The 57,671-nt window shown below is 39.7% G+C and carries 58 protein-coding genes (1 of these 58 running past the window's edge); 22 read left to right on the top strand and 36 right to left on the bottom strand.

Going from position 1 to position 57,671, the window contains the following annotated elements; genetic code table 11:
• Positions 1-948 carry the 3' portion of a DUF2254 domain-containing protein gene (locus QL984_RS11730; protein WP_028835242.1) on the top strand. 414 nt of this gene lie to the left of the window's left edge, so the window shows 948 of its 1,362 coding nt (coding positions 415-1,362); its start codon lies beyond the left edge, outside the window; the stop codon is at positions 946-948.
• Between the two features lie 86 nt (positions 949-1,034).
• Here QL984_RS11730 and QL984_RS11725 read toward each other — a convergent pair whose 3' ends face one another.
• The 3 genes from QL984_RS11725 to ggt all read right to left on the bottom strand — a co-directional run bounded on the left by QL984_RS11725 (position 1,035) and on the right by ggt (position 5,699).
• Complete coding sequence (locus QL984_RS11725; RefSeq protein WP_013464937.1) at positions 1,035-1,745, bottom strand: SIMPL domain-containing protein; 711 nt, start codon at positions 1,743-1,745, stop codon at positions 1,035-1,037.
• A 112-nt stretch (positions 1,746-1,857) separates the two neighbouring features.
• A complete protein-coding gene (locus QL984_RS11720; protein ID WP_028835240.1) occupies positions 1,858-3,552 on the bottom strand; it encodes an NAD-dependent malic enzyme in 1,695 nt (564 codons plus the stop codon).
• A 368-nt stretch (positions 3,553-3,920) separates the two neighbouring features.
• The gene (ggt, locus tag QL984_RS11715; RefSeq protein WP_290172794.1) at positions 3,921-5,699 is read right to left on the bottom strand and encodes a gamma-glutamyltransferase; all 1,779 of its coding nucleotides are present in this window, start codon (positions 5,697-5,699) and stop codon (positions 3,921-3,923) included.
• A 97-nt stretch (positions 5,700-5,796) separates the two neighbouring features.
• Here ggt and rrtA point away from each other — a divergent pair, with 97 nt between their 5' ends.
• Positions 5,797-6,390 carry a rhombosortase gene (rrtA, locus tag QL984_RS11710; RefSeq protein WP_138764542.1) on the top strand — a complete coding sequence of 198 codons (594 nt, stop codon included), beginning with the start codon at positions 5,797-5,799 and terminating at the stop codon, positions 6,388-6,390.
• 38 nt (positions 6,391-6,428) lie between these two features.
• Here the strand turns inward: rrtA and QL984_RS11705 are convergent, their stop codons facing one another.
• The 7 genes from QL984_RS11705 to QL984_RS11675 all read right to left on the bottom strand — a co-directional run bounded on the left by QL984_RS11705 (position 6,429) and on the right by QL984_RS11675 (position 14,803).
• Positions 6,429-8,930, bottom strand: coding sequence for a prolyl oligopeptidase family serine peptidase (locus QL984_RS11705; RefSeq protein WP_138764541.1), 2,502 nt, complete (start codon positions 8,928-8,930; stop codon positions 6,429-6,431).
• Positions 8,931-9,035: 105 nt separating this feature from the next.
• Positions 9,036-10,205 carry an endonuclease/exonuclease/phosphatase family protein gene (locus tag QL984_RS11700; protein ID WP_033103442.1) on the bottom strand — a complete coding sequence of 390 codons (1,170 nt, stop codon included), beginning with the start codon at positions 10,203-10,205 and terminating at the stop codon, positions 9,036-9,038.
• The gene (locus QL984_RS11695) at positions 10,205-11,134 is read right to left on the bottom strand and encodes a putative sulfate exporter family transporter (RefSeq protein ID WP_138764540.1); all 930 of its coding nucleotides are present in this window, start codon (positions 11,132-11,134) and stop codon (positions 10,205-10,207) included. Before QL984_RS11695 ends, QL984_RS11700 begins: the two co-directional genes overlap by 1 nt.
• A 4-nt stretch (positions 11,135-11,138) precedes the next feature.
• The gene (locus QL984_RS11690; protein ID WP_013464944.1) at positions 11,139-11,363 is read right to left on the bottom strand and encodes a DUF2798 domain-containing protein; all 225 of its coding nucleotides are present in this window, start codon (positions 11,361-11,363) and stop codon (positions 11,139-11,141) included.
• Between the two features lie 69 nt (positions 11,364-11,432).
• Positions 11,433-12,578, bottom strand: a complete 1,146-nt coding sequence (locus QL984_RS11685; protein WP_064664141.1) for a 5-(carboxyamino)imidazole ribonucleotide synthase — start codon at positions 12,576-12,578, stop codon at positions 11,433-11,435.
• A 2-nt stretch (positions 12,579-12,580) separates the two neighbouring features.
• Positions 12,581-13,063: a 5-(carboxyamino)imidazole ribonucleotide mutase gene (gene purE / locus QL984_RS11680; RefSeq protein ID WP_013464946.1), complete on the bottom strand. Its 483-nt coding sequence runs from the start codon at positions 13,061-13,063 to the stop codon at positions 12,581-12,583.
• Between the two features lie 153 nt (positions 13,064-13,216).
• Entirely contained in the window at positions 13,217-14,803 is a 1,587-nt protein-coding gene (locus tag QL984_RS11675) for an ABC-F family ATPase (RefSeq protein WP_076916071.1), read from the bottom strand.
• Positions 14,804-15,421: 618 nt separating this feature from the next.
• Here QL984_RS11675 and QL984_RS11670 point away from each other — a divergent pair.
• A complete protein-coding gene (locus QL984_RS11670) occupies positions 15,422-16,630 on the top strand; it encodes a porin (RefSeq protein WP_028835233.1) in 1,209 nt (402 codons plus the stop codon).
• A gap of 18 nt (positions 16,631-16,648) precedes the next feature.
• On the opposite strand, the gene QL984_RS11665 is transcribed toward QL984_RS11670, so the two are convergent.
• The gene (locus tag QL984_RS11665) at positions 16,649-16,831 is read right to left on the bottom strand and encodes a hypothetical protein (protein WP_024602491.1); all 183 of its coding nucleotides are present in this window, start codon (positions 16,829-16,831) and stop codon (positions 16,649-16,651) included.
• A 111-nt stretch (positions 16,832-16,942) separates the two neighbouring features.
• On the opposite strand from QL984_RS11665, the gene QL984_RS11660 reads away from it, so the two are divergent.
• Positions 16,943-17,464, top strand: coding sequence for a TetR/AcrR family transcriptional regulator (locus tag QL984_RS11660; protein WP_024602490.1), 522 nt, complete (start codon positions 16,943-16,945; stop codon positions 17,462-17,464).
• Between the two features lie 338 nt (positions 17,465-17,802).
• Here QL984_RS11660 and QL984_RS11655 read toward each other — a convergent pair whose 3' ends face one another.
• Positions 17,803-18,675, bottom strand: a complete 873-nt coding sequence (locus tag QL984_RS11655; protein WP_128583559.1) for an alpha/beta hydrolase-fold protein — start codon at positions 18,673-18,675, stop codon at positions 17,803-17,805.
• Positions 18,672-19,181: a GNAT family N-acetyltransferase gene (locus QL984_RS11650; protein ID WP_036956497.1), complete on the bottom strand. Its 510-nt coding sequence runs from the start codon at positions 19,179-19,181 to the stop codon at positions 18,672-18,674. Before QL984_RS11650 ends, QL984_RS11655 begins: the two co-directional genes overlap by 4 nt.
• 99 nt (positions 19,182-19,280) lie before the next feature.
• Between QL984_RS11650 and QL984_RS11645 the strand changes: the two genes are divergently transcribed.
• Complete coding sequence (locus tag QL984_RS11645; RefSeq protein ID WP_013464954.1) at positions 19,281-19,484, top strand: hypothetical protein; 204 nt, start codon at positions 19,281-19,283, stop codon at positions 19,482-19,484.
• 15 nt (positions 19,485-19,499) lie between these two features.
• On the opposite strand, the gene QL984_RS11640 is transcribed toward QL984_RS11645, so the two are convergent.
• The 3 genes from QL984_RS11640 to QL984_RS11630 form a co-directional block, all read right to left on the bottom strand.
• The gene (locus tag QL984_RS11640) at positions 19,500-19,970 is read right to left on the bottom strand and encodes a GNAT family N-acetyltransferase (RefSeq protein WP_036956499.1); all 471 of its coding nucleotides are present in this window, start codon (positions 19,968-19,970) and stop codon (positions 19,500-19,502) included.
• A 17-nt stretch (positions 19,971-19,987) separates the two neighbouring features.
• The gene (locus QL984_RS11635; protein WP_036956501.1) at positions 19,988-20,182 is read right to left on the bottom strand and encodes a CPXCG motif-containing cysteine-rich protein; all 195 of its coding nucleotides are present in this window, start codon (positions 20,180-20,182) and stop codon (positions 19,988-19,990) included.
• Between the two features lie 94 nt (positions 20,183-20,276).
• Positions 20,277-20,876 carry a MepB family protein gene (locus QL984_RS11630; RefSeq protein WP_036956502.1) on the bottom strand — a complete coding sequence of 200 codons (600 nt, stop codon included), beginning with the start codon at positions 20,874-20,876 and terminating at the stop codon, positions 20,277-20,279.
• 123 nt (positions 20,877-20,999) lie between these two features.
• Between QL984_RS11630 and msrA the strand changes: the two genes are divergently transcribed.
• Complete coding sequence (msrA, locus tag QL984_RS11625; protein ID WP_128583557.1) at positions 21,000-21,596, top strand: peptide-methionine (S)-S-oxide reductase MsrA; 597 nt, start codon at positions 21,000-21,002, stop codon at positions 21,594-21,596.
• 140 nt (positions 21,597-21,736) lie between these two features.
• Here msrA and QL984_RS11620 read toward each other — a convergent pair whose 3' ends face one another.
• Positions 21,737-21,904: a hypothetical protein gene (locus QL984_RS11620; RefSeq protein WP_164907930.1), complete on the bottom strand. Its 168-nt coding sequence runs from the start codon at positions 21,902-21,904 to the stop codon at positions 21,737-21,739.
• A 44-nt stretch (positions 21,905-21,948) separates the two neighbouring features.
• Positions 21,949-22,188 carry a hypothetical protein gene (locus QL984_RS11615; protein WP_076921292.1) on the bottom strand — a complete coding sequence of 80 codons (240 nt, stop codon included), beginning with the start codon at positions 22,186-22,188 and terminating at the stop codon, positions 21,949-21,951.
• Between the two features lie 284 nt (positions 22,189-22,472).
• On the opposite strand from QL984_RS11615, the gene bktB reads away from it, so the two are divergent.
• Complete coding sequence (gene bktB, locus QL984_RS11610) at positions 22,473-23,666, top strand: beta-ketothiolase BktB (protein WP_128583801.1); 1,194 nt, start codon at positions 22,473-22,475, stop codon at positions 23,664-23,666.
• A gap of 150 nt (positions 23,667-23,816) precedes the next feature.
• Here bktB and QL984_RS11605 read toward each other — a convergent pair whose 3' ends face one another.
• The 6 genes from QL984_RS11605 to QL984_RS11575 all read right to left on the bottom strand — a co-directional run bounded on the left by QL984_RS11605 (position 23,817) and on the right by QL984_RS11575 (position 27,710).
• Positions 23,817-24,125, bottom strand: a complete 309-nt coding sequence (locus QL984_RS11605) for a DUF6419 family natural product biosynthesis protein (protein ID WP_128583850.1) — start codon at positions 24,123-24,125, stop codon at positions 23,817-23,819.
• A 122-nt stretch (positions 24,126-24,247) separates the two neighbouring features.
• Positions 24,248-24,826, bottom strand: coding sequence for a cold shock domain-containing protein (locus QL984_RS11600; protein WP_128583802.1), 579 nt, complete (start codon positions 24,824-24,826; stop codon positions 24,248-24,250).
• Between the two features lie 116 nt (positions 24,827-24,942).
• On the bottom strand, positions 24,943-25,176 hold the full coding sequence (locus QL984_RS11595) for a hypothetical protein (RefSeq protein WP_128583803.1): 234 nt from the start codon (positions 25,174-25,176) through the stop codon (positions 24,943-24,945).
• Between the two features lie 151 nt (positions 25,177-25,327).
• Complete coding sequence (locus tag QL984_RS11590; RefSeq protein WP_138764539.1) at positions 25,328-25,513, bottom strand: hypothetical protein; 186 nt, start codon at positions 25,511-25,513, stop codon at positions 25,328-25,330.
• 66 nt (positions 25,514-25,579) lie between these two features.
• The gene (locus tag QL984_RS11585) at positions 25,580-26,272 is read right to left on the bottom strand and encodes a hypothetical protein (RefSeq protein ID WP_138686928.1); all 693 of its coding nucleotides are present in this window, start codon (positions 26,270-26,272) and stop codon (positions 25,580-25,582) included.
• 133 nt (positions 26,273-26,405) lie between these two features.
• Complete coding sequence (locus QL984_RS11575) at positions 26,406-27,710, bottom strand: hypothetical protein (protein ID WP_138686929.1); 1,305 nt, start codon at positions 27,708-27,710, stop codon at positions 26,406-26,408.
• A gap of 782 nt (positions 27,711-28,492) precedes the next feature.
• Between QL984_RS11575 and gloA the strand changes: the two genes are divergently transcribed.
• The gene (gloA, locus tag QL984_RS11570) at positions 28,493-29,020 is read left to right on the top strand and encodes a lactoylglutathione lyase (protein ID WP_128583810.1); all 528 of its coding nucleotides are present in this window, start codon (positions 28,493-28,495) and stop codon (positions 29,018-29,020) included.
• A 72-nt stretch (positions 29,021-29,092) separates the two neighbouring features.
• On the opposite strand, the gene htpX is transcribed toward gloA, so the two are convergent.
• The 5 genes from htpX to bioB all read right to left on the bottom strand — a co-directional run bounded on the left by htpX (position 29,093) and on the right by bioB (position 33,863).
• On the bottom strand, positions 29,093-29,956 hold the full coding sequence (gene htpX / locus QL984_RS11565) for a protease HtpX (protein ID WP_128583812.1): 864 nt from the start codon (positions 29,954-29,956) through the stop codon (positions 29,093-29,095).
• A 139-nt stretch (positions 29,957-30,095) separates the two neighbouring features.
• Positions 30,096-30,779, bottom strand: a complete 684-nt coding sequence (bioD, locus tag QL984_RS11560) for a dethiobiotin synthase (protein WP_128583813.1) — start codon at positions 30,777-30,779, stop codon at positions 30,096-30,098.
• A gap of 18 nt (positions 30,780-30,797) precedes the next feature.
• The gene (locus QL984_RS11555) at positions 30,798-31,616 is read right to left on the bottom strand and encodes a methyltransferase domain-containing protein (protein ID WP_128583814.1); all 819 of its coding nucleotides are present in this window, start codon (positions 31,614-31,616) and stop codon (positions 30,798-30,800) included.
• Positions 31,613-32,767 (bottom strand): 8-amino-7-oxononanoate synthase, encoded by a 1,155-nt coding sequence (locus QL984_RS11550; RefSeq protein ID WP_138764538.1) that lies wholly within the window; start codon positions 32,765-32,767, stop codon positions 31,613-31,615. Before QL984_RS11550 ends, QL984_RS11555 begins: the two co-directional genes overlap by 4 nt.
• A 55-nt stretch (positions 32,768-32,822) precedes the next feature.
• Positions 32,823-33,863, bottom strand: coding sequence for a biotin synthase BioB (gene bioB / locus QL984_RS11545; protein ID WP_033103422.1), 1,041 nt, complete (start codon positions 33,861-33,863; stop codon positions 32,823-32,825).
• Between the two features lie 95 nt (positions 33,864-33,958).
• Here bioB and bioA point away from each other — a divergent pair, with 95 nt between their 5' ends.
• From bioA to QL984_RS11515, 6 genes are all read left to right on the top strand, one after another.
• Positions 33,959-35,260, top strand: coding sequence for an adenosylmethionine--8-amino-7-oxononanoate transaminase (gene bioA, locus QL984_RS11540; protein WP_033103421.1), 1,302 nt, complete (start codon positions 33,959-33,961; stop codon positions 35,258-35,260).
• 180 nt (positions 35,261-35,440) lie between these two features.
• A complete protein-coding gene (locus tag QL984_RS11535; RefSeq protein WP_013464977.1) occupies positions 35,441-36,253 on the top strand; it encodes a hypothetical protein in 813 nt (270 codons plus the stop codon).
• A complete protein-coding gene (locus QL984_RS11530) occupies positions 36,254-37,300 on the top strand; it encodes an extracellular solute-binding protein (protein ID WP_036957285.1) in 1,047 nt (348 codons plus the stop codon). It begins immediately after the preceding gene.
• A complete protein-coding gene (locus tag QL984_RS11525; protein WP_024602540.1) occupies positions 37,300-38,799 on the top strand; it encodes an iron ABC transporter permease in 1,500 nt (499 codons plus the stop codon). The genes QL984_RS11530 and QL984_RS11525 overlap by 1 nt, the downstream gene beginning before the upstream one ends.
• 13 nt (positions 38,800-38,812) lie before the next feature.
• The gene (locus tag QL984_RS11520; RefSeq protein WP_138764537.1) at positions 38,813-39,823 is read left to right on the top strand and encodes an ABC transporter ATP-binding protein; all 1,011 of its coding nucleotides are present in this window, start codon (positions 38,813-38,815) and stop codon (positions 39,821-39,823) included.
• Positions 39,824-39,853: 30 nt separating this feature from the next.
• Positions 39,854-40,483 carry a Vat family streptogramin A O-acetyltransferase gene (locus QL984_RS11515; protein WP_290172793.1) on the top strand — a complete coding sequence of 210 codons (630 nt, stop codon included), beginning with the start codon at positions 39,854-39,856 and terminating at the stop codon, positions 40,481-40,483.
• Positions 40,484-40,486: 3 nt separating this feature from the next.
• On the opposite strand, the gene QL984_RS11510 is transcribed toward QL984_RS11515, so the two are convergent.
• Entirely contained in the window at positions 40,487-40,921 is a 435-nt protein-coding gene (locus tag QL984_RS11510; protein WP_138764536.1) for an ATP-binding protein, read from the bottom strand.
• Positions 40,922-41,212: 291 nt separating this feature from the next.
• Between QL984_RS11510 and asnS the strand changes: the two genes are divergently transcribed.
• Positions 41,213-42,610, top strand: a complete 1,398-nt coding sequence (gene asnS, locus QL984_RS11505; RefSeq protein WP_013464983.1) for an asparagine--tRNA ligase — start codon at positions 41,213-41,215, stop codon at positions 42,608-42,610.
• Between the two features lie 57 nt (positions 42,611-42,667).
• Here asnS and QL984_RS11500 read toward each other — a convergent pair whose 3' ends face one another.
• The 3 genes from QL984_RS11500 to QL984_RS11490 all read right to left on the bottom strand — a co-directional run bounded on the left by QL984_RS11500 (position 42,668) and on the right by QL984_RS11490 (position 45,611).
• The gene (locus tag QL984_RS11500) at positions 42,668-43,747 is read right to left on the bottom strand and encodes a heparan-alpha-glucosaminide N-acetyltransferase domain-containing protein (RefSeq protein ID WP_016900370.1); all 1,080 of its coding nucleotides are present in this window, start codon (positions 43,745-43,747) and stop codon (positions 42,668-42,670) included.
• A gap of 187 nt (positions 43,748-43,934) precedes the next feature.
• The gene (locus tag QL984_RS11495) at positions 43,935-44,861 is read right to left on the bottom strand and encodes an FAD-binding protein (protein ID WP_013464985.1); all 927 of its coding nucleotides are present in this window, start codon (positions 44,859-44,861) and stop codon (positions 43,935-43,937) included.
• Entirely contained in the window at positions 44,862-45,611 is a 750-nt protein-coding gene (locus QL984_RS11490) for an electron transfer flavoprotein subunit beta/FixA family protein (protein WP_013464986.1), read from the bottom strand.
• A gap of 219 nt (positions 45,612-45,830) precedes the next feature.
• On the opposite strand from QL984_RS11490, the gene QL984_RS11485 reads away from it, so the two are divergent.
• From QL984_RS11485 to QL984_RS11465, 5 genes are all read left to right on the top strand, one after another.
• A complete protein-coding gene (locus QL984_RS11485; RefSeq protein WP_138764535.1) occupies positions 45,831-47,477 on the top strand; it encodes an electron transfer flavoprotein-ubiquinone oxidoreductase in 1,647 nt (548 codons plus the stop codon).
• A gap of 101 nt (positions 47,478-47,578) precedes the next feature.
• Positions 47,579-48,043: an acyl-CoA thioesterase gene (locus QL984_RS11480; protein ID WP_024602547.1), complete on the top strand. Its 465-nt coding sequence runs from the start codon at positions 47,579-47,581 to the stop codon at positions 48,041-48,043.
• 250 nt (positions 48,044-48,293) lie between these two features.
• Positions 48,294-48,863 (top strand): outer membrane beta-barrel protein, encoded by a 570-nt coding sequence (locus QL984_RS11475; protein ID WP_033103413.1) that lies wholly within the window; start codon positions 48,294-48,296, stop codon positions 48,861-48,863.
• A 172-nt stretch (positions 48,864-49,035) separates the two neighbouring features.
• Complete coding sequence (tsaA, locus tag QL984_RS11470; RefSeq protein ID WP_090492532.1) at positions 49,036-49,740, top strand: tRNA (N6-threonylcarbamoyladenosine(37)-N6)-methyltransferase TrmO; 705 nt, start codon at positions 49,036-49,038, stop codon at positions 49,738-49,740.
• A gap of 129 nt (positions 49,741-49,869) precedes the next feature.
• On the top strand, positions 49,870-51,594 hold the full coding sequence (locus QL984_RS11465) for a proline--tRNA ligase (RefSeq protein WP_033103411.1): 1,725 nt from the start codon (positions 49,870-49,872) through the stop codon (positions 51,592-51,594).
• Between the two features lie 161 nt (positions 51,595-51,755).
• On the opposite strand, the gene QL984_RS11460 is transcribed toward QL984_RS11465, so the two are convergent.
• From QL984_RS11460 to QL984_RS11450, 3 genes are read right to left on the bottom strand one after another with little or no spacing between them, the layout of a single operon-like run.
• Complete coding sequence (locus tag QL984_RS11460; protein WP_013464993.1) at positions 51,756-52,964, bottom strand: ABC transporter permease; 1,209 nt, start codon at positions 52,962-52,964, stop codon at positions 51,756-51,758.
• Positions 52,957-53,745: an ATP-binding cassette domain-containing protein gene (locus QL984_RS11455; RefSeq protein WP_033103409.1), complete on the bottom strand. Its 789-nt coding sequence runs from the start codon at positions 53,743-53,745 to the stop codon at positions 52,957-52,959. Before QL984_RS11455 ends, QL984_RS11460 begins: the two co-directional genes overlap by 8 nt.
• Positions 53,742-54,554, bottom strand: a complete 813-nt coding sequence (locus tag QL984_RS11450; RefSeq protein WP_013464995.1) for a DUF3025 domain-containing protein — start codon at positions 54,552-54,554, stop codon at positions 53,742-53,744. Before QL984_RS11450 ends, QL984_RS11455 begins: the two co-directional genes overlap by 4 nt.
• A 107-nt stretch (positions 54,555-54,661) precedes the next feature.
• Here QL984_RS11450 and QL984_RS11445 point away from each other — a divergent pair, with 107 nt between their 5' ends.
• Together QL984_RS11445 and QL984_RS11440 are read left to right on the top strand one after the other, a co-directional pair.
• On the top strand, positions 54,662-56,290 hold the full coding sequence (locus QL984_RS11445; protein ID WP_013464996.1) for a M28 family metallopeptidase: 1,629 nt from the start codon (positions 54,662-54,664) through the stop codon (positions 56,288-56,290).
• Between the two features lie 85 nt (positions 56,291-56,375).
• A complete protein-coding gene (locus tag QL984_RS11440; protein WP_013464997.1) occupies positions 56,376-57,545 on the top strand; it encodes a putative manganese transporter in 1,170 nt (389 codons plus the stop codon).
• Positions 57,546-57,671: the final 126 nt, after the last annotated feature.

The following is a 57,671-nucleotide window of genomic DNA, read 5'->3' as shown; positions in this document are numbered from 1 at the left end:
ACGGCAATACCCTCATTAGGGGTGCTCTTTGCATTAATTTTTGGTTTGATTTCTTTGGGCTTATTCGTTTTCTTTATTCACTCTATTTCAAAAGCGATTCAGGTTGATAACGTATTAAATGGTTTATTTAGACAAACCAAACAAGAGATCCAAGACATCATCAACAAACAAGGCGATAACCCCGTTGATAACTTTCCTGAATTTTCAAATTGGCATTCAATAAAAAGTACTACTGAGGGTTACTACAAAGGGGTTCACACAAATAAGCTGTGTGCTATTTTGGCTGAAGAAAAAATAGAACTTTTTATTACCGTTAAGCAAGGTTACTTTACCGTTAAAGGCTACCCGTTCTTAAAGTGTAATAAAGACATTTGTGAAAACGAAGAGTTAATAGAGAAAATCTTAGACTGCTTTATTTTTTATATAGAAGAATACATTAGCGATCATTACCGTTATGGATTAACCCAAATTTCTGAAATTGCTGTAAAAGCAATGAGCCCTGGGATTAACGATCCGGGCACAGCGGTTAAAGCTATTGATATGCTGAGTATTTTATTGATTGCTCGCCTAAAGATTAATGCGATTAACTACGCGTGTTATCAACCAGAAGAAGCCCCTTTGCTCTATTTTCATGAAACCAGTTTTGATGAATTACTGCACGATAACTTCACTCCTTTGCGCAATTATGCCAAAGCAGATGCCTATGTAATGACCAATGTTATTGAAGCATTTAAAAATATTTTGTTTATTGCCAACGAGGATGTTGAAGCTCGAAACAGTGTGTTTAATTATTTAGGTGCCATTGTTGATGATATTAATCAGCACATTTGTAATGAGTATGACCGACGAGAAATTAGAAATATGCTACAAGCAATAGTGCGAATTAGTGAGTTACAAGGTAAGCAGTTGGTGGCACGTTTTGAGCAGCACAGACCTATTAGCGAGTAAGCTCTGTAGAGCTATTTATTCTGCCGAGGGGCAAAGAGTTATCGCTCCTCGGCAGCGCCTATTTGGCATTGAAAGATCATCAAACCCTAATCTATATAATAAATTGCATAGCTTGACGCGCTAATTGTAATTTCACCCGCATGATAGGCATCAGGGACATAATTACCAGGTGCACTGTCTGCCATCATTACTTTTTCACTGCGCATGTACGGTGTAGATGGCATATCAAGCGGGGTTAACGACGCGCTATATAAGCCTTTTAACTCTACATCAAAGTCGTCACTTAGCTCTTTTGCCGCGACTTTGGCTTGTTTAATTGCCATTTTTTGTGCTTTTTTATGCAGCTCATCGTAGTTGCTAGCTAAAAATTGCGTTTGTCTAATTTCATTAATACCATTATTAACTAAGCTTTGTAGTAATTCAGGGTATTTATTAATTGCAGAAAGTTTAATGGTGAGCGTTCTTGATACCTTAAAGCCAGTAAACTCTTGTTTACCTGTTTCACGATTATATTGGTTATCACGGTATATAGAAATTTGACCGGCATTAATATCCGCATCATCTACCCCTAGTTTTTTTACTAAACTTATTGCACTGGCCATAGTGGTATCGGTTTGTTTTTTTGCTGCAATTAAGTCTTTATCTATTTCAGTAATGCCCACCGTTAATAAAACATGATCCGGCATCGTCGTTAGTGAAGCTTCACCTTTAACATAAATATGCGGCTCTTCTGGGGCGTTGCTTGCATAAGCTGATGTACTGAGTAATGCGGCGGTTAAAATCGAAAGCGTTTTCATAAGTCTATCCTTTTAAATTTGATTGCCTCAGTTAACACCTTATGCGGTTAATTAAAGATGAACAAGCATAAAAAAACAGGCAAAAGCCTGTTTTTTTTAATCTCTACTGTAATTAAATGCTGCAACGCTTGTAGTTACGGTATTTTGGTAACCAGTAGTTTTTGTCGATGGCTGCCCACAGCGCATCGTCTGAAATTTCAAGGGCAACGCCCTCTTCAATTGCTTTTTTAGCCACTGCAAACGCAATACGTTTACTAAGCGTTTCAATTTCAGTCAGTGCCGGTAGTAAGCTGCCTTTACCTGTATTAGCTAAAGGTGACGACTCAGCCAACATTTCGCTCGACATAATAAGCATCGCATCGGTAATACGGGTTGCTTTGGCGGCAATAACACCTAAGCCAATACCTGGGAATATGTAACTATTATTACATTGTGGAATTGGGTAAGTCACACCGTTATAAACAACTGGGTCGAATGGGCTGCCAGTTGCAACAATTGCTTTGCCATCGGTCCATTTAATTACATCTTCTGGATACGCTTCAACTTGCTTAGATGGATTACTTAACGGGAAAATAATTGGCGATTCACATTTAGCATGCATAGCGCGAATGACTTGTTCGGTAAATAAGCCAGGTTGGCCTGATACACCAATTAAAATATCTGGTTCAGCACAATGCATTACATCTAATAACGACGCGTATTCACCGCTGTAGGTCCAATCAGCTAAGCAGCTAGTTGGTTGTGCAAGCATTTGTTGAAAGTCACGTAAGCCTTGCATACCATCTGTTAATAAGCCAAAACGGTCAACCATAAAGACTTGGCTGCGTGCCTGTGCTTCACTAATACCCTCAGCAACCATAGTGCTAACAATTTGTTCAGCAATACCACAGCCTGCAGAGCCTGCGCCTACAAAAACAACTTTTTGAGTTGATAATTTAGCACCTTTAACACGACATGCTGCTAATAAAGAACCCACAGTGACCGATGCAGTGCCTTGAATATCATCATTAAAGCTACAAATTTCGTTGCGGTAACGCTTTAATAATGGCATTGCATTAGGCTGAGCAAAATCTTCAAACTGCAGTAACACATTTGGCCAGCGACGTTTAACTGCTTTAATGAATAAATCTAAAAACTCATCGTATTCATCTTGTGCAATACGTTTATGGCGGGCACCCATGTACATTGGGTCGTTTAATAATTTTTCGTTATTGGTTCCCACATCGAGCATAACCGGTAACGTATAGGCTGGGCTAATACCGCCACACGCGGTATACAAAGAAAGTTTACCAATTGGAATGCCCATACCGCCAATACCTTGGTCGCCAAGGCCTAAAATACGCTCACCGTCGGTAACAACAATCACTTTTACTTTGCCTTTTGTGGCATTACGTAAAATATCGTCAATGTGAAAGCGATCTTCATAGGAAATAAATAAACCACGGGCACTGCGATAAATATCAGAAAACTTTTCACAGGCATCACCCACTGTTGGGGTGTAGATAATAGGCATCATTTCTTCGATATGATCGCGCACTAAACGGTAATAAAGCGTTTCGTTATTATCTTGAATGGCGCGTAAATAAATGTGCTTATTTAAGTTGTCGTTAAAACTTGAGTATTGTTGGTAACAACGCTCAACTTGCTCTTCTATTGTTTCGTAACGAGGAGGAAGTAAACCAGCAAGATTAAAGTTTTCACGTTCTTTTTGGCTAAAAGCACTTCCTTTATTCAATAGCGGGGTTTCAATTAGGCCTGGGCCAGAATAAGGAATATAAAGATAATTTGGATCGGTATTTGTAGTCATATTTCCAAGCTTTACTGAATCTTAAGTAATGATCTGCCATTATCATTGTTAAAGGCTAAATTGCAATGACATTTAAGCTTGTCAGACCATTGAAAATTTACATATACAAGCGCTACTTTAGTATAAAGCCACTCATATTTGGTGAATATGTTAGCTGGCTGTTGTGAGTTTATAAAAATTAAAACGAGCATTAGACCAGCGTTTGCTGTGTGCAATGATTACAACAGTGTCAGTTATTTTTAGATTTGCTAATTTTTTACGTTAGTTAACATACTATTTTCAATCAAATAATCATTAACTATTAAGCTGTTACATAAATAACAGCAGGTAATACATTAGCTGCAAACCTGCTGTTGATTATACATGTTTTAGAATTTAAATGAGGCTTTATTATTACTTAAATCCGATAATGCCATCCCTTCCCTGCGAGGATCGGCGGCGCCATACAAACGGTTGTTTTTAACTTCTACCGCATGCAGCCCAGAGTTTAAGTCAATCACGCGCACATCATGGCCGCACTTTTTAAGCTTTGGTACCACCGCTTCAAGTGCAGTACCTTTTTCAATGCTGGTGTAGTCGTTGCGATTAGTGGTACGCGGTAAATTAATGGCTTGTTGCGCATTCAAATCCCAATCTAAAACGCCAATAACAACTTGTGCAACATAATCAATAATACGACTACCACCAGGAGAGCCGACCACTAAACGTAAGCTCCCATCTTGATTAAATACCATCACGGGTGACATTGAGCTGCGCGGACGTTTATGGGCTTCTACTCTGTTAGCTACTAACTTGCCATTTTTACGCGGCGAGAGTGAAAAATCAGTCAGCTGATTGTTTAAAATGAAGCCATTAACCATGACCGTCGAACCAAACGCCATTTCTATAGAGCTGGTCATCGAAACAGCATTGCCTTTGCTATCAACAATCGAGACATGTGACGTAGACGGAAGTTCAAAAGAGTCATCATTTGCGTAGTTTAAGTAATCAACTGGATCACCAGGAAATGCTTTTTGATCTTTTTCAGTGATCAATTTTGCGCGGGTGGCGATATAGTCTTTGTTTAATAACTCCTCGGTAGGGACTTGGGTAAAATCAGGATCGCCAATGTATTTATTTCGATCGGCAAACGCAATGCGCGATGCTTGGCTAAAGTAATGAATAGCCTCTGCGCTATTAGCTTTAATATTGGCCATGTCTTTATGTTCAAGCAAGCCTAAAATTTGTAGCACTGCAACACCGCCACTACTAGGTGGTGCCATTGAGCACACTTTGTAAACGCGGTATTTAATACATACAGGGGCGCGCTCTTTGCTGGTGTAGTTAGCAAGATCTTGCTCAGATAATTTACCCGGGGCAATTTTTGATTCCTGCACAGCACTTACCATGGCTTTTGCATTATCACCTTTATAAAAAGCATCAATCCCTTGTGAGGCAATGTCTTTGTATAAATTAGCAAGCGGCTGATTTTTTTTAATACTGCCTACTTTGATCACTTCACCATTGGGAAAAAAATACTCATTTATGACCGGCATACTCATAACACCAGGGTTTAACTGCCTAACGAGTAAGCCATGTAATCGTGGAGATACTTCAAACCCTTGTTCAGCTAGCGCAATAGCTGGCTTAAATAACGTTGCCCATGGCAAGTTACCATATTGTTTATGGGCACTGGCAAACGCATGTAAAATACCTGGTACACCCACCGAGCGACCACCTACAACTGCTTCAATCCATTTAACAGCTTTGCCATGTTCATTTAAAAACAGGTTTTCATCGGCATTACTGGGGGCTGTTTCGCGACCATCAAAACTGGTGAGTTTATTGTTAGCTTTGTTGTAATACATCATAAACGTACCACCACCAATGCCTGATGATTGCGGCTCAACTAATGTAAGCACTAATTGGGTGGCAATTGCGGCATCAACGGCGCTTCCGCCTTGGGCTAAAATGGCCTTACCCGCTTGTGAGGCATAAGGATTTGCAGCCGCAACCATGTATTTATCGCCAGGTACTAACTGCTTTTGCACTACCCCTGTGGCGGCTTCTGGTTCACGGGTTTCAATTTGGCTTGCTTGCTGTGCAAATAAAGGTAAAGACAGTGCACTTAAAGAGAGAGCAAATAAAGAGTTGAGCTTAAAATTCATAATTACTGATTAAACTTAAATTGCATGGAAGATAATTGGCATCTTAAAGTTAAACAGGCACAATATGCAAAAATAAATATAAAAAAATGATCATTAAATGCTTAATTTACCCCTTCAGCCGCGTTATGTTTTACCCCCCTTGTGTTTAATTGTATTAAGTACGCTCTTAGCATGGCTTGGTATGAACAATGAGCTTGAGTTTAATCTCCCATTAATTGAACAAGGCCAACTATGGCGTTTATTTACCAGTCAATTTGTACATGCTAACTGGGTACACCTAGGTTTAAATTGTGCTGGTATCGCGCTTATTTGGTTATTGCATGGTGAATACACTACACCTAAGCAATACAGCTTTAACATTGCACTCCTTGCGCTTTGGTGTGGCTTGGGGGTTTATTGGTTTTGTCCAACAATCATTATTTATACAGGGCTGAGTGCGCTATTGCATGGCGTGATCGTGTGGGGGGCCATAAAAGATGTCACTGTTGGGTTAAAATCAGGTTATATCTTGTTTATTGGCGTATGGATAAAACTTATTCTTGAGCAAGTTAATGGTCCAAGCGCAGAAATTGGTCAACTTATTCAATCAACGGTGGCCGTTGATGCGCATTTAATTGGCGCAATTGGTGGGGTTATATTAGCTGTGCCGCTGGTTGTAAAACACATCAAAAACGATACTAAACACAGTTAAAAAAACGCCACATAAGTGGCGTTTTTATTTTTAGTCGATTAAAGCGTTTCTTTAAACAGTTTATAAATTCGACGGTATTCATCTAACCAGCTCGAAGGCTGAACAAAACCATGCGGTTCTACTGGGAAGATTGCTGTTTCAAAGTTTTCTTTTTCAAGTTCTATTAAACGCTGTACTAAACGCACTGAATCTTGAAAGAACACATTATCATCAACCATAGGCGCATTTATTAATAAATGCTTTTTAAGCCCTTCTGCATAATAAATAGGTGAACTACGCTCATAGGCAATCGGGTCAACATCAGGGTGATTCAAAATGTTAGCCGTATAACCTGTGTTGTAATGAGCCCAATCAGTCACTGGACGAAGCGCTGCGCCTGATTGAAACAAGTCTGGTGCGGTAAATAACGCCATGAAGGTCATAAACCCACCATAAGAGCCACCGTAAGTCCCTACCGCTTGGGTATTAACATTGGCATTATCCGCCATCCATTTTACGCCATCGGCTAGATCTTGTGTTTCAGGTGTTCCCATTTGGCGATAAATAGCCGTTCGCCAATTACGACCATAGCCTTTAGATGCGCGGTAATCCATATCCATTACTACATAACCTTCATCTGCTAGTAATGAATGGAACATAAATTCACGGAAGTAGCCAGACCACCCCATGTGTGAATTTTGCAAGTACCCTGCACCGTGGTTAAAAATAACCGCTTTGCGGGTTTTGCCTGTTTCACCCTCTTGGTAATCAGCGGGGTAATAGACTTTGGCGTATATGGGCTGATCTGTATGACTTGATGGCACAGCAACAATTTTAGGCGCTGTGAGTTTTTTAGCTAAAAACGCATCAGATACCGTATTGGTTAAACGAGTCGCGATTGTGTTTGCTTTAGCCTCTGCCACATAAAGTTCAGTCGGCATAGTGATTTTAGAATGTCTAAGTAATAACTTAGATTGATCAGGGCTTAAGGTGTAATCCGTCATACCGTTTAAGTCGGTTACTTGCTCACTAACACCTGTTTGTGGATTAACGCGGTATATTTCGTAAAGACCCGGATGCTCAATATTCGCTTTATAATAAATAGCACTATTGTCATCAGTAAGCGTTAAGTCAGACACTTCAAACTGACCTTGTGTTAAAGCCGTAGCCTTGCCATTTAAAGGCTTTTTATAAAGCTGACTGTACCCCGACTCTTCCGATAAATAATACAGCGTAGTTGAGTCATTTAACCAACCAAAGTCGTTAAACGCATACGCAATCCACGCATCGTCATGTAAACGGTGTTGAGATACGAGTTTATTATTTTCAAAATCAACAGTGGCCAACCAACGATCTTTGTTATCCCATGCTTCAAGCATAATCGCCACTTGGCTGCCATCATCGTTCCAGCTGATAGGCGATTGATCCCATCCCCAGTCTGAAATTACATTAATGCCACGCGGTTGTTTCTTAGACTTATACGTTTTGCCATCGCGGGCATAGTTTTCTTTTTTAACCTCAGCGAGTACATCTTCATCAAAACCAGGCAAGGTATTAAACCCTAAAGTAGTTTGGCTTTGATCTGTAAGGTTAATATAAACAATTTCAGAAGTTTGCTCTTTAGCGTCAGCCACACGACGGCGAACTTTTTTAGGCTCTATAGTCGCATCATCAGTGATGTAGTTAGGCATAATGTCGCCTTCACCACGCCATGAACTTTTTTCTTGAACAACCACAATTAACGCGTCGCCATTTGGAGAAAGCTGGGCCTCATCAACCGTGTTGCCATCGCCTAAATAGTAATGCGTGTTGGCAATTGAGCTATTTTGGGTTTTAACTTGCTCATTTCGCGCATACTTATCTTGTTTGTTTTTATGCTGCAGTGCAATGTAATCAATCAGCTTATGTTGTTCTTTGGCAATATAAGTTGTTGGCTCTTTTACGCCTTGTGGTTTGTCAGCCAGTTTTAAATTAGCAATTTCACGGGTTAAACCTGTGGTTAAATCTACTTTAAAAAAGATATTACCTTGGCGATACGCTAAGTTACCATCGTTTAAAAATTGTGGTTTTGACTCGGTGGCTGAGCTTTGCGTAATTTGCTTAATTACGCCTGACTGTACGTTTTTAATAAATATGTTGCCTTCAAACACATAAGCTTGAAGTGATTTATCGTTAGAAAAAACAGCTTTACTTGAGCCTACGCTGTGAAGCTGATTTAAAGCCACTTGCTCTGCTGTTTGAGCGTTTACAGCTTGAGTGAATAAATCTCTTAGCTCACTACCTTGTTGTTTTCGCGTGTAAATAACAGTACTTGAGTCAGCACTCCAAAATGCACCTTGCGGTTGGCGTCCAATCCAATCAGGGTGAGCCATCGCTTGTTCAAGCGTAATTTTTGAGACACCCATGTCTGCAGGTGTGTTAACAACACTTGCAACCTTGGTATTTGTTTGAATAGCTGAGTCATTAGAAGTTGTGGCGGTTGCTGTACAGCCCGCTAACATAACACTTGACGCAACAGCCATTGCAACAAGTGTTTTAGAAGATGAAAATTTAAAAATCATAGTGCTTCTTGACGGTTATTATAATTAACCGTATTTAAGCAGAAGCATCTTTATAATTGCAATTATTTAAGATAAACAACGCTGATATCGGGGTGAGTAACCCGATTATTCAACCGTTAAATCAAGCCATACCATACGGTGGTCACTTGATGCGTTTCTATCTTTTATTAAACGGTACAATTCGCTTTGTTTTTTCGGCCAAAATACGCCACCATCTTTAATGGTTAGTCCATAATTTGAAGGCAGAACGTAATCAACGCGTGCCTGCCAATTAGCAGTGTAATTTTTAGCATAAGCTTGTGGGTATTGCTCTTTAGCACCCTCACTGGTTGGAATAAAACCGGCATTAATCATCGGGCTTTTAAGTAACTGATCTGTTGTATTTGTGCGCTTTTTATCGCCCTCAGGGGCGGCATTTAAGTCACCTAAAATCACAAAGCGTGATTTTGCTGCAAGGCCGCCCTTTTTACCGTTATCGTCATACAGGTAACTTTCGTTATTAACGTAATCAGCAATTAATCTAATTTCATCATGATTACGAATGCCGTTTCTGTCTTCATCACCATCAAACACAGGCGGCGTAGGATGCGAGGCTAACATGTGAACTACTTTATCATTTACTTTTACCGGTATATCCCAAAACGATTTAGAGCTTAAACGTAAAGCATTCCATTCTTCTTCGTTATACCAATTTGTATTAGTTTTTGGGTCTACCGGCATTTTCACATTCGGTAAATCTTTGTGCTTAAACGTTTGCAGGGTTCTGATGTTGTCAAAATCAATGGGGTAACGAGACAAAAACGCCATTGCGTAGTGGCCTTCAAAAAATCCAAAACCTTGCGCATCGCCCATCACACCATTTTTTTTGCCATCGTTGTCTAAATCAAACTCTGTGGCTAAGCCTGTGTTAACTGGTGCAATGTAAACATAAGGATAATCGATAGCCGCTTGATCGTTTTGCCCTACATTTAAGTAATGGGTTTTAAAGTATTCTATCCCTTGTGATTTAGGGACGTAGTCAAATTCATTTAAAAGCACCACATCTGGACGAACGCGTTGAATTATTTCAGCAATATTTTTAATTTGCTGGTGGTCAGAGCGCAGCGCGTTAACTAAGGCATCGCTTTTTACTTTTTCATTTTTAGCGGTGTAATTGGTTGCATCCATACTGACATTAAACGTTGCGACCCGTAATGACTCTGCGTGAACATAGCTTGCTGAAACCAGTGACAATAAAAAGCCACCAATAATTTTAATACCGAGATCATGTCTCATTATATGAATCCATCTATAATTAATAATAAAATAACACTGCTAACCACGATCCAAAGAATCACAGCCATTAAAAACGGTTTAATTCCCGCTTGCTTTAGTACCGATAACGACAAACCACTGCCAATTAAAAACAGTGTCATCACTAGTATTTGCTTCGCTGCAATGTTTATCAACTCCCAATAAGATGAAAGCGACGGCACATAGGTATTAATTAATGCGGCTAATAAAAAGCCTACAATAAATAATGGAATACTCGCCTTTTCATCTGAGCGCATAAACACACCCGCAAGCGTAGTGTATGGAATAATCCACATAGCACGAGTAAGCTTCACTGTTGTTGCTATGCTCAGTGCCACTGCACCATAAGTAGCCGATGCACCTACCACGCTACTGGTATCATGAATTGCAAGTGCAGTCCATAATCCAAACTGCTCTTGGGTTAATTCAAAATAATGCCCAATTGCAGGGAATAATAATAACCCTACACCATTGAGTAAAAATACGATACCCAGCGCCACAGCCACTTCATGATCTTTGGCTTTTATAACCGGTGCCATGGCCGCAATAGCGCTACCACCACAAATAGCGGTTCCAAAGGAAATTAACACGCCTGTGTTACGATTAAGTTTAAACACTTGAGTTAAAATTTCGCCAAGCCCAATTATGGCAGTAATACTGACAATTGTTAACACTAAAGAGCTGCGACCAACCTCAATTACCTGATTAAAATCAACAGCAAACCCCAACCCCACAACCGCCAACTTTAGCATCCATTTACTGGCCTTTTGTGATAACTCAGCAAACGGGTTACCCAAGGTAATCGCAAATAACGCCCCCATAACCAAGGCACTACCAGCGCCGATAAATGGAGTGATGCACAAAGCCAGTAATATTATAAATACAGGTTTATGTAATTTAGCGATAATCATAACGTTAAGCGCGAATGAGTTTATTAGTCAGTTTATGGACAACGGGGGCAACAAATATAACCGTTGGAAAGGCAATACAAAAGGCAAATAACCACGCTTTAAGCCAGATAGATACGATGTTATCGACCATACCAACATTAAATAGAGAAATAACTAACGACATAAAACCTGACATGAAAAGTGCCATAAAAAAGGCAAACACAATAGTACGAAACTTTGGATGGATCATTGAAAAGAACCTTTAGAAGGTAAAGCGATATATTGAAGTTAAGTTCAATTTATCGCTTTGTTTTTTAACTTATAATAGCGATTTGCTGGTAGCTAATACACCGGGGTAATCTTGCTCTGGTAAACACATTGCGAGTTCACCAAGGCGTTCACCTAATTGCTGTAAATTATCAGCAGATACATTAATGTGGCCCATTTTGCGACCAGGTTTTACACTTTTACCGTACCAATGGCTGGTTACATCCGCAGTTTTTAACACATCAGTAGGTATTTGTGCTTGGCCTAATACATTTATCATAGCAGTCGGTTGCTTAAGTTGCGTACTACCTAAAGGTAGGCCGGCAACAGCGCGCATATGGTTTTCAAATTGCGAGCAATGAGCACCTTGTTGCGTCCAATGGCCTGAGTTATGAACTCGCGGCGCAATTTCATTAACCAGTAATGTACCTTGCACATCAAAAAACTCAATGGCGAGTACACCCACATAGTTAAGCTCATTCGCAATTCGGGTAAATGCCGTGATTGCTTGTTGCTCTAGTTGGCTATTATTGTTTTTACCTGCAACCGAAAGCGTTAACACACCCTCGGTGTGCTCGTTTTCAGTTAATGGATAAATAGCAACATGGCCGTGTTTATCGCGCGCACCAATAATAGAGACTTCACGATCAAACGGGATCATTTTTTCTGCAATTATGGTGTGCGGAGCGTGCTCAGTGCCTGATGCAATAAAATCAGCCATTTCAGCCCAAATTTGCTCAATTTGATCGTCTGATTTTAAACGCCATTGGCCTTTACCATCGTAACCCGCTTGGCATGTTTTAATGACTAATGGCTTACCAAGTGTTTGAACCGCGAGTTCAAGATGCGCTTTTTCTGTAATTAATTGATATGGCGCACATGCAACAGCGGTTTTATCTAGGAGCGCTTTTTCAAGCGCACGGTCGCCACCGGTTTTAATGGCTTGTTTGCCCGGATAAAACTTATTGCTATTACAACACTGTGTAAGTACATCATCTGGAATATGTTCAAACTCGGCCGTAATAGCATCAGCGTTTTCTATCGCCTGTTCGAGCGTTGTTGGGTACACTTCGTTTGTAAGCGGATGTACAATCTTTTTGCTGCCTACATCATAAGCAACCACATTTAAATTAAGCGGTGCACCGGCTAAGCTCATCATTCGTGCTAGCTGCCCTGCCCCTAAAATTAAAATATTCATGATCACTCTGCAGGATTTGGGTTAGCTAAAACAGTCTCAGTTTGTTCTTTACGGAACGCTTCGATTTTTGCGAAGATTTCTGGATTTTGACATCCTAAAATTTGTGCCGCTAATAAACCTGCGTTTGCAGCACCGGGCTCACCAATAGCAAGAGTACCTACCGCAACACCTTTTGGCATTTGGCAAATAGATAACAGAGAGTCTACACCGTTTAGCGCTTTAGATTTAACGGGTACGCCTAAAACTGGCAGAGATGTAAACGCCGCCGCCATACCCGGTAAGTGCGCCGCGCCACCTGCGCCTGCAATAATAACTTTAATACCGCGTTCTGCGGCTGAACTTGCGTAATCGGCAAGTAATTGAGGAGTGCGGTGGGCAGAAACCACTTTAGTTTCATACTCAATGCCAAATTTTTCTAGCATAAGGGCGGCGTGTTCCATGGTTGGCCAATCTGATTTAGAACCCATAATAATGCCAACAGTCATAAATACTCCTCAGTAATGTATTTTAAAAATAGCGGACTTATGTCCGGTTTTATGGCGGGTATTATATACTTAAATGCTGCACTAATGCGACCAGCAGGCAATAAAAAAGCCATGTTAAACATGGCTTTTTTTAAACAGCGAAACAATCAGCAATTAAGCTTCTTTACTCGCTAAATATTCTGAGTAGTTACCTCTAAAGTCGATAACTTTTCCGTCTTTAATTTCCCAAATACGGGTGGCAACTGATGATACAAACTGACGGTCGTGTGACACAAACATCAAGGTACCTTCATACGCTTCAAGTGCTAAGTTAAGCGCTTCAATTGATTCCATATCCATGTGGTTGGTTGGCTCATCCATTAATAAGATATTTGGTTTATGCATCATGATTTTACCAAACAGCATACGACCTTGCTCACCACCAGATATTACTTTTACAGATTTTTTGATATCGTTTTGTGAAAACAACATACGACCTAAGAAACTACGAACAACTTGCTCATCGTCGCCCTCTTGTTGCCATTGCTCCATCCACTCAAACAAATTCATGTCTTTTTCAAACTCATCGGCATGATCTTGTGCATAGTAGCCAATGTTTGCATTTTCAGACCATTTAAACTCACCGCTTTTAGGCGCTAAACGTCCTGCTAAAGTGTTTAATAATGTTGTTTTACCCACACCATTTTCACCAATAATAGCAATGCGTTCACCTACTTCAACCAAACCCTCAAGGCCTGAGAATAAAGTTTCTTCAAAACCTTGAGATAAGCTAGTCATTTCTAGTGCGTTACGAAATAACTGCTTTTCTTGTTCAAAACGAATAAAAGGTGTTTGACGTGACGACGCTTTTACTTCGTCTAATTGAATTTTATCAATTCGTTTTGCACGTGAAGTGGCTTGCTTTGCCTTTGATGCGTTGGCAGAAAAACGCGATACAAACTGTTGAAGCTCTGCTATTTGGCTTTTCTTTTTCGCGTTTTCACTTAATAAACGTTCGCGTGCTTGAGTAGCTGCAAACATGTATTCATCGTAGTTACCCGGGTAAATACGTAGTTCACCGTAGTCAATATCGGCCATGTGCGTACATACCGAATTTAAAAAGTGACGGTCATGCGAGATGATGATCATGGTACAGTCACGTTGATTCAATACATCTTCAAGCCACTTAATTGTATAAATGTCCAAGTTATTGGTAGGCTCATCGAGCAGCATGATATCAGGGTCTGAAAACAAAACTTGAGCTAGAAGCACACGAAGTTTAAAACCTGGTGCAATTTCTGACATAGGTCCGTAGTGCTGCTCTGTAGCAATACCCACACCTAATAGTAACTCACCCGCTTTAGATTCAGCCGAGTAACCGTCCATTTCAGCAAATTCAGTTTCAAGATCGGCTACTTTCATGCCGTCTTCTTCACTCATTTCAGGTAGGCTATATATACGGTCACGTTCTTGTTTGATATCCCACAATTCTTTATGACCCATAATCACGGTATCAATAACAGAATATTCTTCATAGGCGAATTGATCTTGGTTTAGTTTAGCAACGCGCTCATTTGGATCAGTACTTACGTTACCCGAAGATGGTTCTAATTCACCACTAAGGATTTTCATAAAGGTCGACTTACCACAACCATTAGCACCAATTAAACCATAACGGTTTGATTCGCCAAATTTAGCTGAGATATTTTCAAATAACGGTTTAGCACCAAATTGCATGGTGATGTTAGCTGTACTAATAATAGCGCTACCCTCCAAGGGAGACTGAAGTATTTAAATTGCGCGCAGTTTAAACCAAATCACCGTTTTTTTCTATGAAAGTTTATAGCACCAAACTCAAAGTAAACGGTGGCTGTTTATTAACTATAAAAGCAATTAAATAGCCAAAGTACTGGGCGAGTAAATGTGCTAAAAAGGTGAGTAAAACTCATTATTGTACTGTTGATGCAGTAAAAAAATGTTTAATAAAAAAACAACTAGCATAAAACCCTTTATAAATTATTTAATCGCGTTTACAGGCGACTTGGTCGCATTTTACTTTTATTAACAATTAATACGGCTATATTAACGTTTTTTATAGTATTAGAGTTTTAGCTCTACCCATGCCGACACGTGCAACTATGAAAAAAATTCAACACTCCCTCTCCTGCATTTAAGCCTAATGTCTTATTCCAAAATTAAATGGTAGTTTATACGGCTACAAAATAAAAACAGCATTAACTTAAAATGAACAAGCCGCGTGTTTTGTGCTAATTATCATTGATAATTTTTCACTTTTGAGCCTTTTATTGCTTTGCTAGTCTGCACGACTTCGAATTTAGTAATTATAAAAACGTCTTTAATTTAGGCAAGGCACACACAATGAAAAGAAAATTAGTATCGCTAGCAATTGCGGGTATTTTAGCTGCTCCAAGTGTTTCAGCAGTAGAAGTGTTTAAGGATGAAAAAAATACAGTCGCAGTAGGCGGATATATTGATGCGCGAGTGATAAATACTCAAGGTCAAAACGAAATCGTCAATGGTGCCTCACGAATTAATTTTGATTTTAAACGCCAACTAAAAAACGGCTGGGAAGCAATGGCTTTAGTTGAATGGGGTGTCAACCCTGTTGGCAGTAGCGATATTGTATACAACAACCGTTTTGAATCTATTCAAGATGAGTTTTTATATAATCGTTTAGGTTATGCAGGACTTAAACACGATAAATACGGCCAAATTACGATTGGTAAACAATGGGGTGCGTGGTTTGATGTTGTGTATGCAACAAACTACAGCTATGTATGGGATGGTAACGCTGCCGGTGTTTACACTTACAACAAAGACGATGGTGCAGTAAATGGTACTGGTCGTGGTGATAAAACACTGCAATACCGTAATAGCTACAACGACTTTGACTTTAGTGTTCAAACTCAGTTAAAAAACAGCGCTTTTTATACTTGTGATGTAAGTAATATTACAGAATCACAATGCCAAGCAAATTTTGAGTCTGGAGATGCTGCTGCACAACAAGTTGAATTTAACTATACGTTTGGCGGTGCAGTAACCTATAACGTGACTGATAAGCTAAAACTGACCGCGGGTATTAACCGCGGCGAGTTTGAATTAACGTATGGCGACGGAACAACCCGCTCTGTTGACGATTTAATTTATGGTGCAGGTGTTATTTGGGGCAATATTGATGCGCCAGGCTTGTATGTAGCCGCTAATATCAACAAAAACGAAAACCACGATACAGATAACATAGGTCGTTTAATTAAAGATGCGATTGGTATTGAAACATTTGTGTCGTATCGCTTTGATAACGATTTTAGACCATTTATTGCCTATAACTTATTTGATGCAGGTGATGACTACGTAATTCAACCAAACTTTAATGCCGATCCTAACGATGTATTTAAGCGTCAGTTTGCAGTTATTGGTGTGCATTACTTAATTGACCAAGACACACAACTTTATGTAGAAGCACGTAAAGACTTTGGTGATTTTGAAAGTAATAATAAACAGCAGCAAGCGCTAATGGAGCAATCTGAAGATGACGGTATTGCTTTTGGTTTTAGATACGTTCTTTAATATCAGTTGAAGCTTGAGCTATTTTTTCTTAAATGCTTTTTTTAACGCACGCGTCCCCTCTGTTGGCCCTAGAATAAGCCATAAAAAAGCAACCCCTCCTGGGACTAAAACTGCTTTTAATATTGGCCCTAGCAAATAAGAATAAAAATAAATTAGTGGAATAAAAAGTACATAACCAATAACACGTTTGATAAACTTCATGTAACATCCTTATAAAAATGAGCATGCTCACAATATTAATTGAGCGCGCTCAATTAATCAAATAATGATTTAGCCCTTTTATTTAACAAACAAGTAAAGCATTGAAATATAATGAGTAAAAAAGAAAAGACACGCGATAAAATTTTAGCTTCAGCATGGGAATTATTTTTGCTGCAAGGTTACGATCACACATCAACAAGAGAAATAGCGGTTGCAGCCAATGTTGCTGTAGGTACAGTGTTTAGTCATTTTGAAAATAAAATTGATTTATTGATGGCCGGTATGCAACAACAAATAGCCGTTATTATTAACCAAGCAAAGCAGTTAGATACGCAGCACTCCCCTCGCTTAAAGTTACGTCATTACGCTCATCCGCTTTATTCTTTTTATTGTGAAAATAGTGAATTTAGTAAGCTATTAATTAGCGACATCATTTGGAGAACGTCTTTTTTTAAAGCGCAGATGGATGAATTTAAACAACTGCTTTTTAGTGAACAACCGAAGTTTGATGAAACAAAAGCAAGCGTAATGATGGACTGTTATTTTATGACCTTGGTCGATGGGTTAAACGATCCCTTACCAAATGCTGAAAATATGCTTAGACAGTTAAGTAATAAAATAGCGCTTTTGTAATTAAGTCCTAAACGTATAGATCGGTGCTGATATAAATAAAGCACCGCCCACCTTTTTTGTTATTTAAATTCTTTATTTAACGATCCAGATAGCCAAACTCAATAAGCGTTATAAACCCACCACTCCACTTATGAGTAAATCGATAATTTATATTACGCCATTGCTAAGATTACATTTAAACACAATTAAGTATGATGTGTTCTTCCATGTGTTACCTTACATCCACCAGCCATTTACACCATAAAATAAGGTAATTTATAGCAAAACGGCTTAACTGTACATATATACAGTTAAGCCGTTTTGCTAGTACTACTCTTAATTAAAGTTTAACAATATTATTAATTAATAAATTCATCATAGGCCATTAAAGCCCCCGTAATACTCAAAGCTGGATTATCATTATGCTTTGCATCAGGGTTTACTTTACTGCCCCACACTAACCAGTTACTAGTATGGCTTACTAAACTTTGCTCCAAGTTATTATACGCCTCAAGCATTAATTTATGCTCAGCCCCGCCAACAGTAAAATATAATAAGGCGGGTCTATAGTAGCTCTGTGTTTTAACTTGTAAAAAGGTATTAAGATGATTTACTACGGTCATATCGTCATACCAAGCCGCAGGGCTAAATGCAAAGTAACCATTAAATAGCGATGGTTTGGTATGCAGCGTATATAAAGTAAAACTGCCCCCTGCCGAAAATCCCGTTAATATACGGTTTTCAGTTAACCTGTAGTTAGCCTCTAAATAAGTAAGTAGCTCTTGCTCTATAAAAGCTAAAAACAAATCAGCTTTACCAAAAATTTCTGGCGAAGTTTCATGTTTAGGTCGAGGATTTGTATTTACGTCCTTCCTTGCATAAGGTGGTACAAGATCACGATTTCGGGTATCAGTAAAAAACTGATTAGGTATAGCAACTAAAATAGCCTCATTTAATATACTTTTAGGATTTAATGCTTTTAGCGCTTTATCCCAATTAGCTAAATTAAAATTACCATCTGTTTTTATAATAAGTGGATACGCTTTATTTTTATCAAAATCATCCGGGAACCTTATAAATACCTTACGAGACTCATTAAGCACCTTTGAATCTAGGGTTACATCAACAAAATCTGATACATCATTTTTGTAATAACTAAACCCAATTGTTGTAACCCCAAATACACTAACAGCAAGCAACACATTTAAAATAATCGCTTTTTTTATTCTCATGCGTCACCCATTTTAGTTAATTGCTTATGCCAAATACCATTGTTTAATTGCTCGTTTAACACAAACCCAAGTTTAGTAAGCAAGTTATAACAGCGTACGTTTTTACCATGAATTTCTGCATATAATTGCTCTATCTTTAATACACTCGGTATCTGGCTCATAAAACCGCGCAGCACTTCTTGCATTAAACCTTGCTGCCAATAAAAAGGATCGAGTTCGAAGCCCAAATAAGCACTTTTGGTTTGTTTACATATTTTATATAAGCCACATGTACCCAGTAGTTTGCCACTCATATTATGTTCAATAGCGAGTCGAATCACTTCACCTTCGTAATATCCGCTTATATCATCTTGAATTAATTGTTTAATATGGTCTTTGTTTAAAGGTGTTTTATAGTCATTAAACTCATAAACGAGTGGATTATTTAAAATTGTTAATAGCGCTGCGCCGTGTTTGTGGGTAATTAAACGTAAGGTAACGCGGGGTAATTTTATAGTTTTAAACATGCCTACGCCAAATAAAGTAAACGCGCTTTAAATAGCACTTTATAGAGCGTCATTATTAACTTACCATACCGTATTCACAAGCATTAATTGAGATAAACTATGAGTGACAATTTTAAAGTAATACAACCAACTACTACTGTTTACTGCCCAAAACGTGGTGAAGGTTGGACCCTTACCGGCATTACTAATATTAACGAGTTTACGTCGGTTATGTTTGATGGTGTACGTTACACCTTACCAGCGAGAGAAATTGTAGAGCAGTTGCTGCCTAACCAATTAGCGCGTGAACAGCAAAATAGCTAAATTAAACAAAATTTATCACTTAACCATATGTACACAGTTTTCTGGTAATGGGCTTAAGTTTTGATTTTCTGGGGTATTAGCAGCAACTTTAAAGCCTAGCTTTTTATAAGCCGATACTGCTGCTAGGTTGTTTTTATAAACAAACAATGAGCAATCATTAACATTTAAGTTTAATTGCCCATGTTTACATAATGCTTTAATTAGGGTGGCTGCAATTCCCTCCCCCCTTCGTATAGGGTTTACTATTAAACGCGCCAAATGACATTTGTTTTTTTGTTGATAATATTGCCCAAAAGCGAGTAATACGTTTTGTCGTCCAACCAATACAAAAGAAGTCGAGACATCAAGGTTTAAGTCTTCAATAAAAGTCTGCGCCGTAAATGGGTACCTAAAGTAAGGGCCAGCCCATTGAGTTATGTCATGTTGATCATTAAACCAACTCATTAGCTCGATAATATGCGTATTATTAAGTGGTTGTAATGTCATTCGCCTTGTTGATTCCTTCAAAACGCGTCATCTTCACTGTATACATTTACATTAAGTTCGTCGTTATCTTCAAATACAACAAACGAAATCGGCTTACAACACACTTGGCAGTCTTCTATGTATTGCTCATCAATATCAGCCACATCAATTAATACTTCTATGGTTTCGCCGCAGTAAGGACAACTAATTGACTTTTCGGTTAACTGGTTCATGATTTCCCCTTTCAAATTTACACAAGGTTATAATTCACTTTAGTAAACAACCTTATATATGACAATGATCGTAGAGTGACTTAATAATTCAAATTTAAACAGCGTTAGCTAAAATATTGTTTAACTTTATTATATCAACTAAGCCATGTTGGTTCTGATTTAAAAAATAATCGCATTGCCAACGCTGAGTAACTTTAGCAGAGTTACTAAATGCGCCAGTCCCTTTTAATGCCCTACTTTCGCTCCAAGGCGGAAATACTCTAAAAGCCGTTTTGCCTTTATGGTTTCTACCTGTGACGATGCCTTTTTTAACTAACAACTCAACCGGAAATAAAAAGAAACCTTTTTGTATATTTGCTACTTGGTTATTAATAGTGGTTAATCCATCACTTGAAACAGCTACTAATAAATAGTCAAACTCATTGGCAAATGGAATTGGTTTAGAATTACTCAAATCCGCTGGGCGTTTCCATAGTGCTAAAAAAGCGCCAGGTCTGTCGGGTGTAACTTTAGCTTTTCTGTAAATTATACGTTTTTGGTTTAAAGTAAATGCATAGCCATGGTATTGGGCATTTTGATTATGAGGTATCAACTCATCAGCGTTTGGTAGTTTATACCCTGAGGGAGCAAAGTTGTTTTGTAAAATGATTAATAATTCATCATGCAAATGATCATTCGTCATTAAACTTTTCATATCTCGCATCCGTTTTATATAAAGTGAGTTCAAACCCTTAAGCAACTTTGTAATGAAAGAGTTTTTAAAGTTAGCGGGTCTTACTATACAAGTATTTATACATAACTAAAGGTGAACATTTTTATGAAACACACATTAGCGCTAGCATTGACCTCTATGGGGATTTTGTTTAGCTCAATAACATACGCTAAAACCGAACAAGCTATTTTAGCCGGTGGCTGTTTTTGGTGTATGGAAAGTGACTTTGAAAAACTCGAAGGTGTAACCGATGTGATCTCAGGGTTTACTGGTGGTGAACTTAAAAATCCAACCTACAATGGTAATCACCAAGGCCACTACGAAGCTGTTCTGGTTACCTACAACACTAATGTATTAAGCTATCAAGATATTTTAAACCATTACTGGGTGAATATTGATCCTTTTGACGCAAAAGGTCAGTTTTGTGATAAAGGCCCAAGCTACCGTAGTGCGATTTTTGTTGCTAATGAGCAACAGCGACAATTAGCTAAGCAATCTAAACAAGCGGTAGTTAACGAATTTCCTGAGCAAACGGTAGTAACCCCTATTCTCGATGCTAAAACCTTTTACCCGATAAAAGGCGATGAAAGTTATCACCAAGATTACTACAAAAATAATCCTATTCGTTATAACACCTATCGCTGGCGTTGTGGCCGTGATAGTCGCTTAGAAGATATTTGGGGCGATCGAGTTACCCACTGAGTTTATAAACCAAAAGGCTGCAAAAATTGCAGTCTTTCTAATATATAAGCAAACTAGGCAGCCCAATTATTTATTCTATTCTCAAAGCTGCAAGCCCACTTAAACAATTCATTTTTCAAGGCGGTTAAATAGGCTTCCTATCATGATGATTTCTTTTTTATAGGAAACACCTTAAACCAAAATGCTATTTCAAAAACAAAGCCCGCAATAATAAAAATAAATAAGCCAGTGGTGCTACCATACGAAAAACAGGCAATAGCAGCAATAATTAATGCAGCTAAAATCAACCATTTTATGAACGCATTCATCTTTAATACCCAGTGCTTAATAACATAGTTTGAATTAGCAACTATCAGTTATTTCTTGATTCTTTAATAAAGCGATATCTAAATTCAGACAAGTAACCGAGTACCATAACCAACATTGTAGAATTAAAATCGCCATTAATAAGAAGCGTCCAAATATACTCTTTAGTATTAAAGCTGATGTATACGCTCATTACAAACGCAACAATGCTACACCCCTTAAACATCCATGAATATTCACCAAAAAAAGACTCAAACATACTTTTATCAATAGGTTTATCTTCCATAATAACTCCTTGCATTTACAACGTTTTTTAATAAGTTTGCTTATCGTAATAGCTAGCTTATTACATGTCTATTATATCGTTAAAGTTAAATGTTACGGATTGTTTCAATCGAAAAATCTCAGACACTACCATGATTAAATTTGCAAATAAGGCATTTAAGCTTGTCCTTTAGTTTGTTGAAAAGTTATGCTTTGATGCATTAATAAAACTATTAACCTCTTTGGCTCTTCTCAACACAGCTCGGCACAAAGTGGTTATAAACATAAAAATAATAAGAGAAAATAATGACAAAACTTAATAACAATAGCGTTGTTATATTAAGCGCAGTTCGTACCGCTATCGGCAGCTTTGGTGGCAGCCTTAAACATTTCACGCCCGCCGAGCTAGGCACTCTTTGTGCAAAAGAAGCGCTAGCCAGAGCCAAGCTATCACCCAACCAAGTTGGCTCAACTGTCGTTGGTAAAGTAATTCATAACGGTCCTAAAGACGCATACCTTTCAAGAGTCATTGGGCTAGATGCTGGGTTGCCTATTAGTAGTCACGCAGTAACGCTTAATCGATTATGTGGCTCTGGCCTTGAAGCCATTATACAAGCCGCACAACAAATTCAATTAGGTGATGTAGATGCAGCCCTTGCTGGCGGAGCTGAAAGCATGAGTAGCTCAGCTTATACCCTCGAAAGTAATCGCTGGGGGCAAAAAATGGGCAATAGCATCATACAAGATGAACTCACCTCCACATTACAAGACCCATGGGATAATAACCCGATGGGAATAACTGCTGAAAACATCGCAGATAAATACACTATTAGCCGCGACCAGCAAGACGCTTACGCAGCAAAAAGCCACCAAAAAGCCGCAAAAGCAATTGCTGCAGGCCATTTTAAACAGCAAATACTCCCTATTGAAATAAAATCAAAAAGTGGCATTCATATTTTTGATACTGACGAACACGTGCGAGCCGATACCACAACCGATAAGCTCGCTACATTAAAGCCCTACTTTAAAAAAGATGGAACCGTTACCGCAGCAAGCTCATCCGGTATAAACGATGGTGCGGCCATGTTGGTACTCATGTCTGAGCAAAAAGCCAATGAGCAAGGCTTAAAACCGCTTGGTCGATTAGTAGGTTATGCCAGAGCGGGTGTTGATCCTACTTTAATGGGGACAGGCCCAATTCCTGCAGTACAGCAGGTATTTGAAAAAACAGGCTTAACCATTGACGACATGGATGTAATTGAATCTAACGAGGCATTTGCAGTACAAGCACTGTGCGTTGCAAACGAATTAAACTTTCCTGCCCATAAGGTAAACCCGAATGGTGGTGCCATTGCATTAGGCCACCCTGTTGGCGCAACGGGTGCCATACTAACAACCAAATGCTTGTATGAACTCAAACGAATTCAAGGCAAATATGGGCTAGTCACAATGTGTATTGGTGGCGGGCAAGGCATTGCAGCCATTTTTGAAGCGCTTTAACTTTAAGTTTGTAATAGCTATTTAAGGGCTTTATTCACAAGGAGAAATAACAGACGCTTTGCTTTTAGAGAAAAAACAGGGAGCAAAGCGCTGCTACACCTTATTGCTTAATAACAAAAAGCTTACCTCAAACCTCACCAAGCCATTCGTCTACAAATCGTGTTTTAAAGTTAACTTTCTTACGCCTAATAAAACACCACCAAATGAGATTGAAAATAATATCGGTAAAAACAGTAATGTATCAGTGTTGTCTATATCTGTAGCTGGGCTGCCAATAACTGCCAGCGTGTTAATTAACAGCAGTATTAAACTTGATTGCAGATAGCCCTTGTATCCAATAGCTCCTGCAAATAACAGCATTATAAATGATCCTGATATCGCAGGCGTAAAAGGTGCGACGGCGAGTAACATACAAACAAACGAAAATATAACAGCACATCCAATTATTACTTTAAACATAACAACCTCCATGGTAAATGGCTTTTAATCCACCAGCTATTTATAACTGTATTACTAAAAATCGTATTCCACTTAACAGGCATCAACTAATTTTTAGTTTATTAATAACCCCAATATAAAAACTACCTATTCCCAAACTGCCGTTCACAAGGCTCGCCATCTTTATCCCCGTCCATTTTGGTATTTGGGCAATGTTGAATAAAAAATAATGCCTCTTCATACGAGGTCATTTGGCTACAATGTTGGCGGCCATCGCAACGAAATGCTTGCTGTGTTTTATTAAGTGAGCTTGAACTAGTGGGCATAAATGACTCTAAGTTAGCATTAGTCACTACAGGTGTTTGCTTGGTATTTAAAAAACCGGTTTTATACACACTAAAACCAATACTAAAAATAATACCAAGTGTTATAAGTTTCATTAACGGTGAGTTCTTACCTGAGGTTTTACTTATTCTAACCGGCCTTGTTGAAGTGTTTATATGTGGTTGTGCGAGTACGCCCTCAATACGGCAATTCACAGCTTTAGTTTTACCGTTAGGCTCAGTCGCTACCTCAAAGTAAATAATGTCGCCCACTTTAGGTTTACGGCTCATATGTTTGAGCGACGATATGTGTATAAAGGTATCGTGTTGCAGTGTGGTTGATTTAATAAAGCCAAAGCCTTTATCGTCATTCCACGATTTTAATAATCCTTTGTTCATCCTTGAATCATCCATTTAATAGCTGTTAATAATTTTACATCGGTTTTAAAAGAGGCTTAAAACCAAGCACATCTTGGAGAGCCCACCAACAACCTCACTTTTCCCTATTAACTAACTCATTTTGCAAAAAAGCGTATTTTTGCCTCTTTTAATGTGTTTATAAATACAGAAAAGGCACAAATTCCGCCCCCCATAAATACAATTTGAAAACTAGATAGCGAAGAAAAACTAAATTGCTGAGAATACATGTACTGCCCAAATAACTGTGCAAAGGTAGCTACACCTAAAATAATTAATAATGGGCACACAACTAGCGTAAACCAAAACCAAATACGTTTAATACCTTTCATAATTAATGCCTTTCATAAAAAATCCTTTTCCTTAATTTGACTTAGAAATTAATTATATAGTGAGCCACCAGCATTTTATTTTAAAAACAGCTTATAAGATTGCCGCATGAATTTGATGTCTAAAGTCAAGATTTGACCCCTTTGGTTTTCATCAAGAGATAGTGTTGACTAAGTAAAACCCTACTTTCTGGATGTAATACCGAAATTCAGTCAATTCAACATCTTCAGGAATCTCAATAGCTAACCTTTCAACGTTAATGTCGGAAAAAGCAACCTCTCCATCCTTAAAAACAGATATTAGGAAATCATTTTCATCTAATTTTGAAAAATTACTCATGACTCGCCTGAGTTATAACGCCCGCTTAAGCGGACAAAAATTGTTGGTTATAATGTGAAGCGGAACCTAACCAACTGTTTTTGTTCCTTTTAAAGCGCTTGTTAAATTGCGCAAAGCTACTACCTCAATAAGCTTGGGTAGATGTTTTGCAAACCTGAGTACGAAGTTTAAATGATCTTTGTATAAGCCTACTTTCTCATTATAAAAACCACCTGCAATAATTGGCTTGCCCGAAGGTAACATCAATGAACCCATTGTCATTATTGATGCGTGGCTATAACCATTATAAAAATTTTTTGCTTGTTCGAGCCATTCATAGCCTTCAATTAAACCTAAAGTCTCAGCGTTTAATAAAACATTACCTATGGCTTTATGAGCTTTTGTATTTTTATTTCCTTGTAAATAAGACTTATAAAAATTTACAGGTTTTGCTTTTTTACTCTCACTAATTAATACATTATTCTCTGCACTAAGTAGTATTGCTAAACAAAGAGATTCATATGAAATTCTCATCGTATTACCTGAAGCATTAATATGACCTTCAATCAAAAGCCTTGTTGCCGTAACAAGAGACTCTATGGTCATAAAAGTGAATTCCTGAACCCATTTGTACTTCTGTTTTTCAGGCTCACTAAAGTAGTGCTCAAAGCATGACTCGCTTTGTTCGAGTAAATTTGTTATCTCAGTTATTTCTGAATCGAATGTTGAGCAGAACTCTGCTACTGAACGATCAGTTACTAAAATGTCGCGGATGGTCAAAACTCCATTAGCAATTTAACGCCCTGTCAAGGTGTGAGCAACGCAATACCAAAGCCGCCGCATACCACCTTAAACACCAAACGCAACGCATAGTAAAAATGCCACGCGTTGCGAATCACTCTTAAACAGTTTGTTAGGCTCTCATATATACAGGCTCTAGTCCTATTTGTATTTCTTCTTCACTTAACCCACTGATATAACATAGGATATCGTCAAAAAACGTTTCGGCATATTGTACTATTGGCGAGTTGACTTCTAATCCTGAAAGTTTTCGTAACACTGAAAGTCGTGTATCAGAAGACGGATGAGTACTTTCAGTCGAGCTGGTAGATTTTCTTCCCACTTTTTCATTAATTAGAGATTTAGATTCATCGACAAATCTCATGAATATAAACAATAACTCTACAGCTTCTATTAAAGCTGCATATTCGTTTAGCTTTGTTTCTAATTTTTCCGGATTATCATATGCTTCATAACACCACGATTTATATATTTCATGAGCAAATTTATCCGCTTCAATCTCTAACTCGTGTCGCTTTTCTAACTCATCTTCAATTCCCACAATCTGCGATAGCTTTCTTGGATGAGCATGAAATAAGTGCCCTAACTCATGCATCATGATGAAATCAATTTGGTCTGCAACTAAGCGGTGCACTGTAGTAGCGTCATCTTGGCTTATAAGTATACAACCTGACACTAGGTCACTAGCACTAGCGTCATTATTGAAATAACGAACAACAGGTAATATTTCACCCCATGCACGTGCGATCCTACTACTTCCAGATAGATCCTGTGTAGAATAAAAGTGAATAAGGAAACGGTTTAGTATCTTAAGTATTGGTTCCAGTGCATAATTAAAACCAACTACAGAGGAGCTCTGTAACATTGTAGAAAATGCATTAAATGATTTTTTCTTATTCGGAAAGCATGCTACAGATTTTAAATTGCTCCGACCGATAACTTCTTCTGGAATTTTTGACATAACTCGCAGGTAACTTAACCTAACCCAGTAAGGGAGTAGAGAATCTTGATAAATCAAATCACCGGCGATTTCCACAGAAATTTTCTTAAGTATATGATTTAAAGCACTCTCAACTTTTAAAGCTAATATGGCATCTTCTTGGAAAGTCAAATTATCCCAAGAATAGCAATACAATGATTTTAATGCTAAAAAAGCCAAGTCCTCAGGAGCAAATGGTGATACCCTCAATTTTTGACTAATGTAATCAACTTGCTCCCGCTCGATTTCAGGAATCTGAGTATAATCTAGGACTTGAATTTGTTCTAAATCCATTATCATTTTAGGAATCAGATCAGTTTCTTTTAATCCTGCCATATACATAGCTTGAAAGCTGATTAAACTAATTCGCTCACCATCAATTATTGGTTTACAGAGTAGATTATCTGTTCCCATATATGCGATATATTTATTTTCCACCTAATCTCCTTTTAAGCCTAACGCCCTAATAATTGGCAAAAAATTGTTTGCTAAAATGTTGAGGAACGAAAACAGCAAACTGTTTTTTGTCCTTGTTTATTAGCTTGTTATGTAACGCTACCACGAAACGTGACCTGTTGCTTCTTTGTACGACGCCAATGCCTTATACATAGCTAATTTAACACGTAACTTTTTGATAAAGACTTGATAGCAAAACACAGGTAATAGCCAAAAAATTAAAAGCGCTGATTGAATGAACAATAAGACAAATACGAATTCGTTAAATATGCCGTCAAGAAGGAAGAAAACTAACACGAAAAAATTAACAATAACGAAAAGCCAAATAGCCCACCGAGCATCTTTAATCAATTGGCGTAATTCTGAAGATTGACTCTCAGATTGCATCACTTTCCTTAGTTACATAACAACTTTGTCTACGACATTTGTCGTTTTATAAACCGACAAATGTCCGTATATTACATTGCATTTATCTTAGCCCTCAAATAAACACCTGTAAACAACTAGTTAACTACGGCTCATACTTCATAAATGCAGAAATACCCCAAAATGGTGGAGATCAGTAATATTGGACAAAACACCACCACTGTATAAATAACCAGTATCTATAAATATGCCATTTTCCGCTTACAAAGCACCCAACTAACTGGTTGGTAATTTAGCAAGGTGGTTTTAATTTTTGCTGCTGTTTATTATGATGAGCGTACACCCTGCCTTTTTAAATCCATTAAGGTTTTTTCAATCATTTTATTAAGGATTATCTCATGTCTAGCTATAACGAATCTCCAGAGCAAATTGCACAGGCCACTGAGGGCTTTGTGATGCAGCAAACCATGTTGCGTATTAAAGATCCAAAACCGTCGCTGGCATTTTATGAAAACGTATTGGGCATGAAACTATTAGGAAAGTATGACTTTCCTGGTATGGAGTTTACTTTGTACTTTTTAGGCTATGAGCAAGATATGCCAAAAGGCGATGATAAAGAAAAAACCCAGTGGGTGTTTCGCCGCCCTGCACTCATTGAGCTTACCCATAACTGGGGCACTGAAAACGACGACAGCTTTAGCGGTTATCATAGTGGTAATGAAGAACCAAAAGGCTTTGGCCATATTGGTATTAGCGTACCCGATGTCTACGCTGCCTGTGAGCGCTTTGCTAAATACGATGTGGAGTTTGTAAAACAGCCAGATGGCGGCTCAATGAAGGGCCTCGCCTTTATTAAAGACCCTGACGGTTACTGGATTGAAATACTCTCGCCAGAGGGCATTACTGACATTATTCAATCGCAATAAAAACTATTAAACATAAAAAAGCCTGCAAATGCAGGCTTTTTGTTTACAAGTACTGTGAAAAACTTGAATTTTTTAACGACGTAGTGCGTCTATACGTGCATCAAGCGGTGGGTGAGATGAAAACAACTCAGCCATGCCTTTACCACTGGCAATACCAAAGGCCATCATTGAGCCTTCTAATTGCGATGGGTGGTTTTGCTTTAATCGCTCAAGGGCTGAACGCATTTTGTCTGCGCCTACCAACTGAGCTGCACCGTTGTCGGCTGCAAATTCACGCTTACGGCTGTAATGGGCAACCACCACACTGGCTAATACACCAAATAATACTTGGAATAACATATCGAATAAGAAGTAAGTCCAGCTGCTGCCGCCCTCTTCTTCATCGCTATTTATAAAATTATCTACAATGCCCGCCAGCACTTTTGCGGCAAAAATAACAAAGGTATTAACCACGCCTTGAATAAGCGTTAGCGTTACCATGTCGCCATTAGCCACGTGCGATACTTCGTGTGCAAGCACCGCTTCGGCTTGATCTTGGGTCATGCTGTGTAATAAACCCGTACTTACCGCCACCAGCGAGTTATTTTTACTTGGGCCGGTTGCAAAAGCGTTCATTTCTGGGCTGTCGTAAATAGCCACTTCAGGCATATTAATACCGGCTTTTTTAGCTTGCGTAGCAACGGTATTCATTAACCACTGCTCGGTTTCGTTACTTGGTTTTGTAATAACCTGTGCACCGGTCGATTTTTTCGCCATCCATTTCGACATATATAAAGAAATAAACGACCCACCAAAACCAAATACAGCAGCTATTAATAAAATACCACCTAAGCTACGATGGCTTAAGCCCAGCGCACTCATTATTATTGAAAGCACAACACCTAATACCAACATAACCGCGAGGTTAGTTAATAAAAACAAAAATACACGTTTCATACGAGTTCTCCAAAAATAACATTTATTGCTGGGCGATTTACTATGTTTGATCGGCTTTGAGCAATCACTGCGTTATGACACACTATGTCATAACGTCAGCGCTATTCTGTGACAAACTATGTCACAACACAAGGGTTATTTATGGATTTATGGATAATTTTTCAAGCAGGGTTTTATAAATTTGTAATTTAGGAGTTTGCTCTGTGTATGGGCTAATGGCAAGCAGTGGAAATGGTAAACGTGTTTTCAGTGAATCTAGGTTTGCTTGGTATTCATCCATAGTGGCATCAACTTGGTTTGCAATCCAGCCAATGCAGTTAACCCCTAAGCTTTGCATGTGTGCTGCAGTGAGTAATGCATGATTTATACAGCCTAGTTTCATCCCTACCACTAATATTACAGGCAGTTGCTCTGCTTTTACCCAGTCGTATAAATACTCGTTATTATTAATAGGTAAAGCCCAACCACCCGCGCCTTCTGTTAACAGGTAATCGGCGCCTTGTTGCTTAACATGTTGATAAGCCATGCTGAGCTTTTCTACTGTTATGTTTAGTCCCGCTTGCTCTGCAGCTATATGGGGAGCTATTGGCGGCGCAAATGCAAATGGGTTAATTATGTCGTATTTAGCGCTGACTGTGGCACTTTCCATTAGCATTAGTGCATCGGCGTTTACGAGCTGCTCAAACGCCATTTCACACCCAGAGGCAATCGGCTTAAAACCTATGGCGCGCTGTTTATGTTGCGCGAGTAACTTCAACAGCAAACTGGTTACATGGGTTTTACCGGCGTCGGTATCGGTACCGGTAATAAAAAACTGGTTCATGGCATGGCCTTATTATTTTTACTGGGCTTTTTCTAATGATAACAATACTACATGGTAAGATACATGGGCTTTATTGTTTATAATCGGATAGGCATCACATACTTTTTGCAGCGCTGATTTAGTTAATAAACCACGACGACTTGTTGCATGATTTTGTGCTGTGGCACCAATGGCTTTAATCGATTTTATAGCCGCTAATGCACTGCTGTGCTGATCGGTATAGATGACTTTTTTTGATGCGTTGATCTTAAACCCGGCCTTTTCGACCGATTGGTTTATATTATTATGGCTTGCAAACTGATTAATATGATTGTGTGAATCAAGCACTGCAAAGGCGGTTTTGATCTCGTTTAATGACCCTGCAACAACCGTACTAATATAGGCTTGCCCGCCTGGTTTTAATGCTTGGTAAAGCGAGTGCATTAATATTTCAAAATTAGTAGACCACTGCAGCGCAAAATTACTAAATAGCACGTCAATACTGTTAGCTTGCAGCGGTAAATTATCCATGTCGGCGCACAGTTTTGGGGTGTTTAAATCACTGCTTTTTAGCATGTTAAAACTCAAATCTATGGCAACAACTTGGCCGAATAATGCCCTTAAAGCCTGAGTATTAACAAGCGGCCCAGCGCCTAGGTCAACACAGAGCCTTTTAGGGTTTGCAGTAATGAGTTTAAATAAATCATTTGCCGCTTGTTTTTGCACATTGGCATGCTGGCTGTAACTGTTTGCTGCTTTTGAAAAGTTATGCGCCGTGGTTTTTTTTAAAACCTGAGCAGCTATACACACAGTTGTAGGGCTAAGTGGCTTAGTTTTAATTGCCTGCGGGCTTATCATGAAATAACCTTTTGTAAACCACCAACGAGTTGTTTTATATCGTCATGAGTGTGGGCTGCACTTAAGGTAATACGTAAACGCGAGGTATTGTGTAAAACAGTTGGCGGGCGAATAGCCGTTAGCCAAATGCCCTGCTGCTTTAGTTGCTCACTGGCTTTTAACGTTTGCTCGGCGCAGCCTAAAACAATTGGTTGAATCGCGGTGTTTGAGTCCATTAACGCAATGTGCTGCTCTTTTGCTAGGCGTTTAAACAGCGCAATATTAGCGTTTAATTTGGCTCGCCTGTCGTTGGCGTCTCTTATGCTTTTAATACGTGCCAAAGTATGAGCGGCAATAAACGGTGACATAGCGGTTGAGTAGGTATAATCACGATTAAACTGCAGCATGTAATCTATAAAATGCTGCGAACCTAATACGCACGCCCCACTACTAGCAACCGCTTTACCAAAGGTGATCACTAAAATATCGGGCAAGTTGTCGGCTGCAATTAAGGCTTCACAACTGCCTAGCCCCGATTTTCCTAAAGCACCAAAACCATGGGCATCGTCTATCATTAGCCAGGCGTTATGCTGCTTTGCTAAGGTAAATAGCGCTTTAATTGGCGCGGTATCACCATCCATGGAGAACACACCTTCAGACACAATGAGCTTATTGCGCGCTTTTGATTTTTCTAGCCGTGAGCGTAAATGGTTTATATCGTTATGGTTAAAGCGTATTAACGCGGCGTTGGCGTGTAATGCGCCATCAATTAAACTGGCGTGATTGAGTTTATCTTGAAAAATCGCACTGTGTTGCGCTGTCGCTTTATCTTGAAACAAGGCTTTAATCACACTGCTATTTGCGCTAAAGCCCGAATTAAACAACATGCCTGCTTCATAACCCAAAGCACTACATAAAGCTTGCTCAAGCGCTTGCTGTGGTTGTTGATAACCCGTCACTAATGCTGAACTGTGGCTACCGAGTAATGGCGCACTGGTTAACTCCACCGGCGAATCGCCAAACCCTAAATAATCGTTACTCGCAAAGTTAAGGTAGGTTTTATCATTAACCGTAATAGTGCGCGCCGTTGCGCTTTGCACTACATAGCGTTTACGCAAGAGCTGCTGTGCTTTGCGTTCATCTAAATGGGTGTTTATAAATTCAAATGACATAAATGCTTTAACCTTCAACGCGATACTTTAAACTATTACCATAGTACTGAGCACTTTACGCTTCGTAAAACAATTCTGCGGTTGCTTTATCAGCCACTTGCGATGACAAAGACGCAGCAACGGCTTCATCAGAATAGTCTTCGGCTGTTTCTGGGTTCATCCCGAGCTTTTTAATTAATTGCATGTCGGCATCGGCTTCTGGGTTTTCTGTAGTAAGAAGTTTATCACCATAAAATATAGAGTTAGCACCGGCAAAAAAGCACATTGATTGCATTTGCTCGTTCATTGCATTACGTCCTGCTGATAAACGTACGTAGCTATGGGGCATCATAATACGTGCTGTGGCTATGGTACGAATAAACTCAAACTGATCTAAGTCATCAACGTTTTCAAGCGGTGTTCCTTTTACCTTTACTAGCATATTAATTGGCACGCTTTCGGGCTGCTGGGGTAAATTAGCTAACTGCATTAATAAGCCATAGCGGTCGCTTGCTTGCTCACCCATACCGACAATACCGCCGGAGCAGACTTTCATACCAGCGTCTCGCACATTACCAATGGTGTCTAAACGATCTTGGAATGTCCGAGTTGATATAATTTGCTCATAGTATTCAGGTGAGGTGTCGAGGTTGTGGTTATAGTAATCAAGGCCAGCATCACGCAGTGCATGGGCTTTTTCGTTATTTAACATGCCTAAAGTCATACAGGTTTCAAGGCCAAGGGCTTTTACTTCTTTTACCATTTGCGAAATGTATGGCATGTCCCTGTCTTTTGGATCTGACCATGCTGCCCCCATACAAAAACGGGTAGCGCCTTTTTGTTTTGCTAACCGCGCTTGCTCTACCACTTTTTCAACCTCTATGAGGCGCTCGCGTTCTAAATCAGTTTTGTAATGACCCGATTGCGGGCAATATTTACAGTCTTCTGGGCAGGCACCGGTTTTAATAGATAACAACGTAGAAATTTGTACTTCGTTTGGATTAAAATTAGCGCGATGCACAGAGGCGGCTTTAAATAATAAATCGTTAAATGGCATTTCAAATAAGGCTTTCACCTCACTGTGGGTCCAATCGTGTCGAACTGTTGCAAGCTCCATAATACTCTCTTTTATTTTTTGCTCTTGGTGTTATTGGCTTAGAATACGTATTGCCGTACCATTGTCAACGAAGCCCACTTAGTTAAAGTTTACATATGATTAATAAACAAACGATAGACCTTGATTTTGATCGTCAGCACATTTGGCACCCCTACACCTCAATGACTCAACCTATTCCGGTTTACCCCGTAACGTATGCAAGTCACAACCTTATTCACTTAGAAACGGGCGAACAACTTATTGACGGTATGGCCTCATGGTGGAGTGCTATTCACGGCTATAACCATCCGGTTTTAAATGAAGCGATGCAAGCCCAAATAAATAAAATGAGCCATGTAATGTTTGGTGGCATAACCCACCAGCCGGCAGTAGAGCTCTGTAAAAAGCTGGTAGCGATAACGCCAGAGGGATTAACAAAGGTGTTTTTAGCCGACAGTGGCTCAGTAAGTGTGGAAGTAGCGATAAAAATGGCGCTGCAATATTGGTTAAGCCAAGGGGTTACAACAAAACAAAAATTAATGACCCCGTTCAAAGGCTACCATGGCGATACGTTAGCAGCGATGAGTGTGTGCGATCCTATTAATTCTATGCATAGTTTGTACGCTGGTTTTTTGCCTGAGCATATTTTTGTGCCTGCCCCTATTAGCCAGTTTAATGGTGAGTTTAATCAAGCTGAGGCCGATGAACTCGAAAGCTATTTTTTAAAGCACCACCAGCAAGTCGCCGCGTTTATTATTGAACCTATTGTGCAAAACGCCGGGGGGATGAATTTTTATCATCCTGAGTATTTAGCCTGTGTGCGTAAGTTCTGCACTCAATATGATGTGCTGCTTATTTGCGATGAAATTGCCACCGGATTTGGCCGCACCGGCAAATTGTTTGCTGTAGAGCATGCCAATATAGAGCCCGATATACTGTGTATAGGTAAAGCGCTGACTGGTGGCGCAATGACCCTTTCGGCAACCATAACTAGCGACAAAATAGCCACAGGAATCAGCGAAGGAGAAGCTGGGGTTTTGATGCACGGGCCTACATTTATGGGAAATCCGCTGGCCTGCGCTGTTGCCTGCGCCAGTATTGATTTATTACTAAGCCAAAACTGGCAACACCGTATCAGCGAAATAAATACTCAATTACAGCAGCTGCATAAATGCCAAGCGCTCAGCGCCGTGGCGAATGTACGTACTTTAGGAGCTATTGGCGTAGTAGAGCTTACAGAAGAGGCTGGTAGCATTGATGTCGCTAAAATTCAGGCTTATTTTGTATCTCAAGGAGTATGGATACGCCCCTTTGGTAAGCTAATTTATCTAATGCCACCGTATATAAGTGACAAAAACAGTATTCGCGCTTTATGTGATACTATTTATAACGCCATAAAAGGTAAACATTACGTATAGATAGGTTAACTATTATTAAGGGTTACGTTAAAATTTATGCAAATAATTAGTTTGCTGCCTATTCGTCCCAAAACATTGGGATTTTTAGCCCTGACCTGTCATTTAGTGTGTTGATCTGAGTGATCTTTAGGGATATGATAATGCCTATCATTTACAATAACATTTATGGACTCACTTGCTATGAAAATATTACTTAAGCCTGCCAAGACATTAAGTGCAAGTTTTTTACTCGCCTCTGCGATTTTTGCACAACCTGTATTTGCTAATGGCCCTATTGGTGAGCATGTTAATCACCTTCAAGCTAATTTAAAAACTTACAATGAAGACGTTGAATGGATGATCTCTAAAGTCGATACCATGGTAAGCGATTACGAGAAAAAAGGCGCAAAAGCAGTTAATAGTGATGATTTGGTTGAGTACTGGGAATCAGTTAAATTCCACAGCGCAATAGAAACTAATTACGTGCCTGTCTATGCCTCTATTTGGCAAGGTTTGTATGGCATAAAAATGGCTATCGATAATAAAAAACCAGCGCTAGAAGTACGCAAACAACAACAAGCAATGAATAATGCCCTATGGCAAGGATTAGGCGCAGTTAAACTGGCGGCTAAGTTTCAACAAAAAGGGTTACTAGATAGCGTTAAAGCAACAGCAACCAAAGAAATGACGCAAAGCGCGACTATCGACGAAATTAAACATAAATTAGACCGAGTGGTCGCTAAATACGCAGAACGTTTAAGCGATGAAGCCACCAACATAGTGCACGACACTTACCTACATTTATTTGAAGGTGTTGAAGGTACACTAATTGAGCAAGACGCGAAGTTAGTAGAAGTTCTAGAAAAAGACTTTAACGTAACACTTCCACAAGCAATTTCTAATAATAAAAGTGTTGATGAAGTTCGTGATGTGGTTGTTGATATGCAAACCAAACTAAGCCGCGCTCAAACGCTGATTGAAAAAGCAGAAAAAGCACGTAAGGATGTATTTTAAGTGAAACGCAGAACCTTTATTCAAGGCTTAGCTGCGTTAGGGGTAGCGGGTGCTTTACCGCTATCGCTTTCACGCGCTTTTGCCGCTGATATTGCTATTGCAAACCCCGTGTCTGTTGATACATTGCCTAAATTAAAAGGTGCATTGACGCTTTATTTAGGCCGTGGTGAAGGTGGCTTATACGAAAACGTATTACAAGCCATTCAAAAAAAGAACCCTGATCTTGACCTTGCCATTCGTCGCGGCCCTACCGCAGCGCTTGCCAACACCATTGTTGCCGAAGCAAATGCAGGGGTTAAACGTGCCGACTTATTTTGGGCTGTCGATTCGGGCGCTATTGGTTTAGTTACCGATGCGGGCCTTGCCAAGCCCATGCCGAGTGATTTATCAGCGCAATTACAGCCACAATTTAGATACGATGAATGGGCACCTGTAACTGGTCGTATACGTACTTTGCCTTTTAATACTGAGCGTTTAACCAAAGAGCAAATTCCAACAAGCATTATGGACATTGCCGACAGTGATTTAAGTATTGGTTGGGCGCCTGCTTATGCTTCTTTTCAATCGTTCATTACTGCTATGCGACTTTTAGAAGGTGATGATAAAACTGCTAAGTGGCTCAAAAAAGTTAAAAAACGTTCTAAAACCTACGCCGGTGAACTCGGTGTGGTAATGGGCGTTGAACGTGGTGAAGTAGACATTGGTTTTGCCAATCATTACTACACGCTGCGCTTAAAATCAGGTAAACCCGATGCAAAACTTGATTTAGCCTTTACGCAAAATGATGCTGGCTGTTTAGTTAACGCTTCAGGTATTTTATCGTTATCTGAAGACCCACTGGCAATCAACTTTATGCGCTATTTACTTAGCATTGAAGTGCAAAGTTATTTAGCAAGCGAAGCCTATGAAATCCCTTTGGTTAATGGCATTACTCAACCCGATGGATTGCCTAAGTTAACCAGTATTTCGCCACCTAAAATTGATTTAACCCAGTTGGCTGATTTACGCCCAACTATAGATTTAATGCGCAGCAGCGGCGTTTTATAATGCGAATACCTACATCTTACCCAATGGCGCTGCTTGCAGCGCTAGTGACCCTGACCCCTATTTTTGTTTTAATTACGCTTGCCTCTGACGCAAGCTCTTTTTTTGATAGCCATAATTTAACTATTTTAGGCAATACCCTGTCGTTAATGGGATTAACTGTATTAGGTTCAATTTTAATTGGTGTGCCCTTGGCATTCATTAGCGCCTATGTGCAGTTACCGTTTAAAAAGTTTTGGCTGGTGGTGTTTGCAGCCCCGCTTGCTATTCCCAGTTACATTGGCGCTTTTACGCTTTATGCTGCATTTGGTCCCGGCGGTGAAATAAACAACTTACTTGGTTTTGAAACCCCTTCTATGTATGGCTTAACGGGAGCCGCCATTGTCATGACCTTGTATACTTTTCCGTTTGTTATGATGACTACCCGTTCGTCTTTACTTAGTTTAGATGCCAGTATGGTCAACGCTGCTCGCACACTGGGTATGTCGATGACGCAAAGCGTATTTAAAGTTATTTTACCCCGCGTAATAAATGGCATTGCTGCAGGGTCATTATTGGTTGCGCTGTATACCTTATCTGACTTTGGTACCCCCGCAATGATGCGCTTAGATACGTTTACCCGTGTTATTTATGTGGAATACAATGCTTTTGCCTTAAGCCGTGCGGCTATGTTGTCACTGCAACTGATGGTGATTGTTGGCTTTTTATTAATGATTGAATCACAAATAAAAACCGCCTCAGAGCGTCAAGGTCGTTCGCTTATTTTATTCCCTAAAAAATGGCAACTAGGCGCTATGTTTGCCACCTTTGCACCTATTTTGTTACTCGCTATTGGCCTACCTTTAGCAGTATTTACTTTGTGGTTAGTGCGTGATGGCTTTAGCTCGTTTGATTTTAGTATTGCCTGGCATTCAACTTACGCTTCAGCCATTGCGGCTATTGTTACGGTTATTGTTGCCATTCCGGTTGCCCATGCGGCTTTAAGTGGTAAGGCCGGTAAAGTAATGGAACGCGTTACTTACTTTGGTTTTGGTATTCCGGGTATTGTTATGGGCACAGCGCTTGTGTATGGCGGCTTACAACTGCCCTTTTTATATCAAACGCTGGGCTTATTGATTATTGCTTATATGCTACGTTTTTTACCACTTGCGGTAGGTTCTGTGCGTACCAGCACCGAGCACCTTGACCCTAGTTTGGTAAAATCAGCGCGGGTATTAGGCGCAAACCCGCGCGAAGCCTTTACGCGTATTACTTTGCCCCTAACTATGCGTGGTATTATTGCAGGTGGGGCCTTGGTCTTTTTAGAGTCAATGCGTGAATTAGAAGCCACACTTTTATTAGGCCCCACCGGCTTTGAAACGCTTTCTACCTACTTATGGCGTGTTTATGAAGCTGGTTATTTTGGCCGTGCTGCTATTCCTGGCTTATTGTTGGTGGTGATTTCTGCGGGTGCTTTAGCTATTATGATGTCTGGCGAAAAACGCAACCAGTTTGAACATTAAGGATTTATAAAAAATGCTATCTGTAAGTCAGTTGTCTATAGATTATGGCAGTAACCGTGTTGTTAGCGATTTAAATTTCACCCTAGGTGAAAGCGAAATATTAATGCTTGTTGGTCCAACAGGTTGCGGAAAAAGTACGATTTTACAAGCGCTAGCGGGGCTTTTACCGATTAGCGACGGTGAAATTAAAGTGGCTAAATGGACTGCTACGCCAAAACATACTGTGGCGCCTGAAAAACGCAGCGTGGGTATGGTGTTTCAAGACTTTGCATTGTTTCCCCATTTAACGGTTGAACAAAACGTATGTTTTAAATTAAAAGACAGCAGCCCTGCCGATCACTGGCTAAAACTTCTTGGTTTAGATGCATTTAGGCATAAAAAACCAGCCACACTGTCAGGCGGGCAAAAGCAACGCGTAGCATTAGCACGTACCCTTGCCCACCAACCTGACTTTGTATTACTTGATGAGCCGTTATCTAACCTTGATGCTGCCTTAAAAGATATGTTGCGTTGGGATATACGCAACGCATTAAAAGAAGCTGGTGTACCGGCAATTTGGGTAACGCACGATCAAGAAGAAGCGCTTTCGGTGGGCGATCGTGTGGGTGTTTTAAAAGGCGGTAAAATACAACAAATTGATACCCCAGAGCAGTGTTTTAGTACACCAAACAACCGCTTTGTTGCCCGCTTTTTAGGTGAAGCCAGCTTTATAAAAGGAACCCTAAATAACGGCCAAGCGCTTACCGATATTGGTAATGTGCCTGCAAACGGCGTTGATTGTGACACTGGTGAGGTTGACGTATTATTACGCCCAGACGATGTGTTACTAGTACAAAGCAGTATTGGTAATAATGGTGAAGTAATTTGGGTACGCTTTGAAGGCGGTAGCCGTTTATGCGCGGTTAAACTTGCATGCGAAACCGTGGTAACTAGCCGAGTAAGCCATGAGGTTGTTGTACACCCAGGTGACAAGGTACATGTTTCGCTCAGTACATCTCACCCATTGGCGGCATTTAAAAGCTAGTAGCCTATTTATCTTACTTGAGAGGAAACCATGAACGGACCAAATCCAAACAATCCATCACCTATGGACGGTTTTCCTCAAGTAGGTTATTTAAAAAACTTTATTAAGTCACCTAATATAGAAGTAGGTGATTACACGTATTACGACGACCCTGATGGGCCTGAACATTTTGAAAAAAATGTGCTCTACCATTTCGATTTTATCGGAGACCGTCTCATTATTGGTAAGTTTTGCGCCATAGCTAAAGACGTTACTTTTATAATGAATGGGGCTAACCATCAAACCTCCGGCTTTTCTACTTATCCATTTTTTATATTTGGCAACGGTTGGGAACAGTCTGCTCCTCAACAAGGTGACTTACCTTTCAAGGGCAATACTGAAATAGGTAATGATGTATGGATTGGTTACAACGCCACTATTATGCCGGGGGTAAAAATTGGCAGCGGCGCCATCATAGCGAGTAAATCTGTGGTAACCAATGATGTACCTGCCTATAGCATTGTAGGCGGTAATCCTGCAAAAGTAATAAAAAAGCGTTTTAATGAAACAACTATCAATCAATTTTTAGCGATTGCATGGTGGGATTGGAGCAGTGAAAAAATCACCGCACATTTAGATGCCATTACCCACGCTGATATAGACGTATTAGCTAACATTTAATAATTACCACTCAAACATGTAGGCCATTTTACTAATGGTTTTAAGCGGTATGTTATGGCTGTTGCGCTTGGCATATAAGTGCTGCATTGATTTGTCTTTTACTTCACCAACAATCACTTCTTTTACTTGATACCCTAAAGCTATCGCTGCTTGCGAATAGGCAATGAATTCCCATTTTTTAATGTTAGTGTTATCAACAATAACCAGTTCAATACCTTGTGCTAACGCGTTAATAAAACGTGCTAGGTTTACGTTATGATATTGCGATAATTTAAACTTATCGAAATGATATTCACCCTGCTCGTTTACAAAGTAATCATCTGTTGAGCAAATAAAATAATTGCTTTCATCTGCGCCCGATAATTCGTCAGCGAGATTTTGCGCATAATATGACTTACCACTGCCTGGCAGTCCTCGTAAAATAAAAACTTGTTTCATAGCATCCATTTTTTATTAATGGTAAACGTAAATTTGGTTTGTTTACTAATAATGCCACAAATTGATGAATTTTCAGAGTAACAAATGGTAATAGTGGCCATTTAACACTAAAAACTGGTTAAAAAAACCGCGCATGACTAAAAACTTTTAAAGAGTTGCCCACAACAGTTTTTTTATTTTACTTTACTAGGTATTATACAAGGTTCAAGTGCAGTGACCTTACATACATAAATGCATGAGTAACGCACAATTAATTTATATAGTTAGGCAACTTATATCATTGGAGTGAAGATGAGCCATTTAGCGATTTCAGAGCTATTAAAAGGCAATGTTGCGGTAGACAGCCAAGTAACCATTAAAGGCTGGATCCGTACACGCCGCGATTCAAAAGCAGGAATATCATTTTTAGCCGTTCATGACGGTTCGTGTTTTGATCCTATTCAAGCGGTAGTTCCTAATTCACTGAATAATTATGATGAAGTTACAAGCTTAACAGCAGGCTGTTCTGTGTCGGTTACCGGTGTATTAGTACAATCAGCAGGACAAGGGCAATCTTTCGAAATTCAAGCTAACTCAGTGACTGTGTTAGGTTGGGTTGAAAATCCAGATACTTACCCAATGTCGGCTAAGCGCCACAGCATTGAGTATTTACGTGAGCACGCTCACCTTCGCCCGCGCACCAACATGATTGGCGCAGTAACGCGTGTACGTAACTGCTTAGCACAAGCGATTCATCGTTTTTATCATGAGCAAGGCTTTTACTGGATCAGTACACCAATCATCACAGCCAGTGACTGTGAAGGCGCAGGTGAAATGTTCCGCGTATCAACCCTTGATATGCAAAACCTGCCAATGACAGATAAAGGCGAAATTGATTACAGCGAAGACTTTTTTGGTAAAGAAGCATTCCTAACGGTATCTGGCCAGCTAAACGGTGAAACATATGCATCTGCTATGTCAAAAATTTACACCTTTGGTCCTACGTTCCGTGCAGAGAATTCAAATACATCTCGCCACTTAGCTGAATTTTGGATGGTAGAGCCAGAAGTTGCGTTTGCTGATTTAGAAGATATCGCAAAATTGGCTGAAAACATGCTTAAGTACGTGTTTAAAGCCGTACTTGAAGAACGCCGTGACGACATGGAGTTTTTTGCTCAACGTATCGAAAAAACAGCCATTAGCCGTTTAGAAGAATTTGTTGAAAAAGACTTCGCACAAGTTGATTACACAGACGCTGTAGAGATTCTAAAAGCGTGTGGCAAGAAATTTGAGTACGCTGTTGAATGGGGTGTAGATTTACAGTCTGAGCACGAGCGCTACCTAGCAGAAGAACACTTTAAAGCACCGGTTGTTATTAAAAACTACCCGCGCGATATTAAAGCATTTTACATGCGTCAAAACGAAGACGGCAAAACTGTTGCGGCTATGGACGTAGTAGCACCTGGCATTGGTGAGATCATTGGTGGTTCACAACGTGAAGAGCGTCTTGATGTATTAGATGCACGCCTTGACGAAATGGGCTTAAATAAAGAAGACTACAGCTGGTACCGCGACCTACGTAAATACGGTAGCGTGCCACACTCTGGCTTTGGTTTAGGGTTTGAGCGCTTAGTTGCTTATGTTACCGGTATGGGTAACGTACGTGATGTAATTGCATTCCCTCGTACTAAAGGCAGCGCAACGTACTAAGCCACGCTTTGTAACGTTAAATAAAAAAACCAACCTAAGGGTTGGTTTTTTATTGTCCTAAATCTTTATAAATATCTTTCGCTTATAAAGCATATTTGAAATTAACCAAAAGCCAATAACATGTAATAAAGCAAAGGTGAACGATGCCAATTTAGCACTCATAACTAAAGCGAGTTGCTCATACATCCAATCCCCCAAGTTTAGCTCGCCAATATTAACCAGTGAATAGCTCAGTACCCACACACCCGATAACACATAAATAAACAACGGATTCGAGCCATATACAATTAATGGATTAACAAGACGTTCGGGTTTTACTATGTCGCAAAGCCACACAAAAAAGGCCAGTACAATACAGGCAATCCCTGAGGTGTAAATAACAAAGGTGCTGGTCCAAAGCGATTTATTAATTGGCATAATCAGCGAGCCTAATTGCCCTAAAGCGATACCAACAACCCCAATGACCAACAAACGCTTAATACTTGTCCATTGACTGCTAGAGCTGGTAAGTAAACGGGTAACCTCAAAGCCAAATAAAACACTTACTACACTTGGTAAGGTGCTCAAAAGCCCTTCTGGATCAAACGCTAATCCTTTACCTTGCCACAAATGCGATTCACCTAATACCGCTATATCAACCGTTCTAACTAAGTTATTCTCTAGTGTATACGCATTATTAGGACCAACACTTAAAAGCAGTAACCAATATGCAATTAAAATAACAACCGATAAGCTGATCACCCCTCGCCTGTTGAGTAACAATACACAGATAGACGCTAAAATATAGGCAATGCCTATTCGCTGTAATACGCCCAGTATTCTTAAGTTTTCAATGCTCGTGGTAAAGGGATACATATTTAACGCTAAGCCAATAGCAAAAATAATTGCTCCTCGTTTTATCAGCCGTAACACTTGGCTTGCATTAGCTGTGCTGTTGGTTTTTTTAAATGAAAAAAACATCGCAGAGCCAATAATAAACATGAAAAACGGAAAAATTACATCCGTTGGTGTACACCCATGCCAATCGGCATGAAGTAAAGGGGCATACACGTGGGACCACGAACCCGGTGTATTTACCAGTATCATTAATGCGATGGTTAACCCTCGCATAGCATCAAGCGCTTTATACCTTGTCATTTTGGCTCCTATTTAATAATTTGTATGACTACAAATGACAACGCTGTCACTTTGTTATAAAAAAAAGCCAAGCGCAAGTAATTTAGATAAGTGGCGTTATTGAATTAAAAAAGCCGCAGAATCAAGAATGAAACGGCGGCTTTAAATCAGAATATTTAACTTTATATAATGCTGTGGTTATTAAACTTTATAAAGCTTGTTCAAGTTCAGGTAATACATCAAATAAATCAGCAACTAAACCGTAATCAGCCACTTGGAAAATAGGCGCATCTGGGTCTTTATTAATGGCCACAATAATTTTTGAGTCTTTCATGCCTGCTAAATGCTGAATGGCACCACTTATACCTACGGCAATATATAAATTAGGCGCTACAATTTTACCTGTTTGACCTACCTGCATGTCGTTAGGAACAAAGCCTGCGTCAACCGCTGCACGTGAAGCGCCAATTGCAGCTCCCAGTTTATCGGCAATACCATTAAGTAGCGCAAAGTTTTCACCATTTTGCATGCCTCGACCACCTGAAATAACCACATCAGCTGCGGTGAGCTCTGGGCGTTCAGATTCAGTTTGCTCAACACTTACAAAGCTACTTAACTGTGAATCAGAGACCGTATCTAAGGTTGTGACATTAGCTGGTGCTTGTTCGCCTTGTAAATCAAAGCTACTTGCACGCACGGTGATCACTTTTTTATTATCGAGTGATTTAACCGTTGCTATGGCATTTCCCGCATAGATTGGGCGTTTAAACGTGTCTGCGTCAATAACATCAATAATTTCTGAAATTTGTGCAACATCTAATAATGCGGCAACACGCGGCATAAAGTTTTTACCTGTCGTTGTGGCACTTGCCACAATATGGCTGTAGTTATCTGCAAGTGATAACACTAAATCTGTCATGCTCTCAGCGAGTTGATGTTCGTACACCGCGTTATCTGCAAGTAATACACTTGCAACACCCTCAATGCTCGCAAGTGACTCACTCATCGCACCTAAATTTATGCCAGCTAACAATACATCGACATCAAGACCTAATTTTTTAGCGGCATTAATGGTTTTTGAGGTTTCTGGTTTTAAGGCACCGTTATCGTGCTCTGCAATTACAAGAGTTTTCATTTAAATCACCTTTGCCTCTGTTTTAAGTTTTTCTACAAGCTGTGCAACGTCTTCAACAATAATGCCGCCGCTGCGTTTTGCTGGTTCTTCTACACGAACGACTTCAATACGCGGTGTTAAATCGACACCTAACGAATCAGCCGCAATAACTTCTAGCGGTTTACGTTTAGCTTTCATAATATTAGGTAGCGACGCATAACGAGGCTCGTTTAAACGTAAATCGGTGGTTACAATCGCGGGTAAATTAAGTGCAACAGTTTGCAAACCGCCATCAACTTCGCGGGTTACATTCACTTTGCCATTTTCAATAACAACTTTTGAAGCAAATGTACCTTGGCCGCGATTAGTTAATGCTGCTAGCATTTGGCCCGTTTGATTATTATCAGAATCGATAGATTGCTTGCCTAAAATAACCAGCTCAGGAGATTCTTGCTCAACCACTTTAGCAAGTAACTTTGCAATATGGAGAGATTCTAGGTTTTGCTCGGTTTCAACATGAATCGCTTTATCAGCGCCAAGGGCAAGTGCTGTGCGTAATTGCTCTTGTGATGCTTTAGCGCCAATAGTCACAACAACTACTTCGCTTGCAGTACCCGCTTCTTTTAAACGAATTGCTTCTTCTACCGCAATTTCACAAAATGGGTTCATTGCCATTTTTACGTTTGTTAAATCAACACCGCTGTTATCAGGTTTAACGCGAGCTTTTACGTTGTAATCAATCACTCTTTTTATTGGTACGAGAACTTTCATAGGGACTCCATAATTATTTAAACCTATAAGCTAACGTCTACGTCAACCTATTTATTTTATGAAATCAGACTACTTCCTGTTGACGTAAACGTCAACCTAAAATAACCTTAAACTATTCACAACCTGTAACGTTTAATTTGCATCACAAAATAACAGGTTGCTTAGCTTACTTTTTGCCTACAGGGCAAAAGTGAGTCCGTCATAGATAAAGAGGTTATTATGATTGAACGCGAAACCATGGAATTTGATGTTGTTGTTGTAGGGGCAGGCCCTGCTGGGCTTTCAACAGCAATTAAACTCGCACAGCAAGCACAAGAAAAACAACAAGAGTGCATGATTTGTGTGGTTGAAAAAGGCTCTGAAGTGGGCGCGCATGTATTATCGGGTGCTGTTTTTGAAACCAAAGCATTGGATGAGCTACTGCCAAACTGGCAAGAATTGGGCGCGCCTGTTACGACTAAAGTCCAAAGCGATGAAATTTATTGGTTTAATAACGGACAAAAAGCAACCTCTATCCCTCATTTTGCAACCCCAAACACATTTCATAATAACGGTAACTACATTGTTTCTATGGGGAATGTATGTCGTTGGCTTGCTGAACAAGCAGAAAGCTTAGGCGTTGAAATTTTTCCAGGCTTTAGTGCTCATTCACTTATTATTGAAGATGATGTTGTTAAAGGCATTATTACCGGTGATATGGGGCTGGATAAAAACGGCGACGAAAAAGACGGTTACATGCCGGGTATGGAGTTACGTGCTAAATACACGGTATTTGCTGAGGGCTGTCGCGGCCATTTAGGTAAGCAACTGATCAATCAGTTTGCTTTAGACGATGAAAGCTCGCCACAGCATTACGGTTTAGGCTTTAAAGAAATTTGGCAAGTGGATGAATCTAAACATCAGCTTGGTAAAGTAGTTCACGGAACCGGTTGGCCATTGAGTGGCGATACTGGCGGTGGTGCTTTTATGTATCATAGCGAAAACAACCAAGTGGTGGTTGGTTTAATTGTTGATTTAAATTATTCAAATCCACATTTAAGCCCATTTGATGAGTTTCAGCGCTTAAAACACCACCCGGTATTTAAAAACACTCTCGAAGGGGGTGAGCGTATAGCTTATGGTGCGCGCGCCATTGCCAAAGGCGGTTTACACTCTTTACCTAAAATGCATTTCCCGGGTGGCTTGTTAGTGGGCTGTGATGCAGGCACGCTTAATTTTGCAAAAATTAAAGGTAATCATACGGCTATGAAGTCAGGCATGATAGCCGCTGAGGTCATTTTTAATGCGCTACAAAACGATTTAGCTAACACTGATTTAACCCAGTACACCGCTGAGTTTAAAAAGTCATGGGCGTATAAAGAGCTGTATCAATCTCGTAACTTTGGCCCTGCAATGCATACATTAGGTAAATTTGCAGGCGGCGCATACAACACCCTTGATCAAAACATATTTAAGGGTGCCCTACCGTTTAGTTTTAAAGATAACGTACCCGATCACGCCACTTTAAAAGACGCTGATCAAGCTGAAAAGATTGCCTATCCGAAGCCTGATGGCAAACTCAGCTTTGATAAGCTTTCTTCGGTATTTTTATCAAACACTAATCATGAAGAATCGCAGCCGTGTCATTTAAAACTCAAAGATGCATCAATTCCGATTAAGGTAAATTTAGTCAAATTTGATGAACCTGCACAGCGATACTGCCCTGCCGGCGTTTATGAAGTACAAGAAGTCGAAGGCGAGCAAGTCTTTGTGATCAATGCACAAAACTGTGTGCATTGTAAAACCTGTGATATTAAAGATCCGAACCAAAATATCACCTGGGTCACCCCTGAAGGTGCTGGCGGTCCTAACTACCCCAATATGTAACAACCTTTCTAAAGAAATTATAAACTTATCCTAAATTGCAGGGGCTTCGGCCCCTTTTTTGCGCTATGCTGTTAAGCAATATGAATAAATGAGAGTGTGTTATGGCGTCGTCGAGTGTAATTTTTCGTTTTTTAGCAGAGCCTACCGATGTAAATTTTGGTGGTAAGGTGCATGGTGGTGTGGTCATGAAGTGGATTGACCAAGCAGGCTATGCCTGTGCTGCAGGTTGGAGCGGTCATTACTGCGTAACCGTATCGGTTGCGGGCGTTAAGTTTAGCCGTCCTATTTTGGTTGGCCAAATTGTTGAAGTGGAAGCCAAAATTGCACACACCGGTAAAACCAGTATGCAAATTTTCATACAAGTACGCTGTGGCGACCCTAAAACCCAAAACTTAGTTGAAACTAATCATTGTGTAATAAGTTTTGTTGCTATGGATGAGACGGGTTACCCTGTTGCCGTTCCTGAATTCACATCTGTTACTGACGAAGATAAAAAGCTAGAAAATTACGCCATTAAAATGAAACAAATAGCGATAGAAACAGAAAACTTACTTTATCAAGTTTAATTAAGTACCTTTTGCAGGTATGTATAATCTACAACAAGCTGTAAATTCTACAATTTTTATTTTTTTACAAATTAACAGTACGCTTAACAGCTGGATGTTTTGCGTACTTAAACCACCAAAAAAGTTCAATAAATACACTTTAAGAGCAAATATTGAACAAAAAAATTATTGGCATGTTCACTGCAATTAGTAAATCGACGTTTGATAAATCTATCGAACATTAGATTTTATTTTTTAAAGGAGCTATACAATGATTAAAACACTTTCTCTCTCTGCACTTGCTTTAGCAACACTGGGTTTTAATTCAGCAGCACAGGCTGATGTTACCGACATGGACTCTCCACGTATTTATACGGGTATTGGTTACGGCCAATATTCATTTCAGTTTGAAGATAGCGAAAACGACACCGATTTCGATGACGATGCGCAAATGTTAAAAGGTTATATCGGTACTCAATTTAATGAACATTTAAGCCTTGAACTTGCCTATCAAAATTTTGATGAAGTGAGTGACATAGACAGTAAAGCAGAAATCGATGGGGTATCACTAGCAGCGCGTTTTGCAGCGCCAATCACTGAAGATTTTTCTGTTTATGCAAAAGGCGGTTGGTTTGAATGGGATGCTGATGTAACTCAAGAACTACCAGTAGGCAGCGTTAGCGTATCACAAGACGGTGGTGACGTATTTTATGGTGCAGGTATTGAATATGCTTTCACAACCAATATGCAAGTGCGTTTAGAGTATGAGCGTTACGAATTAGATGATGATATTGATCCAGAAATGGACGTTGCGTCAGTATCTTTCCAATATATGTTTTAATAACAACTCAATAGTTGCAATGTAAGGGTAAGGCTAGGTTTAGCCTTGCCCTTTTTTATTCCACATTTAAACCAATCAGTCTAAACTCTCTTTATGCTGATTATATTAAGCTAATGCCAGCAACGTTAATAAAAGGTAGAATAACGCTCTATTTTTTCTATAACCGAGCATTATGAGCGATTATCAAATTTCAGCTATTGGCCATATCCAATCACCGTATAAACAAAAATTTGCCATTCCTAGACAACCTCGATTAGTGCCTGAAGCAAAAGCTAAACTAATTTTTGCTCCAGATTTTAATCGTGAAGAATTTGTTCGTGGTTTAGATGAATTTAGCCACATTTGGCTGTTATTTCGTTTTCATGAAACCGCGGATAAAGGCTATTCAGCAATGGTGCGCCCGCCGCGCCTTGGTGGTAATGAACGTAAAGGCGTTTTTGCTACCCGCGCCACATTCAGACCTAACGCTATAGGGATGAGTGCTGTTAAGTTAGAGGGAATTGAATACAAAAATGGGCAGTTAGCGTTATTGCTCGCCGGTATTGATTTACTTGATGGTACACCTATTGTTGATATTAAGCCTTATTTGCCCTATTCAGACGCTTTACCTGATGCCAGTGCAGGCTTTGCCGACACGCGCCCAGAAACTCACATGAGTGTTGAATTTAGTGAGCAAGCTTTGGAATTTATAAATAAACAAAGCCACTATCCTGAGCTACAAGCGTTTATCAGCAATGTGCTAAAACAAGATCCTCGCCCAGCGTATAAAAAGCAAAAACAAGGCATGCAAAGTTATGGTATGAATTTGTATGAATACAATATTACTTGGCAAGTGACTGATTCTCATCATCTGGTTACTCATATAGAGCCCAGTTAAACTAACTTTAAAACCCTGCTATGGCTATAAAATGCGATAAAAAATCACTTAGCGCTTTAGTGTCAATGCATCCGCTGGTAAACTGAGCGCCTTAATTAAAAGAACATATTACTCTATTTCGGAAAAAACATGCGTACTAGTCAATATATACTCGCTACACTTAAAGAAACGCCATCAGATGCGGAAATTGTATCGCATCAATTAATGCTTAGAGCCGGAATGATCCGTCGCGTCGCTTCGGGTTTATACACTTGGCTACCCTCTGGTTTACGTGTGCTTAGAAAAGTAGAAAACATTGTACGCGAAGAAATGGATAAAGCAGGCGCAATTGAAATGCTAATGCCAGTAATTCAACCGGCTGACTTATGGGAAGAATCGGGCCGCTGGAGTGAGTTTGGTCCAGAGCTTATGCGCTTTACCGATCGTCACAATCGTGAATTTGCTATGGGTCCTACCCATGAAGAAGTGATCACCGATTTTGTCCGCAAAGAAATTAACAGCTACAAGCAACTGCCTATTACTTTGTACCAAGTACAAACTAAAGTACGTGACGAACGTCGTCCGCGCTTTGGTGTTATGCGTGCTCGTGAATTTACTATGAAAGATGCCTACTCATTCCATTTAACCGATGAATGTTTAGATGCAACTTATCAAGTTATGCACAAAGCCTACTGTAATATTTTTGAACGTTTAGGCCTTGATTTCCGCCCTGTTATTGCTGATACCGGCTCTATAGGCGGTAGTGTATCGCATGAGTTTCACGTACTTGCTGAATCTGGCGAAGACGCTATTGCCTTTAGTGATGCTAGTGACTACGCCGCTAATATTGAAAAAGCAGAAGCGCTAGCGCCAACTGAATCGCGCCCTGAAGCAAGCAAAGAGCTAAAAGCATTCCCAACGCCTGATGCTAAAACAATTAATGAGCTGAAAAAACACTATGGTGTAAAACCACATCGCGGTGTTAAAACACTGATTGTTTATGGCGCCCCTGATGAAGACGGAAAACGTGGCTTAGTTGCACTAGTACTGCGTGGCGATCACGAGCTTAATGAACTTAAAGCTGAAAAACACCCACTGGTTGCTGCACCATTAGAAATGGCAACCGAGGCAGATATTGTGGCTGCCATTGGCGCAAAACCGGGTTCTTTAGGCCCTGTTGGCTTAAACATGCCAATTATTGTTGATAGAACCGCGAATGTAATGGCTGATTTTGTAGCTGGTGCCAACAAAGACGATGAGCACTTTAGTGGTATTAACTGGGATCGCGACGTAACAGACTACGAGGTTGCTGATATCCGTAATATTGTTGAGGGCGATCCTAGCCCGTGTGGTCAAGGCACGTTGCAAATTAAGCGCGGTATTGAAGTTGGTCATATTTTCCAACTAGGTACTAAGTACTCAGAAGCAATGAAAGCAGGTGTATTAAGCGAATCGGGTAAAAACCAAACAATGACTATGGGTTGTTATGGTATTGGTGTATCGCGCGTAGTTGCCGCTGCCATTGAGCAAAATAATGACCAATACGGTATTACCTGGCCTAAAGCCATCGCCCCTTTCGATTTAGCAATTGTGCCAATGAATATGCATAAATCGCATCGCATCCCTGATATTGCTAATAATCTATATCAAGGTTTGAAAGATGCAGGTTTAGATGTGCTATTTGATGACCGTAAAGAGCGCCCTGGTGTTATGTTTAACGACATGGAATTACTCGGTGTACCTTACACACTTGTAATTGGTGAGCGTAACCTTGATGAAAACAAGGTAGAACTTAAAAACCGCCGCACTGGTGAAAAGCTAATGATAGATATTGATAGCGCGATTGAAACAATCAAAAATCAATTTAATGCATAAGCTTAAAATTAATTAAAAAACCGCTGTATGGTTTTTTCATACAGCGGTTTTTTATTAATTTCTGTAAGCCAAGCTCGATTTTTTAAGTACTCATTTCAGCACTAAAACCTAGTAATAATTAATAAAAAAGGTCGCTCTGCGACCTTTTTTATACTTATGAATTATCTAAACAACACATCTTCACGATTAAACCATTTCACACAAAATGCCAGGAGTGCCCCAGCGATGATTGCTGTTGCTAGGAATATCAATCCCACTAGCGTGTAATCAACGGTGCCTTTAACAATTTCTTTAATCGCTAAGGCGACGTTAGTCACGGGAATAAACGCCGTTTTAGAAGTCAGTTCCATGTTAGGCATTATTGAAATAATAATCGGGAAAAACACGACCATGCTTAATGGCGTCATGTAATTTTGCGCTTCTTTAAACGAGCGTGCATAGATTGATATTGCCAGAGCTAATGCAGAAAAGGTTGCAGCTATAGGCAATAATAAGACAAAAATCATTAGTAAGTCTGTGATAGCCAATGTACTAAAAGCGGCTTTAATAAATTCAAGATCAGCAAAAGCCAGCGCTAAGGCTATCCAACACCCCATACTAATTACGGTTATAGTGGTTGATGCAATTGACGTGGTTAGTAGAGTAATGAATTTACCCAATACTAGCTCGGTACGAGTAATAGGTGTAAGTAATAAGGTTTCTAAGGTACCTCGTTCTTTTTCACCGGCCCCTAAATCAATAGCAGGATACGTTGCGCCTACCAGTACTAACGGAATAAGTAGATAAGGTAAAAACCCACCCACTTTTTCACCTAGGTTTTCACGCTTATCGGCAGTGTCTACTTTAACTACATTAACTGGCTTTAAAATAGATTCTTGTGCGCTTTTATCTATACCAAAGCTCAATAATTTACTTTCTTGTAAAGTATCGCTGTACTCTTTAGCAAGCTCTTTGACACGCTCAAATAAGAAGTTAATTGATTTTGAATCATTAAATACAACTTGCCATTCGCTTTGCTTTTGCTCATTTAATGTTTGCACTGCATCACTTGGCAGGTATATTCCCATGTCGATATCGCCGGCGTTTACACCAGCTTTTAGCTCCTCAATACTGTTGAAGGTTTTATCACCTTTATATAACTCAAAGCTTTTGTGATAAAACACTTTATCAGTAAATTCTGGTGCATAGTCGCCATTGATAATCACATAGGTATTTACTTTTTGTTCAGCATCAAGCGCAGCTTGCGAGGATATAAACGCAACCACAGCAAATAACAACGGGAAAACCACAATAGGAAATACCACCACGAACAATAAGGTTTTTTTATCGCGTAGTAGCTCTGTTAATTCCTTTTTAAATACTTCAAACATCATGTTTCTCCGTTAATATGTTCATAAACGCTTGATTTAATTCTTCACTGTTGCCTGCCTGTTTAAATTCAGCAAGCGTGCCATCAAAACAACTAACGCCTTCATTAATTACCGCAACGCGGTCACATAAAAGTGCTACTTCATCTAAATGATGCGTAGAAAAAATAACAGGAGTACCTTGTGCTTTTAAGCCTTTAATAAAGTTGATCACCGTTTGGGTGGTCATAATATCGAGGCCGGTAGTTGGCTCATCGAGAATAACAACGTCTGGGTGGTGTACCACAGCACGCGCTATATTGGCTTTTTGCTTCATGCCGGTTGATAGGTTCTCAGCGCGTTTATCAATAAATTTATGCATATCAAGTAAGGTAAATAATTCTTCACAGCGTGCCTTAATAGCCTGCTTGCTCATGCCGTGCAGTTTTGCAAAGTACTCTATGTTTTCTTTTACCGTTAAACGACCATATAAACCAGTAGAGCCAGATAAAAAACCAATACACTTGCGCCCAATGAGTGGCTTTTTAATTATGTCGTTTCCTGCAATAGTAATACTGCCATCATCCGGTTTTAAAGCGGTAGAGATCATTCTTAACGTCGTGGTTTTGCCCGCGCCATTCGGTCCTAATAGCCCTAGTACTTCGCCTTTTGCACAGCTAAAGCTGACATTTTTAACCGAGTGAAAATAATCTTTATCTTCACGGGGGTCTATATCATCTATTTTATTTTTTTTATGATCTTTAGTGAGCTTAAACTTCTTTTTAAGCGCGGTAACTTCTATCATTTTCGTGTCCTTCGTTTCGGTCTAAAATAGTCCGTGTTATCGTAAAATGATGGATTGTTATTCTCATCAAACCAACCAGGAACACCTAATAAAGGTAAAGGTGAAAGCTGTTTGTTATCGGCTAAACAATCATCAGTTTTAATCATCTCATAAAGGCGCTGATCTAGGTACTGGTATTGAGTTACTAAATCTTTACAAAATATTTCATCCGGTACATTTACAAATAAGGCTTTGCCAGTCAGTCCAATATAAGGTTTGGTTAACATTTCATAATTAGCATGGCCAAACATGAAAGGCGCAATGGTTTTCCCCCACTGTACTTTGTGCTCTACAAATGCAGTCTTCCATTGATGATCTCTTAACCACTCTTTCCACTGTGATTCGCTGACAGCTAGCACAACCCCACACTCGTCAAACAAGGTCAGTGCGTTACGGTGTTTACTTCGTTGTTTTAATCCATGCAACGCTATTTCATCAACATGACGCTGATTAATAAGGGCTTTTGTTTTTGGAAATAAGCACCAAATAAAACCACCAAACAGATCATGCCAGTTTTGTTGTCGGGTGGGCACGTCCCCTGTTTCAAAAATGACTTGTTCATAATAGCGCTCAGCAAAATCAACCTTGGCATCATCGACAAAACGAATTGGCAGATTATTAGCATTGATGGCGTTTAAATACGGGGTAAAGTACGCAGGCTCAGGCCAGTCTGTTTGCTGATCTATTTTAAACAGCTGACGAAGGTGCTCAAATGCACCTCCATTTATACTCGTTACTTGAAATTGTTCTGGGGGAGTAAAACGCTTCATTGTTACCTTTACTGTACATTTTTATCAGCAACAGTTTACCGCAAAAACTGGTTCTAATTAACAGAAGTTCATATACTAATGCCACTTAGAACAAAAAAAGAGCCAATATGAAACGTTATTTTTCTTTGACCCTAATAACAACGGCAATTTTAGCCGGCTGTGCAACAACAAGTATTACATCTGATGATGTCGCTAAAGGCTACAACAGCATTCAAGCGGATGAAATTGCTAAGCATGTAAAAGTGTTAGCTTCTGATGAATTTGGTGGACGTGCTCCTTCATCTGAAGGTGAAAAGCTTACGCTTGATTACTTAACAAAAGAATTTACTGCTTTAGGCTTTGAGCCGGGTAATGGCGACAGCTTTTTCCAAGAAGTGCCGCTTGTATCGTTAGAAGCAGACTCTGATATGGTGCTTAATATTGGCGGTAAAGACTACCAATACAAAAAAGACATGGTTATGGGTAGTAGCCGTATTAGTGCGCAAGAAGGAATTGAAAACTCGGAGCTTGTATTTGTGGGCTACGGTGTTAACGCACCTGAATATAACTGGAATGATTACGAAGGCCTAGATGTTAAAGGTAAAACCGTTGTTATGCTGGTAAACGATCCGGGTTTTGCAACTAAAGATCCTGCTTTATTCACCGGCGATGCAATGACCTATTACGGGCGTTGGACTTACAAATACGAAGAAGCAAGCCGTCAAGGTGCTGCTGGTGCTATTATTATTCATGAAACTGCTCCAGCGTCTTACCCTTGGTCTGTGGTTGAGAACTCATGGAGTGGCGAGCAATTTGGTTTCGTAAAAGAAAACAATAATATGGACCGTGTTGCTGTTGAAGGTTGGGTTACTGTTGATGTTGCAAAAGAGCTTTTTTCTAAAGCAGGCCTTAATTTTGAAACCGCCAAAGCAAACGCTGCCAAAGGTGCTTACCATGTTGATATGGGCGATTTAACAGCCACTGTGAATGTAAAAAACACCATCAAAAAATCGGTATCTTATAACTTCATTGCCACTCTTCCTGGTAGTAAAACACCCGATGAGCATATTATTTACTCTGCGCATTGGGATCATTTAGGAACGGATAAAAATCGTAAAGGCGATCAAATTTATAATGGTGCCCACGATAATGCGACAGGTACAGCCGGTATGATAGAAGTTGCCGAAGCCTTTACCAAACTAGGTAAACGCCCTGACCGTTCAATGACCTTTTTAGCGGTAACCGCTGAAGAGCAAGGTTTATTAGGCTCGAAATATTATGCCGCGAATCCAGTTATTCCAGCTAATAAAACCGTTGCAAATATTAATATGGACAGCTTAAACCTATTAGGTAAAGTAAAAGATATTAGTGTGGTGGGTATTGGTAAATCACAAATGGATGAGCTATTAGCAACTGCGGCCAAAGAGCAAGGCAGAACAGTATCGGGCGACCCTAAACCATCTTCAGGTGGCTACTACCGCTCAGATCACTTTGCCTTTGCTAATATGGGTGTTCCTGCCATGTATGCCGGTGGCGGTACACAAGCGTTTGACGATGAAACTGCAAATTACCGTAAGCGTATGAGCTTAGTACTGCGTGGTTGTTACCATCAACCTTGTGATAGATACCGCGATGAGTGGGATTTATCAGGTGCGGTTCAAGATTTACAATTATTTTATAAAGTAGGTTTTGATATTTCACAACAAACTCAGTGGCCTACGTGGAATGAAAACTCAGAGTTTCAACGTAAAAAGTAACTACTGCGGCAACACTTAAATGATATTGATTATCATTTAATAAAATAGTACAGTGCGATCTCATTCTTTAATTAGGTCGTACTGTATGTTTTTAACATCCCATTTAGGAGTTATTTCGCCAGCTGCAAAACGTGTTTTTCATCAAAATAAACGCCTAATTTTACCTCTGTTAATTTTAGTCTGTTTAGCCCTGCCCGATTTACGCACCATAACAATTACTGCACTCAGTGATGCTTTTTTTCAAGTGAGTGTGTTTGTTGCTGCGACCTTATTTATTTACTACTACGCGATTGATCATTTACCCCAACTAGAGCTTCGTTACCTAAATGCTAAGTCACCGGTATTAGAGGTCAGCTTTGCTGCTTTTTTAGGCATGTTACCAGGCTGTGGTGGCGCGATTATTGTGGTGACTCAATTTACAAAAGGCCAAGCTAGCTTTGGCGCAATTGTGGCTGTATTAACGGCGACTATGGGTGATGCCGCGTTTTTATTATTAGCGACTCGCCCTACCGAGGGTTTAACCATCATGGCAATAGGGTTTGTGGTTGGTTCTGTAACGGGTTTAATCGTCAACACACTTCATAAAACAGGCTACTTATGCCCAACTGATCAAAAGCACACACCACAGATTACCCTTTTACCGACGAAGATAATTACGCTCAGTAAGCCTATTTGGTACATCGCTATTATTCCGGGGTTACTCATTGCCTTTTTACTCGCTTTTAATATTGATTTGAGCCAATTTGGGCAGTACACCACATTCACTGTTACTCATTTTGGCGCATTAATGGCGTTGTTTGTCGTATTTATGTGGGCGTTATCTTCAAAAGGTGAAAGCTATAAAGAAGTAACCTCAGAAGATGATATATGCAGTCCACCTTCAAAACTCACAAAAGTACTGCAAGATACTCATTTTGTAACCGCGTGGGTGGTTGCCTCCTTTATATTATTTGAACTACTGGTAACAGTGTTTGGCCTTGACTTAAAAACATGGTTTTTAAATTATGCTTATATGGCCCCGCTCATAGCGGTATTAATTGGTTTTTTACCTGGCTGTGGCCCGCAAATAATTGTTACCACTTTATATATTCAAGGGGTTATTCCGTTTAGCGCATTAGCGGCCAATGCCATTTCCAACGATGGCGATGCACTTTTCCCAGCCATTGCCATGACACCTAAAGCGGCTATTATTGCTACAATTTATACCGCCATACCGGCATTAATGGTTGGTTATGGCCTGTATTTTCTGAGCTAAATCAGTCTAGCTTTTATTTATTTAGTTATAAAAAAACCAGCTAGTTGCTTAATGCAGATCAGTTAAGAATATTTTTATGATCACTTGACTGATCTTTCCATGGCTTCAAAATCCGATATTAGAAAT

The sequence above is a fragment of the Pseudoalteromonas sp. APC 3495 genome, from assembly GCF_030407645.1.
Classification (GTDB): domain Bacteria; phylum Pseudomonadota; class Gammaproteobacteria; order Enterobacterales; family Alteromonadaceae; genus Pseudoalteromonas; species Pseudoalteromonas tetraodonis.
Note: the sequence above shows the minus strand (reverse complement) of the source record. Positions and strands in the feature narration are given on the sequence as shown.

Coding starts and splice junctions, on each gene's coding strand:
- QL984_RS11615 (WP_076921292.1), bottom strand. CDS start 22,188: ATGGAAGATAAACCTATTGATAAAAGTATGTTTGAGTCTTTTTTTGGT.
- QL984_RS11700 (WP_033103442.1), bottom strand. CDS start 10,205: ATGAGACATGATCTCGGTATTAAAATTATTGGTGGCTTTTTATTGTCA.
- ggt (WP_290172794.1), bottom strand. CDS start 5,699: ATGAATTTTAAGCTCAACTCTTTATTTGCTCTCTCTTTAAGTGCACTG.
- QL984_RS11465 (WP_033103411.1), top strand. CDS start 49,870: ATGCGTACTAGTCAATATATACTCGCTACACTTAAAGAAACGCCATCA.
- QL984_RS11685 (WP_064664141.1), bottom strand. CDS start 12,578: ATGAATATTTTAATTTTAGGGGCAGGGCAGCTAGCACGAATGATGAGC.
- bioA (WP_033103421.1), top strand. CDS start 33,959: ATGATTAATAAACAAACGATAGACCTTGATTTTGATCGTCAGCACATT.
- QL984_RS11635 (WP_036956501.1), bottom strand. CDS start 20,182: ATGAACCAGTTAACCGAAAAGTCAATTAGTTGTCCTTACTGCGGCGAA.
- QL984_RS11655 (WP_128583559.1), bottom strand. CDS start 18,675: ATGAGAATAAAAAAAGCGATTATTTTAAATGTGTTGCTTGCTGTTAGT.
- asnS (WP_013464983.1), top strand. CDS start 41,213: ATGAGCCATTTAGCGATTTCAGAGCTATTAAAAGGCAATGTTGCGGTA.
- QL984_RS11690 (WP_013464944.1), bottom strand. CDS start 11,363: ATGATCCATCCAAAGTTTCGTACTATTGTGTTTGCCTTTTTTATGGCA.
- tsaA (WP_090492532.1), top strand. CDS start 49,036: ATGAGCGATTATCAAATTTCAGCTATTGGCCATATCCAATCACCGTAT.
- QL984_RS11630 (WP_036956502.1), bottom strand. CDS start 20,876: ATGAAAAGTTTAATGACGAATGATCATTTGCATGATGAATTATTAATC.
- gloA (WP_128583810.1), top strand. CDS start 28,493: ATGTCTAGCTATAACGAATCTCCAGAGCAAATTGCACAGGCCACTGAG.
- QL984_RS11520 (WP_138764537.1), top strand. CDS start 38,813: ATGCTATCTGTAAGTCAGTTGTCTATAGATTATGGCAGTAACCGTGTT.
- QL984_RS11445 (WP_013464996.1), top strand. CDS start 54,662: ATGAAACGTTATTTTTCTTTGACCCTAATAACAACGGCAATTTTAGCC.
- QL984_RS11460 (WP_013464993.1), bottom strand. CDS start 52,964: ATGTTTGAAGTATTTAAAAAGGAATTAACAGAGCTACTACGCGATAAA.
- QL984_RS11670 (WP_028835233.1), top strand. CDS start 15,422: ATGAAAAGAAAATTAGTATCGCTAGCAATTGCGGGTATTTTAGCTGCT.
- QL984_RS11510 (WP_138764536.1), bottom strand. CDS start 40,921: ATGAAACAAGTTTTTATTTTACGAGGACTGCCAGGCAGTGGTAAGTCA.
- QL984_RS11590 (WP_138764539.1), bottom strand. CDS start 25,513: ATGAGTAATTTTTCAAAATTAGATGAAAATGATTTCCTAATATCTGTT.
- QL984_RS11600 (WP_128583802.1), bottom strand. CDS start 24,826: ATGAACAAAGGATTATTAAAATCGTGGAATGACGATAAAGGCTTTGGC.
- msrA (WP_128583557.1), top strand. CDS start 21,000: ATGAAACACACATTAGCGCTAGCATTGACCTCTATGGGGATTTTGTTT.
- QL984_RS11450 (WP_013464995.1), bottom strand. CDS start 54,554: ATGAAGCGTTTTACTCCCCCAGAACAATTTCAAGTAACGAGTATAAAT.
- QL984_RS11695 (WP_138764540.1), bottom strand. CDS start 11,134: ATGATTATCGCTAAATTACATAAACCTGTATTTATAATATTACTGGCT.
- QL984_RS11515 (WP_290172793.1), top strand. CDS start 39,854: ATGAACGGACCAAATCCAAACAATCCATCACCTATGGACGGTTTTCCT.
- QL984_RS11495 (WP_013464985.1), bottom strand. CDS start 44,861: ATGAAAACTCTTGTAATTGCAGAGCACGATAACGGTGCCTTAAAACCA.
- bktB (WP_128583801.1), top strand. CDS start 22,473: ATGACAAAACTTAATAACAATAGCGTTGTTATATTAAGCGCAGTTCGT.
- QL984_RS11555 (WP_128583814.1), bottom strand. CDS start 31,616: ATGATAAGCCCGCAGGCAATTAAAACTAAGCCACTTAGCCCTACAACT.
- QL984_RS11605 (WP_128583850.1), bottom strand. CDS start 24,125: ATGTTTAAAGTAATAATTGGATGTGCTGTTATATTTTCGTTTGTTTGT.
- bioD (WP_128583813.1), bottom strand. CDS start 30,779: ATGAACCAGTTTTTTATTACCGGTACCGATACCGACGCCGGTAAAACC.
- QL984_RS11640 (WP_036956499.1), bottom strand. CDS start 19,970: ATGACATTACAACCACTTAATAATACGCATATTATCGAGCTAATGAGT.
- QL984_RS11500 (WP_016900370.1), bottom strand. CDS start 43,747: ATGACAAGGTATAAAGCGCTTGATGCTATGCGAGGGTTAACCATCGCA.
- QL984_RS11595 (WP_128583803.1), bottom strand. CDS start 25,176: ATGAAAGGTATTAAACGTATTTGGTTTTGGTTTACGCTAGTTGTGTGC.
- htpX (WP_128583812.1), bottom strand. CDS start 29,956: ATGAAACGTGTATTTTTGTTTTTATTAACTAACCTCGCGGTTATGTTG.
- QL984_RS11455 (WP_033103409.1), bottom strand. CDS start 53,745: ATGATAGAAGTTACCGCGCTTAAAAAGAAGTTTAAGCTCACTAAAGAT.
- bioB (WP_033103422.1), bottom strand. CDS start 33,863: ATGGAGCTTGCAACAGTTCGACACGATTGGACCCACAGTGAGGTGAAA.
- QL984_RS11650 (WP_036956497.1), bottom strand. CDS start 19,181: ATGTTTAAAACTATAAAATTACCCCGCGTTACCTTACGTTTAATTACC.
- QL984_RS11480 (WP_024602547.1), top strand. CDS start 47,579: ATGGCGTCGTCGAGTGTAATTTTTCGTTTTTTAGCAGAGCCTACCGAT.
- QL984_RS11645 (WP_013464954.1), top strand. CDS start 19,281: ATGAGTGACAATTTTAAAGTAATACAACCAACTACTACTGTTTACTGC.
- QL984_RS11725 (WP_013464937.1), bottom strand. CDS start 1,745: ATGAAAACGCTTTCGATTTTAACCGCCGCATTACTCAGTACATCAGCT.
- rrtA (WP_138764542.1), top strand. CDS start 5,797: ATGCTTAATTTACCCCTTCAGCCGCGTTATGTTTTACCCCCCTTGTGT.
- QL984_RS11535 (WP_013464977.1), top strand. CDS start 35,441: ATGAAAATATTACTTAAGCCTGCCAAGACATTAAGTGCAAGTTTTTTA.
- QL984_RS11475 (WP_033103413.1), top strand. CDS start 48,294: ATGATTAAAACACTTTCTCTCTCTGCACTTGCTTTAGCAACACTGGGT.
- purE (WP_013464946.1), bottom strand. CDS start 13,063: ATGACTGTTGGCATTATTATGGGTTCTAAATCAGATTGGCCAACCATG.
- QL984_RS11705 (WP_138764541.1), bottom strand. CDS start 8,930: ATGATTTTTAAATTTTCATCTTCTAAAACACTTGTTGCAATGGCTGTT.
- QL984_RS11660 (WP_024602490.1), top strand. CDS start 16,943: ATGAGTAAAAAAGAAAAGACACGCGATAAAATTTTAGCTTCAGCATGG.
- QL984_RS11490 (WP_013464986.1), bottom strand. CDS start 45,611: ATGAAAGTTCTCGTACCAATAAAAAGAGTGATTGATTACAACGTAAAA.
- QL984_RS11665 (WP_024602491.1), bottom strand. CDS start 16,831: ATGAAGTTTATCAAACGTGTTATTGGTTATGTACTTTTTATTCCACTA.
- QL984_RS11720 (WP_028835240.1), bottom strand. CDS start 3,552: ATGACTACAAATACCGATCCAAATTATCTTTATATTCCTTATTCTGGC.
- QL984_RS11525 (WP_024602540.1), top strand. CDS start 37,300: ATGCGAATACCTACATCTTACCCAATGGCGCTGCTTGCAGCGCTAGTG.
- QL984_RS11440 (WP_013464997.1), top strand. CDS start 56,376: ATGTTTTTAACATCCCATTTAGGAGTTATTTCGCCAGCTGCAAAACGT.
- QL984_RS11485 (WP_138764535.1), top strand. CDS start 45,831: ATGATTGAACGCGAAACCATGGAATTTGATGTTGTTGTTGTAGGGGCA.
- QL984_RS11620 (WP_164907930.1), bottom strand. CDS start 21,904: ATGAATGCGTTCATAAAATGGTTGATTTTAGCTGCATTAATTATTGCT.
- QL984_RS11550 (WP_138764538.1), bottom strand. CDS start 32,767: ATGTCATTTGAATTTATAAACACCCATTTAGATGAACGCAAAGCACAG.